The organism is Streptomyces sp. NPDC005266 (assembly GCF_040607655.1).
In the GTDB taxonomy this organism is placed as follows: Bacteria; Actinomycetota; Actinomycetes; order Streptomycetales; family Streptomycetaceae; genus Streptomyces.
In genome coordinates, this window is the sequence record NZ_JBEXHC010000026.1 from 1 (window position 1) to 55,379 (window position 55,379).

At 69.7% G+C, this 55,379-nt stretch carries 50 protein-coding genes, 1 rRNA gene and 3 pseudogenes; 20 read left to right on the plus strand and 34 right to left on the minus strand.

The window, feature by feature from the left end; all coding sequences use genetic code 11:
- Window positions 1-91 (plus strand): 5S ribosomal RNA (gene rrf / locus ABZU99_RS31050); the annotation flags it as partial.
- 168 nt (window positions 92-259) lie between these two features.
- Here the strand turns inward: rrf and ABZU99_RS31055 are convergent.
- From ABZU99_RS31055 to ABZU99_RS31085, 7 genes are all read right to left on the minus strand, one after another.
- Window positions 260-2,194, minus strand: coding sequence for a hypothetical protein (locus ABZU99_RS31055; protein WP_356048209.1), 1,935 nt, complete (start codon window positions 2,192-2,194; stop codon window positions 260-262).
- 1 nt (window position 2,195) lies between these two features.
- The gene (locus ABZU99_RS31060) at window positions 2,196-3,611 is read right to left on the minus strand and encodes an ATP-binding protein (protein WP_355949502.1); all 1,416 of its coding nucleotides are present in this window, start codon (window positions 3,609-3,611) and stop codon (window positions 2,196-2,198) included.
- A 46-nt stretch (window positions 3,612-3,657) separates the two neighbouring features.
- Entirely contained in the window at window positions 3,658-5,214 is a 1,557-nt protein-coding gene (locus tag ABZU99_RS31065; RefSeq protein WP_355949727.1) for an SCO6880 family protein, read from the minus strand.
- Between the two features lie 2 nt (window positions 5,215-5,216).
- Entirely contained in the window at window positions 5,217-6,605 is a 1,389-nt protein-coding gene (locus ABZU99_RS31070; RefSeq protein WP_356048211.1) for a hypothetical protein, read from the minus strand.
- Entirely contained in the window at window positions 6,595-7,485 is an 891-nt protein-coding gene (locus ABZU99_RS31075) for a hypothetical protein (protein WP_356048213.1), read from the minus strand. Before ABZU99_RS31075 ends, ABZU99_RS31070 begins: the two co-directional genes overlap by 11 nt.
- A gap of 304 nt (window positions 7,486-7,789) precedes the next feature.
- Window positions 7,790-8,098 carry a hypothetical protein gene (locus tag ABZU99_RS31080; protein WP_009716148.1) on the minus strand — a complete coding sequence of 103 codons (309 nt, stop codon included), beginning with the start codon at window positions 8,096-8,098 and terminating at the stop codon, window positions 7,790-7,792.
- Window positions 8,099-8,375: 277 nt separating this feature from the next.
- Window positions 8,376-8,582 carry a DUF397 domain-containing protein gene (locus ABZU99_RS31085; protein ID WP_355949508.1) on the minus strand — a complete coding sequence of 69 codons (207 nt, stop codon included), beginning with the start codon at window positions 8,580-8,582 and terminating at the stop codon, window positions 8,376-8,378.
- Window positions 8,583-8,776: 194 nt separating this feature from the next.
- Here ABZU99_RS31085 and ABZU99_RS31090 point away from each other — a divergent pair, with 194 nt between their 5' ends.
- Window positions 8,777-9,781, plus strand: coding sequence for a bifunctional lytic transglycosylase/C40 family peptidase (locus ABZU99_RS31090; RefSeq protein WP_356048216.1), 1,005 nt, complete (start codon window positions 8,777-8,779; stop codon window positions 9,779-9,781).
- A 233-nt stretch (window positions 9,782-10,014) separates the two neighbouring features.
- Window positions 10,015-10,734: a phosphatase PAP2 family protein gene (locus ABZU99_RS31095; RefSeq protein WP_355949514.1), complete on the plus strand. Its 720-nt coding sequence runs from the start codon at window positions 10,015-10,017 to the stop codon at window positions 10,732-10,734.
- A 206-nt stretch (window positions 10,735-10,940) separates the two neighbouring features.
- On the opposite strand, the gene ABZU99_RS31100 is transcribed toward ABZU99_RS31095, so the two are convergent.
- Window positions 10,941-12,551 carry an FAD-binding oxidoreductase gene (locus tag ABZU99_RS31100; protein ID WP_356048218.1) on the minus strand — a complete coding sequence of 537 codons (1,611 nt, stop codon included), beginning with the start codon at window positions 12,549-12,551 and terminating at the stop codon, window positions 10,941-10,943.
- A gap of 119 nt (window positions 12,552-12,670) precedes the next feature.
- Window positions 12,671-12,880: a hypothetical protein gene (locus ABZU99_RS31105; RefSeq protein ID WP_356048279.1), complete on the minus strand. Its 210-nt coding sequence runs from the start codon at window positions 12,878-12,880 to the stop codon at window positions 12,671-12,673.
- A 109-nt stretch (window positions 12,881-12,989) separates the two neighbouring features.
- Here ABZU99_RS31105 and ABZU99_RS31110 point away from each other — a divergent pair, with 109 nt between their 5' ends.
- Both ABZU99_RS31110 and ABZU99_RS31115 read left to right on the plus strand, forming a co-directional pair.
- The gene (locus ABZU99_RS31110; protein WP_356048220.1) at window positions 12,990-13,904 is read left to right on the plus strand and encodes a hypothetical protein; all 915 of its coding nucleotides are present in this window, start codon (window positions 12,990-12,992) and stop codon (window positions 13,902-13,904) included.
- A 127-nt stretch (window positions 13,905-14,031) separates the two neighbouring features.
- On the plus strand, window positions 14,032-14,247 hold the full coding sequence (locus ABZU99_RS31115; protein WP_355949523.1) for a hypothetical protein: 216 nt from the start codon (window positions 14,032-14,034) through the stop codon (window positions 14,245-14,247).
- A gap of 91 nt (window positions 14,248-14,338) precedes the next feature.
- Here the strand turns inward: ABZU99_RS31115 and ABZU99_RS31120 are convergent, their stop codons facing one another.
- Complete coding sequence (locus ABZU99_RS31120) at window positions 14,339-14,719, minus strand: metal-sensitive transcriptional regulator (RefSeq protein ID WP_355949526.1); 381 nt, start codon at window positions 14,717-14,719, stop codon at window positions 14,339-14,341.
- Window positions 14,720-14,909: 190 nt separating this feature from the next.
- Between ABZU99_RS31120 and ABZU99_RS31125 the strand changes: the two genes are divergently transcribed.
- Together ABZU99_RS31125 and ABZU99_RS31130 are read left to right on the plus strand one after the other, a co-directional pair.
- A complete protein-coding gene (locus ABZU99_RS31125) occupies window positions 14,910-15,530 on the plus strand; it encodes a DUF47 family protein (protein WP_355949529.1) in 621 nt (206 codons plus the stop codon).
- Between the two features lie 8 nt (window positions 15,531-15,538).
- Window positions 15,539-16,537, plus strand: a complete 999-nt coding sequence (locus tag ABZU99_RS31130; RefSeq protein ID WP_355949532.1) for an inorganic phosphate transporter — start codon at window positions 15,539-15,541, stop codon at window positions 16,535-16,537.
- 173 nt (window positions 16,538-16,710) lie between these two features.
- Here the strand turns inward: ABZU99_RS31130 and pstB are convergent, their stop codons facing one another.
- The 4 genes from pstB to pstS form a co-directional block, all read right to left on the minus strand.
- Window positions 16,711-17,487, minus strand: coding sequence for a phosphate ABC transporter ATP-binding protein PstB (gene pstB / locus ABZU99_RS31135; protein ID WP_355949535.1), 777 nt, complete (start codon window positions 17,485-17,487; stop codon window positions 16,711-16,713).
- A 26-nt stretch (window positions 17,488-17,513) separates the two neighbouring features.
- On the minus strand, window positions 17,514-18,593 hold the full coding sequence (gene pstA, locus ABZU99_RS31140; RefSeq protein ID WP_355949538.1) for a phosphate ABC transporter permease PstA: 1,080 nt from the start codon (window positions 18,591-18,593) through the stop codon (window positions 17,514-17,516).
- Window positions 18,590-19,579 (minus strand): phosphate ABC transporter permease subunit PstC, encoded by a 990-nt coding sequence (gene pstC, locus ABZU99_RS31145; protein ID WP_355949540.1) that lies wholly within the window; start codon window positions 19,577-19,579, stop codon window positions 18,590-18,592. The genes pstA and pstC overlap by 4 nt, the downstream gene beginning before the upstream one ends.
- A gap of 113 nt (window positions 19,580-19,692) precedes the next feature.
- A complete protein-coding gene (pstS, locus tag ABZU99_RS31150) occupies window positions 19,693-20,811 on the minus strand; it encodes a phosphate ABC transporter substrate-binding protein PstS (protein WP_355949543.1) in 1,119 nt (372 codons plus the stop codon).
- A 496-nt stretch (window positions 20,812-21,307) separates the two neighbouring features.
- Here pstS and ABZU99_RS31155 point away from each other — a divergent pair, with 496 nt between their 5' ends.
- Window positions 21,308-22,396, plus strand: a complete 1,089-nt coding sequence (locus ABZU99_RS31155) for a C40 family peptidase (protein WP_356048224.1) — start codon at window positions 21,308-21,310, stop codon at window positions 22,394-22,396.
- A gap of 48 nt (window positions 22,397-22,444) precedes the next feature.
- Here ABZU99_RS31155 and ABZU99_RS31160 read toward each other — a convergent pair whose 3' ends face one another.
- Window positions 22,445-22,969: an O-acetyl-ADP-ribose deacetylase gene (locus ABZU99_RS31160; protein ID WP_355949549.1), complete on the minus strand. Its 525-nt coding sequence runs from the start codon at window positions 22,967-22,969 to the stop codon at window positions 22,445-22,447.
- Window positions 22,970-23,203: 234 nt separating this feature from the next.
- Between ABZU99_RS31160 and ABZU99_RS31165 the strand changes: the two genes are divergently transcribed.
- Window positions 23,204-24,436: a fused response regulator/phosphatase gene (locus ABZU99_RS31165; RefSeq protein ID WP_355949552.1), complete on the plus strand. Its 1,233-nt coding sequence runs from the start codon at window positions 23,204-23,206 to the stop codon at window positions 24,434-24,436.
- 42 nt (window positions 24,437-24,478) lie between these two features.
- Here the strand turns inward: ABZU99_RS31165 and ABZU99_RS31170 are convergent, their stop codons facing one another.
- The 3 genes from ABZU99_RS31170 to ABZU99_RS31180 all read right to left on the minus strand — a co-directional run bounded on the left by ABZU99_RS31170 (window position 24,479) and on the right by ABZU99_RS31180 (window position 26,054).
- A complete protein-coding gene (locus tag ABZU99_RS31170; protein WP_355949732.1) occupies window positions 24,479-24,820 on the minus strand; it encodes a DUF2516 family protein in 342 nt (113 codons plus the stop codon).
- 109 nt (window positions 24,821-24,929) lie between these two features.
- On the minus strand, window positions 24,930-25,622 hold the full coding sequence (locus tag ABZU99_RS31175; RefSeq protein WP_356048226.1) for a hypothetical protein: 693 nt from the start codon (window positions 25,620-25,622) through the stop codon (window positions 24,930-24,932).
- A gap of 18 nt (window positions 25,623-25,640) precedes the next feature.
- Window positions 25,641-26,054: a helix-turn-helix transcriptional regulator gene (locus ABZU99_RS31180; protein ID WP_355949556.1), complete on the minus strand. Its 414-nt coding sequence runs from the start codon at window positions 26,052-26,054 to the stop codon at window positions 25,641-25,643.
- Window positions 26,055-26,314: 260 nt separating this feature from the next.
- Between ABZU99_RS31180 and ABZU99_RS31185 the strand changes: the two genes are divergently transcribed.
- Entirely contained in the window at window positions 26,315-26,776 is a 462-nt protein-coding gene (locus ABZU99_RS31185) for an NUDIX domain-containing protein (protein WP_355949734.1), read from the plus strand.
- Window positions 26,777-27,192: 416 nt separating this feature from the next.
- Here the strand turns inward: ABZU99_RS31185 and ABZU99_RS31190 are convergent, their stop codons facing one another.
- Both ABZU99_RS31190 and ABZU99_RS31195 read right to left on the minus strand, forming a co-directional pair.
- Window positions 27,193-31,740: a hypothetical protein gene (locus ABZU99_RS31190; RefSeq protein ID WP_356048228.1), complete on the minus strand. Its 4,548-nt coding sequence runs from the start codon at window positions 31,738-31,740 to the stop codon at window positions 27,193-27,195.
- Between the two features lie 54 nt (window positions 31,741-31,794).
- Window positions 31,795-32,106: a trypco2 family protein gene (locus tag ABZU99_RS31195; RefSeq protein WP_148019445.1), complete on the minus strand. Its 312-nt coding sequence runs from the start codon at window positions 32,104-32,106 to the stop codon at window positions 31,795-31,797.
- Between the two features lie 281 nt (window positions 32,107-32,387).
- On the opposite strand from ABZU99_RS31195, the gene ABZU99_RS31200 reads away from it, so the two are divergent.
- From ABZU99_RS31200 to ABZU99_RS31210, 3 genes and pseudogenes are all read left to right on the plus strand, one after another.
- Window positions 32,388-33,149: a transposase family protein gene (locus ABZU99_RS31200; protein WP_356048231.1), complete on the plus strand. Its 762-nt coding sequence runs from the start codon at window positions 32,388-32,390 to the stop codon at window positions 33,147-33,149.
- A gap of 119 nt (window positions 33,150-33,268) precedes the next feature.
- Window positions 33,269-33,463, plus strand: a pseudogene (locus ABZU99_RS31205) (nucleotidyltransferase family protein); the annotation flags it as partial.
- Between the two features lie 140 nt (window positions 33,464-33,603).
- Window positions 33,604-33,857: pseudogene (locus ABZU99_RS31210) on the plus strand (YciI family protein); the annotation flags it as partial.
- Between the two features lie 70 nt (window positions 33,858-33,927).
- On the opposite strand, the gene ABZU99_RS31215 reads toward ABZU99_RS31210, so the two are convergent.
- Both ABZU99_RS31215 and ABZU99_RS31220 read right to left on the minus strand, forming a co-directional pair.
- Window positions 33,928-34,788 carry an NAD(P)H-dependent oxidoreductase gene (locus ABZU99_RS31215; RefSeq protein WP_356048233.1) on the minus strand — a complete coding sequence of 287 codons (861 nt, stop codon included), beginning with the start codon at window positions 34,786-34,788 and terminating at the stop codon, window positions 33,928-33,930.
- Between the two features lie 105 nt (window positions 34,789-34,893).
- Entirely contained in the window at window positions 34,894-35,655 is a 762-nt protein-coding gene (locus ABZU99_RS31220; protein ID WP_356048235.1) for a TetR/AcrR family transcriptional regulator, read from the minus strand.
- 122 nt (window positions 35,656-35,777) lie between these two features.
- Here ABZU99_RS31220 and ABZU99_RS31225 point away from each other — a divergent pair, with 122 nt between their 5' ends.
- Together ABZU99_RS31225 and ABZU99_RS31230 are read left to right on the plus strand one after the other, a co-directional pair.
- Window positions 35,778-36,752, plus strand: a complete 975-nt coding sequence (locus tag ABZU99_RS31225; RefSeq protein WP_356048237.1) for an ATP-binding cassette domain-containing protein — start codon at window positions 35,778-35,780, stop codon at window positions 36,750-36,752.
- Window positions 36,745-37,488: an ABC transporter permease gene (locus ABZU99_RS31230; RefSeq protein ID WP_356048239.1), complete on the plus strand. Its 744-nt coding sequence runs from the start codon at window positions 36,745-36,747 to the stop codon at window positions 37,486-37,488. The genes ABZU99_RS31225 and ABZU99_RS31230 overlap by 8 nt, the downstream gene beginning before the upstream one ends.
- A gap of 11 nt (window positions 37,489-37,499) precedes the next feature.
- Here ABZU99_RS31230 and ABZU99_RS31235 read toward each other — a convergent pair.
- Window positions 37,500-38,100, minus strand: a pseudogene (locus tag ABZU99_RS31235) (NAD(P)H-dependent oxidoreductase).
- 52 nt (window positions 38,101-38,152) lie between these two features.
- Between ABZU99_RS31235 and soxR the strand changes: the two are divergent.
- Complete coding sequence (gene soxR / locus ABZU99_RS31240; protein WP_356048241.1) at window positions 38,153-38,614, plus strand: redox-sensitive transcriptional activator SoxR; 462 nt, start codon at window positions 38,153-38,155, stop codon at window positions 38,612-38,614.
- An 81-nt stretch (window positions 38,615-38,695) separates the two neighbouring features.
- Here the strand turns inward: soxR and ABZU99_RS31245 are convergent, their stop codons facing one another.
- The 3 genes from ABZU99_RS31245 to ABZU99_RS31255 form a co-directional block, all read right to left on the minus strand.
- The gene (locus ABZU99_RS31245) at window positions 38,696-39,622 is read right to left on the minus strand and encodes a zinc-binding dehydrogenase (protein ID WP_355949580.1); all 927 of its coding nucleotides are present in this window, start codon (window positions 39,620-39,622) and stop codon (window positions 38,696-38,698) included.
- A gap of 46 nt (window positions 39,623-39,668) precedes the next feature.
- Window positions 39,669-40,913 (minus strand): GNAT family N-acetyltransferase, encoded by a 1,245-nt coding sequence (locus ABZU99_RS31250; RefSeq protein ID WP_356048243.1) that lies wholly within the window; start codon window positions 40,911-40,913, stop codon window positions 39,669-39,671.
- A gap of 102 nt (window positions 40,914-41,015) precedes the next feature.
- Window positions 41,016-41,717 (minus strand): ABC transporter substrate-binding protein, encoded by a 702-nt coding sequence (locus tag ABZU99_RS31255; protein ID WP_356048245.1) that lies wholly within the window; start codon window positions 41,715-41,717, stop codon window positions 41,016-41,018.
- 146 nt (window positions 41,718-41,863) lie between these two features.
- Here ABZU99_RS31255 and dtd point away from each other — a divergent pair, with 146 nt between their 5' ends.
- The gene (gene dtd / locus ABZU99_RS31260; protein ID WP_356048247.1) at window positions 41,864-42,289 is read left to right on the plus strand and encodes a D-aminoacyl-tRNA deacylase; all 426 of its coding nucleotides are present in this window, start codon (window positions 41,864-41,866) and stop codon (window positions 42,287-42,289) included.
- A 12-nt stretch (window positions 42,290-42,301) separates the two neighbouring features.
- Here the strand turns inward: dtd and ABZU99_RS31265 are convergent, their stop codons facing one another.
- The 5 genes from ABZU99_RS31265 to ABZU99_RS31285 form a co-directional block, all read right to left on the minus strand.
- Window positions 42,302-43,084, minus strand: a complete 783-nt coding sequence (locus ABZU99_RS31265) for a carbohydrate ABC transporter permease (protein ID WP_355949740.1) — start codon at window positions 43,082-43,084, stop codon at window positions 42,302-42,304.
- A 158-nt stretch (window positions 43,085-43,242) separates the two neighbouring features.
- Window positions 43,243-44,613, minus strand: coding sequence for an ABC transporter permease subunit (locus ABZU99_RS31270; protein WP_355949588.1), 1,371 nt, complete (start codon window positions 44,611-44,613; stop codon window positions 43,243-43,245).
- A 9-nt stretch (window positions 44,614-44,622) separates the two neighbouring features.
- Window positions 44,623-45,936 (minus strand): ABC transporter substrate-binding protein, encoded by a 1,314-nt coding sequence (locus ABZU99_RS31275; RefSeq protein ID WP_355949592.1) that lies wholly within the window; start codon window positions 45,934-45,936, stop codon window positions 44,623-44,625.
- A gap of 38 nt (window positions 45,937-45,974) precedes the next feature.
- Window positions 45,975-47,675: a glycoside hydrolase family 13 protein gene (locus tag ABZU99_RS31280; RefSeq protein WP_356048250.1), complete on the minus strand. Its 1,701-nt coding sequence runs from the start codon at window positions 47,673-47,675 to the stop codon at window positions 45,975-45,977.
- 200 nt (window positions 47,676-47,875) lie between these two features.
- A complete protein-coding gene (locus ABZU99_RS31285) occupies window positions 47,876-49,156 on the minus strand; it encodes an ABC transporter substrate-binding protein (RefSeq protein WP_356048252.1) in 1,281 nt (426 codons plus the stop codon).
- 169 nt (window positions 49,157-49,325) lie between these two features.
- Between ABZU99_RS31285 and ABZU99_RS31290 the strand changes: the two genes are divergently transcribed.
- The 3 genes from ABZU99_RS31290 to ABZU99_RS31300 are packed head-to-tail and all read left to right on the plus strand — an operon-like array spanning window position 49,326 to window position 52,935.
- Window positions 49,326-49,844: a helix-turn-helix transcriptional regulator gene (locus ABZU99_RS31290; RefSeq protein WP_355949601.1), complete on the plus strand. Its 519-nt coding sequence runs from the start codon at window positions 49,326-49,328 to the stop codon at window positions 49,842-49,844.
- Window positions 49,841-50,620 (plus strand): ABC transporter ATP-binding protein, encoded by a 780-nt coding sequence (locus ABZU99_RS31295; protein ID WP_355949604.1) that lies wholly within the window; start codon window positions 49,841-49,843, stop codon window positions 50,618-50,620. Before ABZU99_RS31290 ends, ABZU99_RS31295 begins: the two co-directional genes overlap by 4 nt.
- Window positions 50,621-50,625: 5 nt before the next feature.
- Complete coding sequence (locus ABZU99_RS31300; protein WP_355949607.1) at window positions 50,626-52,935, plus strand: FtsX-like permease family protein; 2,310 nt, start codon at window positions 50,626-50,628, stop codon at window positions 52,933-52,935.
- Window positions 52,936-53,048: 113 nt separating this feature from the next.
- Here the strand turns inward: ABZU99_RS31300 and ABZU99_RS31305 are convergent, their stop codons facing one another.
- The 3 genes from ABZU99_RS31305 to ABZU99_RS31315 form a co-directional block, all read right to left on the minus strand.
- Window positions 53,049-54,014 (minus strand): glycine cleavage T C-terminal barrel domain-containing protein, encoded by a 966-nt coding sequence (locus ABZU99_RS31305; RefSeq protein ID WP_356048255.1) that lies wholly within the window; start codon window positions 54,012-54,014, stop codon window positions 53,049-53,051.
- Between the two features lie 9 nt (window positions 54,015-54,023).
- A complete protein-coding gene (locus ABZU99_RS31310; protein WP_355949613.1) occupies window positions 54,024-54,485 on the minus strand; it encodes a Fur family transcriptional regulator in 462 nt (153 codons plus the stop codon).
- A 116-nt stretch (window positions 54,486-54,601) separates the two neighbouring features.
- Window positions 54,602-55,171 carry an FABP family protein gene (locus ABZU99_RS31315; protein ID WP_355949616.1) on the minus strand — a complete coding sequence of 190 codons (570 nt, stop codon included), beginning with the start codon at window positions 55,169-55,171 and terminating at the stop codon, window positions 54,602-54,604.
- Window positions 55,172-55,379 lie beyond the last annotated feature (208 nt).

A 55,379-nucleotide genomic window follows, 5' to 3' on the forward strand; every position in this document is an offset into this window, starting at 1 on the left:
GCCCGGTTACATTTCGAACCCGGAAGCTAAGCCTTTCAGCGCCGATGGTACTGCAGGGGGGACCCTGTGGGAGAGTAGGACGCCGCCGAACAATTATTAGCCTCGGTCCCGAGCACTCAGTGCTCGGGACCGAGGCTTTTTTGCGTTATGGGGGTGCCGCAGTCGCGTCCGGAATGGCGCGCGCCCGCACACCGGGCTTGACAGGCCGTTCGGTGGTGGAACGAGCGCTACCCCCCTCTGGCTATCCCGGCGCTCCCCGTCAGCCCAGCTCGTGGCCGGCCAGGGTACGGTGCGGCCAGCGCGCCCGCGCCTGTTCCCGGGAGCGCATCAGCGCCAGCGTCGGCAGACCCTGTGCCGCGCCCTGGGCGAGCAGATCGGGGAGCGCCGGGAGCGGCGCCACGGCGGCGATGTCGTCCAGGACGAGGGTGAGTGGTGGGTCGAGCCGACCGAGGGATGACCGTTCGGCCATGCGGCGGCCGTGCTCGACCACGTGCGAGGCGAGTGCGGTCAACAAGGGCATCGCACCCGGCTGGGTCCGGGGATCCTCAATGGATTCACCCATCACATACAGCGTTCCCCCTTCGCCGATGAATGACTCCAGCGCGAGGTCATCGGCGCGTCCCGGATTGCAGGCGTCCCGGATGTGGATCGAGGAGAGCGCGCCGAGGGCTCGGGCCGTCAGCTCCTGTGCCATATCGCGGCGTTCGGGGTGAGCGGTGAGCGTGGCCTCCAGCTCGCCGGCGGCGCCGCCCGCCGCCTTGGGGTGCGTTCTGAGGATCCGTACGGGCTCGTGCGCCGAACTGCCCTGCGCCCAGCGGTGCACATGGCGGAACGGGCGGCCGTCCACGGCGGCGGCGTGCAACCAGCAGCGCAGCATGGTCTCCGCGGCCTCCGCCATGGGCTTGTCCATGGCGTGCGCGGGGCGTACGGGGGCCAGGAGCGCCGTGGCGCGGGCGGCCGCGGTATCGCGGGAGCCGCAGTCCGCCGCCGGGTTCCAGCGCAGCCGGGCGGGGGTGTCGAGGAGGTGGGAGGGGTCGAAGACGTGGCTGGGGCCGAACTTGGCGCGGGCGTCCTTGGTCGTCTCCCACAGACCGGGGTCGCTGGTGACGACAAGGACCGGGCCCGCGGCCTCCAGGACGGCGTGGGCGGCGGACCCGCCGCGCTGGGCGCCGAAGAGGATACGGGAGCGGGCCGGGTCGCCGTCGGGGAACGCGGCGGCGGCCATGGGGACGCCGGTGCGGGGCGTGGGCAGCGGCTGCATGGGCTGCGGGGTGTGTCCGGTGGTTTCCGCGTCGGCCGTGGGAGTGCCCGGCGCGCCTGCCCGCTGCCCGGCGACGGGGGGATGGGGCTCGGGGGCGGCGGTCGCGTCGTATCCGGCGAGCGGGAGGCCGGCCGGTCCGGCGGCGCCGGAGGCGATGGTGCCGGGCTCGGGGCGGTGACCACCCGCAAGGGTGGCGGCTTCGCCGGTCGGCATGACATCGGCCGCGGCGGGTGGGGCGGGCTCGATGGGCCCGCCGGGAGCCGTGACCTCGGGCCATGGGGGCGAGGCTGCCGCGCCGTTGGGTCTCACAGGGCCGGAGACGGCCTGCGGCGCCGGGGGAGCCGGAGGGCCGCTCAGGGGCCCGGAGGCGGCTCCTGAGGCCGTGACAGGGTGCGCGGGGCCTTCGTACGCCGTGGCCGCGCCCGGCCGTCCGCCCTGGGGGGTTCTCTCGGTTCCGGTGCCGGGCTCCGGGTCCGTAGTGGCGGCCGGGCCTGACACGGCGCCTTGCCACTTCGCCTCGGCGGCCTCCGCGTGGGCGGCGCGGCGCCTCGCGCGGACCGCACGGTAGCGGGTCACCGTGCCGACCGTGAAGATCGCCAGCACGATGAGCACCATCAGCTGGCTGATGAACAGCCCCCAGAACAACCCGTACCCCGACAGCTGCTCTTTCGGGGTGTCGGGCCATGCCGCCGGGAGGTCATGCGGCTGCTCCACCAGATGGCGCAGTGCAAGGGGCGTGCGCAGGAAGGCCACGCCGTCCGGCCACGCGCCGTGGGAGAACAGCCCGGCCAGTCCGGTGGCCGACCACACCAGCCCCGTCAGCCCCAGCAGAAATGCGATGACGCCGACCAGCAGCCCGTCCGGAATGCCGTGCTCCGGGGATGGGGAACTCCCGTGCTCCGCGGGACCGCCGCGGTTTTGACCCGGTGCCATCTCACGCCACCGTGGATCCGTACGACGGGCCGCCGTAGGACTCCGCCTCCATCGCCTCGACCGCCGCGGCGGCCCGCTCCTCGCCCTCCGCCTCGACGGCCAGCTGCACGGTCAGCGACTCCTCCGTCATCGCCCGGTCGGTGTAGACGAGGGGGCGCTCGGCCTCGGTGATCAGGTGCTTGACGACCTGCACATTGCCGTTGACGTCCCAGACCGCGATGCCGGGGGAGAGCGTCGGAATGATCTCCACCGCCCAGCGCGGCAGCCCCAGCACCCGCCCGGTGGCACGCGCCTCGTCCGCCTTCTGGGCGTAGATGGTCCGCGTCGACGCCATCTTGAGGATCGCGGCCGCCTCCCGCGCCGCCGCGCCGTCGACCACATCGGAGAGATGGTGGACGACGGCGACGAAGGACAGGCCGAGCCGGCGCCCGAACTTCAGCAGCCGCTGGAAAAGCTGGGCGACGAAGGGCGAGTTGATGATGTGCCACGCCTCCTCGACCAGGAAGATGCGCTTCTTACGGTCGGGCCGGATCCAGGTGTGCTCCAGCCACACGCCCACGATGGCCATGAGGATGGGCATCGCGATCGAGTTGCGGTCTATATGGGAGAGGTCGAAGACGATAAGGGGCGCGTCGAGGTCGATGCCGGCCGTGGTCGGGCCGTCGAACATGCCGCGTAGATCGCCGTCGACCAGCCGGTCCAGCACCAGGGCGACATCCAGGCCCCAGGCCCGTACATCGTCTATGTCGACGTTCATCGCCTCGGCCGACTCCGCCTCGGGATGGCGCAACTGCTCCACGATGTCGGTCAGCACCGGCTGACGGTCGACGATGGTCTCGTTGACGTACGCGTGCGCGACCTTCAGTGCGAACCCGGAACGCTCGTCGAGGCCGTGCCCCATCGCGACCTCGATGATCGTACGGAGCAGGGCCAGCTGACCGGTCGTGGTGATCGACGGGTCCAGGGGGTTGAGCCGGATACCGCCGTCCAGGGCCGCCATCGGGTCGAGCCGGATGGGCGTTATACCCAGCTCCTGGGCGATGAGGTTCCACTCGCCCACCCCGTCCTCGCCCTGGGCGTCCAGCACCACCACCTGGCGGTCACGGAAGCGTAGCTGGCGCAGGACGTACGTCTTCTCCAGCGCCGACTTGCCGTTCCCGGACTCGCCGAGCACCAGCCAGTGCGGGGCGGGCAACTGCTGTCCGTACAGCTGGAAGGGGTCGTAGATATAGCCCTTGCCGGAGTAGACCTCGCGCCCGATGATCACACCCGAGTCGCCGAGACCGGGCGCCGCGGTGGGCAGATAGACGGCCTGTGCCTGGCCCGTGGACGTACGCACCGGCAGCCGCGTCGTCTCCACCTTTCCGAACAGAAAGCTGGTGAACGCTTCGGTGACGGCGCTCATCGGATCGGCCACGGCGGAGCCCCTATCGTCCTTATCGTCCCAGTCGTCTCTGTTGGCTCTATCGGCGGATGCCGGTCGCGAACGGCAGCGTGTTCACAAAGGCCCGGTGGTGTTCGCGGTCGCACCACTCCAGCTTCAGATAGCTCTTCCCCGCCGAGGCCCGGATCGTCCGCTTGTCACGCGCGAGCGTCTCCGGCGACCGGGACGAGACGGTGATGTAGCCGACCAGGTTGACGCCCGCGGCGCCGCTGGCGAGGTCCTCGCCGCGCTGGTCGAGACGGCCATGGGCGGCGATGTCACGCGGGTCGACAGTGCGGTTCATCTTCGCCGCGCGGCTGGCCTCGGCCTCGTCGTTGGTCTTCTCGGTCAGCATCCGCTCGATGGCGACCTCGGTGGGCTCCAGGTCCATACAGACCGCGACCGTACGGATGACATCGGGGGTGTGGACGAGCAGCGGGGCCAGGAAGTTGACCCCCACGGGCGTCATGGGCCACTCCTTCACCCATGCGGTGGCATGGCACCAGGGCTCGCGGGTGCTCGACTCCCGCGTCTTGGCCTGGAGGTAGGTGGGCTCCATCGCGTCCAGCTCGGCGGGCCAGGCGTTCCGCTTGGTCATCGCCTGGATGTGGTCGATCGGGTGGTCCGGGTCGTACATGGAGTGGATGAGCGACGACAGCCGCCCCTGCCCCAGCGGCTGGCGCACCCGGATGTCGGCCTCGGCGAGCCGGGCGCAGATGTCGGTCAGCTCGCGCGCCATGACCACGGCGAGGCCCGCGTCCTTGTCGAGCCGGCGCCCGGCGCCGTTGTGGCGGGCGGCACGCGCGATGGCCTGGGCCTCGGCGGCCAGATCGCGGGTGTAGTGCATACAGGCGACGAGATAGGCGCGGTGCTGCTCGGAGGAGGTCGAGACCATGGACTGTAGCTGGTCGTAGGAGTCCTTGAGCCAGGCGGGGGCGCCATGGTCGCCGCGGCGCTCGACGTCCTTCGCGTGCGCGTCGGGGTCGGCGGGGAGGGTGCGGGCCAGCATCTGCAGGCGCGTCACAAAGCCATCGCCGTTGGCCACATGCTTGAGCAGGGTGCCGAACCGGTCGACCAGCGTCTCCTGGTCCTCGCTGTCCCGCAGCCCGACGCCGGGACCCTCGATCTCGATCGCGGCGGTGACGGTGCGGCGATCGGCGTGCAGCAGCACGGCGATCTCGTCGGGGCCGAAGGGCGCCGCCAGCCAGTTGATCCGGCCGATGCCCGGAGGCGGGCCGACCTCGACCTCACGGCCGTCGATACGGGTGCCGGCCTCGGCGGCGGTGGAACGGTAGGCCGTGGTGCCCCTGCGGACGCTGCGCTTGTAGGAGCGGTTGATCTCGAACCACCGGTAGAAGGTGCGGCCCTTGTACGGGACGTAGACGGCGGCGAGGGCCAGGGTGGGGAAACCGACGAGGGCGACGATGCGCAGCGACAGAACCGGCACCAGCAGCCCGCACATCATGCCGATGAACGCGCCCGCGATGATCAACGCGATCTCGCCGGTCTCGCGGTTCTTGCCGACGATCGCGCTGGGGCGGGGACGTCCGATGAGATAGGTGCGGCGGGGCGCCATGGGGTGGGGATGCGTCTCGATCGTCACCGCCGGTCACCTCCCGAGGTGTTGCCGGAATCGCGGCCCGGGGTACGGGGGGCGCCGCCGCCTGAGCCGCCGGGGTGGCCGGTGCGGCTGGCGGGGCTGGCGGGCCTGGCGGGGGCGGCGCCGGTGGAGCCGCTGCCTGCTCCGCCGCCGCCGCCGCCTCCGCCTCCGCCGCCGCCTCCGCCGGAGCGGGTGCTGTGGGCGGCCACGCCGCCCGAGACGGGGTTGGCCGGCTTGGCCTGCCCGGGACGGGCCGCGCCGCCGCCTCCGCCCCCGTCACCGCCGCCGCGCGCGCTGTGGGTGTTGATGCCCTGCTTCACCAGGGCGGCGGGGGAGCTGATGATGGCGGCGGCCTGACGGGAGGCCGGGTCGGAACTGGCGCTGCGGGCCTTGACGATCTCGTCGCCGAAGCCGGGTACGAAGCGGTAGATCATGGCGCTGGCGAAGATGGCGAGGATGATGATGGACAGGCCCGAGACGACCGCCGAGAAGGCGTCGGGCTTGTCGCCGGACGCGGAGAGCGCCCCGGCCAGGGCCAATACGGTCACGATCACCGGCTTGACGAGAATCACGGCGATCATGATTCCGGCCCAGCGCCGGACGTGCCCCCACATGTTCTTGTCGACGAGGCCCGAGTAGACGGCGGTGCCGAGCAGCGCGCCCACGTAGAGGAGCGCGGCGCGGATGACGAGCTCCAGGCAGAGCACGCCGGCGGCGAGGATCGTCACGAGCGATACGACGATGAGCATGATCGGGCCGCCGCCGATGTCCTCGTCCTGCTTGAGCGCCTGGGCGAACGAGCCGAAGAAGGCGTCATTGTCCGCACCGGTCCCGGAGGCGATGGCGTTGGTGACGGCGTCGGTCGCCGTGACGACCGTATAGAGGATGAGCGGGGTGAAGGCGGAGGCCAGGACCGTCAGCCAGAGGAAACCTATGGCCTCGGAGAGCGCCTCGCCGAGCGGGACGCCGCGGATGGCGCGCTTGGCGACGGCGAGGAGCCAGAGGATGAGGGTGAGGACGGTCGAGGCGGCGAAGACGACGGCGTACTGGCGGAGGAATGCCTCGTTGGTGAAGTCGACGTTCGCCGTCTCCTTGACGAGCTTGGAGAGCTTGCCGACGAGCCAGGAGGCGGCGTCGGCGCAGCCGCGGGCCAGGGAGGCGGCGGGGTCGAGGGGCGAGGTGGGGTCCGAGCCGGGGGCGTCGCCGCCATTGCCCTTGCACAGGTCCTTGAGCTGGCCATCAATATCGCTGCAACCGTTATCGGTGTTGGAGGGAGTCGGCGTAGGCGACGGGGCGGCGACGGCGCGGGTTGCCAGCAGCACACAGGCAGCTTGGACGGAGGCGACGGTGGCGCTGATCGAGAGGGCACGACGGCGATTAACGGGCATACGTGAACCCTCCGAACCCTTGTACGGCTTTGGTCATGTCCTCAGCCGAGGAGGCGGCTTGGTCGCGGCCTACAGGTGCCGGGCCGTCCTTTTGGGTGTACTGGGTCACCTTCCAGTCACCCTCGATCCATTTAAGTTCGAAAGTATCCGTGTACCAGCTCTCTGCGACCGGGTTCTTGGACCCTTCTCCCGCGAGACCGAAGAGCAGTGAGTGCCAGACGGCGATCCGAGCCTCGCCGTCCTTGAAGTTCTCCACCTTGGTGCCCACGGGGTTCGCACGAGAGACGAACGTCATCCCGCTCGGAGGGTTGCCGTTGGAGTCAAGGCCGGCATTGGCAAGGATTTTGTCCGCGGAGAACACCTTGGCTAGCTGTTTGATCCGCGTGGCAGCGGCGTCCGGGGCATAGACGGCGTTGACGATCGCCTCGCGGCGGGCGGCCTTAAACATGCCATCGGACCCCAGCGCCACCGCGTAATTGGCCGCCGCGCTCTGGGCTCCCTGCTCCGTCTTGGGGAAGCCCGACGCGATGCCCGTGGTGGGGTTCTTGCCGTCCACCGGGCGCCGGCCTGTGGGGGCGGTGGGGTGGGATTCGGCGTTGGTGCCGCCGGTGTCGCCGCTGGAGGAGTCGTTGTCCTTGCCGCCGCCGCGGTTGGCGAAGGCGATGGCGGCGATGAGGAGGACGACGACGCCGACCACGGTGACGAGGTTGCGGCTGGGTTTGCCGGCGCGGCCGGGGCGGCGGGGTGGGCCGTATGGGTCGCCGTCGCCTTCGGGCAGACGGGTGCGGGTCAGATGGCCGCCGGAGGACGCGCCGCGGGCGCGGCTCGCCTCGCGGCTGTCGTAGTCGCCGCCGTATCCGTCATCGCCGCCGAGACTCATCGCGCGTACGCCCCTTCAACCGTGCCGAGCCTGCCATTCGTGCCAGCCGTACCAGCCGTTCCGACCGCGTCAGCCGTGGTCGCTCTTTCGCCGTCCCGGTACGACGGTAGCGGCGCGGAGTGGCCTGTGCGCGTGGTGGTGTGAGTGGACATCAAGCTGACACGACCTCAGCGAGGGGAGCGGGCATCGGGCAGCAGCCTCGGGTACGGGGAGTGGGGCCGGTAGGGGGGATCGGGGGCGGAGGCGATGGGGCGGGGGAGTGCGCCGCGCGCGGGGTCGGTTCCGGGGGCGGACGGGGGCGCGGCTAGATGGCCATGCCGTAGACGATCGTGAAGAGGGTGCCCAGCGAGCCGATGATGAACACGCCGGTCAGGCCCGCGACGATCAGTCCCTTGCCCTGTTCCGCGCTGAAGGTGTCGCGCAGCGCCGTCGCGCCGATCCGCTGCTTGGCGGCGCCCCAGATCGCGATGCCGAAGCACAGCAGCAGCGCCACCGCCATCACGACCTCGATCATGACGCGGGCCTCGCTGCCCAGGCTGCCGAACGGACCCCAGTCTGGGGCGATTCCGCCGATGATGGTGTTGATGTCGCCCTTTTCGGCCGCTAGGAACATAATGAACTCACCGCCCCTTATGGGTAGTTGTGGACCCAGCCGGCATGGCGTGGGTCAGCCTCTATCTTCGCTGACGAATCCGCTTCCGCATGTCGACTTGGCGGCATTTCTTGGCGGATCTCGTACGTGTTGTGGACCACGGTGCCCTGATGGCCGTGCGAGGCGTGTCGCTGCAGGGTCGTATGGTCACTCTATGTATCACGCGGGTGGGCGCCGGGCAACGATCGGTGAGGGGGTGGGCGCGCGGCTCCCGGGCCCCGATCGCGGGCGCGGCCCCTCACTCCTCGGCGAAGTCGTCGAACTCGCCGGCCTTGACCCCCTTGATGAACGCTTCCCACTTGGTCTGGGTCGTGACGACGACGGTGTCCGGGTCCGTGCTCTCGCGGAGATGGATCCGGCCGTCCGGCCCGGCGGCCACCTCGAGGTGGGCGGCCCCTGTCTCGCCATCGGCGGGCGCGGCCCGCTGCCAGTCGAGCTGCGTCATCCGTGGTCCCTAGGGTGTGAAGTGCTCGGGCCCGCCGGACTTTACGCGTTCCACGGCCCGGTGGGAGGGGGCCGGGGCGGAGCGGCGAGGCACGGGGGGCGCGCCGCCGTAAGGTTTCGGCTGGGGAGCGGCTGGTTTTCGCCGTGCGTACGGAAAGGCGTTCGCACCGCGGGCGGATGGGGGAGGATGGCCGGGTGCGTAAGGTCTGGCTGGGTGTCAGTGTCGGTCTCGGGGTCTCCCTTTCCTTCGTCGCTCTGCTCGTCGTGGGTACGTACATGGTCGCCGCGGATCTGACCGGCGGAGGTGGCGGCAGTGTCGGGCTGGCCAAGGGGTCGGTGCCGGCCTCGTACGAGCCGCTGATCCAGCGGTACGGAAACACCTGTCCCGCCATCAACCCCGCGCTGCTGGCCGCGCAGCTGTACCAGGAGAGCGGCTGGAACGCGAAGGCGCAGAGCCCGGCCAACGCCAAGGGGATAGCGCAGTTCATCCCGGCCACCTGGGCCTCGCACGGCGTCGACGGCAATAAGGACGGCGTCAAGGACATCTGGGATCCGCAGGACGCGATCCCCTCGGCGGCCGCCTATGACTGCTCGCTCGCCAAGTATGTGAAGGATGTGCCGGGCAATCCGACGCACAACATGCTGGCCTCGTACAACGCGGGCGCGTATGCCGTCATCAAGCACGGCGGGGTGCCGCCGTACCGCGAGACGCAGAACTACGTGAAGACCATCACCACCCTGGCCAAGAGCTTCGAGGCGCCGGTTCAGCGGGTGCGGCCCTCGCAGCAGTCGGCCGGGGCGATCTACTTCGCGCAGAAGCAGCTGGGCAAGCCGTATCTGTGGGGCGGTAACGGCACGCCGGACCAGGGCGGGCGGTTCGACTGTTCGGGGCTGACGAAGGCGGCGTACAAGTCGGTCGGGATCGAGCTGCCGCGCGTCGCCAACGACCAGTGGAACGCCGGGCCGCACCCCAAGCGGAACGAGCTGCTCCCCGGCGATCTGGTCTTCTTCGCCTACAACCTCAGCGATCCGAGATCGATCCACCATGTGGGGATCTATGTGGGCGGCGGATACATGATCAACGCGCCCTACACCGGTGCTGTGATCCGGTTCGACAAGATCGATAGCCCGGACTACATCGGTGCCACGCGGGTGACGCAAGACGGCGCAAAAGCGTTGCCAAAGGCGAAGTCGGCGTAAACATTCCCCCTGAGCTGCGGTGATCGATCACCCTTCGGTAACGTCCCGGTGATCGTTGGGTAGAGAACGGAACGCTCGACCGAAAGAGGGCGTTCCCTGGGAGTGGATCGGCGTGGACGGCGCGGATCGGCGGCGGACTCTTCGCATCGATCGCGGGACGGCCACCGATCGCGATGACCACGGGGGTCGGCAGCTGCACGTAGCGACAGGCAAGAGATAAGGGGCCACAGCACATGGCTGGACTCGCGCTGGACGGGTCGAACCCCGATGTCAGCCTGCTCTACGACATCAACGGACTCGCGAAGGACGCCCCAAACTGGTTCGACCGTGTCATGGAGTTCGTGGGCGAGTTCGGGATCATCATCGGACTCGTCCTGGTGACCCTCGGCGCCTGGTGGAGCGTGCGGAGGCGGTCGCGGGACGCGCCGTCCGCGGTCGCCGGGCTGGTGTGGGCGCCGCTGGCCGCCGGGCTGGCGCTGGTGGCCAACATCCCGATCCGCGGCTTCGTCCAGCGGCCACGGCCCTTCAGGGACCATCAGGGGCTCGATGTCCTGGTCGCGGGCAAGACCGACTTCTCGTTCGTCAGCGACCACGCGACGCTGACCATGGCGGTCGCCGTCGGGGTGTTCATGGCCAGCCGGGCGTACGGCGTGGCCGCGATGGCGCTCGCACTGCTCGAAGGCTTCTGCCGCGTCTATATGGGCGTCCACTACCCGACGGATGTGATCGGCGGGTTCGCGCTGGGGACGGCGGTCACGCTGCTGCTGGCGCCGCTCGCCATGATGCTGCTGACCCCGCTGACCACGGCGATCGCGAGCTCTCGGGCCGGCTGGCTGATACGGGCTCACGGGTCCGCTGCCGCCGCGGGACCGGCCGGGGGCGAGGGTCTCCCGGAGGTCCCCGAGCCGCGGACGCCGGACGACGAGCGCGGCAACAAGGACCTGGCGGCCTAAGCGGATGTGGTGAAGTTCGCCGCTGATCCCTCGCGGTTCGGCCTGGCCGAGGGCTTGGACGCCGAGAAGGATCAGCACTTGACTTCGCCGTAACCGCTCAGCCCCGACAAGCCTCCCGCGTTCATGAGCGCCTTATGGCGTGCACGAGCGCACACCGACGGCCCGGCGGCATCCGCCGGGCCGTCCGTATGTACTGCCGCGTGGGCTCACAGGGCCTGTGGGAAGTCGAAGAGCCGGTCCGGGTCGTAACGCTTCTTCAGCTTCTTCAGCCGGTCCGCGGCCGAGCCGTAGTACGCCGAGCGCCAGTCCTTGAGGGACGCGTCCGTGTAGTTCTGGTACGCCGCCCCGGAGGCGTACCGCCGCATCGCCGTATGCGCCCCGTCGAGCCAGGCGGTCTGTACGGCGCCCGAGCCGCCCGCCGCCCAGGACGCGGTGTACTGCGCGAGGAACCGCGAGCGGCGGTGGACGAACGCGGTGGCCTGGGGCGCGACGCGGTTCACGGCACCGCCGAGCGCGGTGAGCGCGATGCTGACCGCGTCCCCGCCGCCGGTGCGCCGTTCGTAGTGTTCCAACTGGCCGAGCATCGCGCGGACGCCCGCCTGGCTCAGCGAGCGGTCGTAGAAGTCGGAGCGCGCCGCGTAGGTCTCGCGCTGGAGCACTCCGGAGGAGCTGCGGCCGGGGGTGGTGCCGGGCAGATGGCACTTGGCCGTCGAGGTGTCGCCGCACCCCGCGTACATCCGCATGGCGTCCAGGTAGCCACGGCGGCGCAGCGTCACCCGGGAGGCGGGACCGGGCCCGCCGGGCCCGTCGGCGAGCCGGTCGACGGCGTTCTGGAGGGCGCCGTAGGTGCCGAGGGAGAAGCAGCTCACGGAGACGGTGGGGGTGCGGCCGGGGGCGGCCGACAGATGCAGGGCCGACCAGATCTCGTCCGGCTGGTCGGGGCCCCATTTCTGCCAGGCGCTCAGCACCTTCGCGGCCTTGGACCATGGCCATGACATATAGGCGGTGACGCCGTCTCCCGTCTTGTGGGTACGGAAGCGCAGCTCGGTGACGACGCCGAAGTTGCCGTTCCCGGCGCCGCGCAGGGCCCAGAAGAGATCGGTCTCGCGGCCCTTGGAGACGTCCAGGGCCTTGCCGTCCGCGGTGAGGACGCGCGCGCCGGTGAGGCTGTCGGCGGTCAGCCCGTACGCCCGCGAGACCACACCGTGGCCGCCGCCGAGGGTGAGCCCCGATATGCCGACGGTGGGGCAGGAGCCGCCGGGGACGGTGACGCCGTGCGCGGCGAGCGAGGTGTAGACGTCGATGAGCTTGGCGCCAGCGCCGATCCGGGCCTCGCCCGAGCTCGTACGGATCGACGACAGCGCCGATACGTCGATCACCAGGCGGCCGTCGCCGCTGGACCAACCGGCGTAACTGTGGCCGCCGTTGCGGATCGAGACGGGTGCGCCGTGGCGCCGGGCGAAGGACAGGCAGGCGGTGATGTCCGAGGTGTTCCCGACGTAGGCGACGGCGGCCGGGCGCAGGTGGTCGAAGCGGGTGTTGTAGAGCCGGCGGGCGGAGGCGTAGTCGGCGTCGCCGGGGCGTACCAGATCGCCGTGGAGATCCTTGCCCAGCGCGCTCCAGTCGGCGGACTTCGGCTTGCCGTCGAGGGCGGCGCCGCGCCTGCCGCGGGTCGTGGCCGAACGGGCGTCCGGCGGCGCGGCGGAGCTGACGGAGGTTTCGCCGGTGGGGTGTCCTGAGTCGTTGCCGCAGGCGGCGGCCCAGGTGCCCGTGGCCGCCAGTCCCGTGCCCGCTGCCAGCAGTGTCCGCCGGTTCATGGCGGTGTCCCCTCCCTGTCGCCCTGCGTACCACCGGTCGGCCGGGCGGGCGCGAGGCCAGTCCGGTCCCTTGGTCAGAGGGGGATGCGGGCGGAGGGGTTCCGTTCGCGGGAGAGGCGTTACCCGCGGGGGAACGAGCCGGACTCCTCGTGTGAGTCCGGCGAGCCGCCCGTACCGGGCGCAGAGTGACGGTCCGTCGTATGCGTGGCGGCGTCGTCGCGCGCCAGGGCGCGGGCGCGACGGGCGGGGCCGGACCAGCCGCACGAGCAGCGGGCGACGCAGAAGGAACCCCTCTCCACGGTCGTGGTGTGGTTCCGTCCGGGTCCCATGTCGCCTGAGTCGAGCACATGACCACGCTATCGGGCCGTGACGAGCCACCGGGGCTGATCGTTAAACGAACAAGTATCAATGCGAGCGTGGCCAGGGGGTCGGCGGTCGATGGAGTTCCAGCAGCGCGGGCTCGGCGTACGGAGACGGGTGAGAGCGGTCGCCGGGGTCGTGGCGGGCGGCCTGCTGGCCGCGCTGCTGGCGGCCGTCAGCGGCTGCTCCTCCGAGACGGTCGCCGATGAACGCCCTGGTGGCGCGGCCAAGGAGGAGACCGCGGTCGCGGTCTTGCACCGAGCGGCGGACGTGCTGGTCAGATCGGGCAGCTCGCGGGTGCGTACGACCATGGAGACGGCGGCGGGCGGCACCCGGGTGTCCATCCGGGGCAGCGGGGCGTACGACTTCGAGAAGCGGCTGGGCCGGCTGCGGCTGCTGCTGCCGAGGGACGCGATGGGGGCCGCCGAACATGCGCCGATCACCGAACTGCTGGCCTCCGGGGCGCTCTTCATGCGCAACCGCGGCGCGGGCATCCCCAGCGACAAATGGGTGCGCGTGGATACGACGGGCATCCCGGACGGCAATCTGGTCACCGGCGGGGCGACCGACCCGCTGACCGCCGTCGAGCTGCTGCGCGGGGTGCGGAAGGCGCGCCTGGTGGGGGAGGAGGGGCTCGACGGTGCCCTGGTGCGTCACTACCGCGGGATCACCGACATCGGCCGGGCGGCACGGGTCGCGTCGACGGGGGTGCGGGGCCCCCTGGAGGCCGCGGCGAAGGGGTTCGATGAGCCCACGGTGGCCTTCGACGCGTATCTCGACGGGTTCGGACGGCCGCGCGAGGTGCGGCACCGCTTCACCGTGAGCCGCCGGGCGAGCGGCTGGGAACAGCCCCGGGGGCAGGGCGCCATGGCGCGGCGTGCGGTGGGGGTCGCCTCGACGACCGAGCTGTACGACTTCGGGGCGTCGGCCGTCATCGAGCTGCCCAAGCCCGGGGATATCTACACAGGGAAGGTCGGATCACCTCAGAAGTAGGCGGAGGGGCCCGCTTTGCCCTTCGAAATGGTCCATCCGTGCCATGCGCGCAGTGTGTACCCATCCCTACGCTGGGAAGCCGCTGCTCGAAAGTGCTCGCAGGTGCTCGCAGGAGGAGGTGAAACACGTGGTTGCGCGTCGCGGCTCGTCGGGCCCGGACCCCGTGGCCCTCGTCGAGATCGATCTCTACGGCGATTTGATGATCGCTGCGTCGAGCGCGGACGAGGACAGGCTCAGTCCGGACCGCATCGACGAGGTGCTACGGGTGGAGGCCGACCGATCAGATTCGGCCGCCCGGAATGACACCGGCGCCCAGGAGACCGAGGGTCCGGACGCCCGGTAGCGGAGGTCGTCGCCTCGCCGGCGGGCGCCGAGCGCCCCGTCCGGCGAGGACGTCGGCATGTCCGCGCCATCCGCCGAGGCGTCGTGGCTGGTCAGGTCCGCAGCAGTCGTGCGATGGCCGCTGTGGCCTCGGCCACTTTGGCATCGACCTCGCCCCCGCCCTCGGCGGCGCTCTCGACGGCCGCACTGGCGACGCAGTGCCGCAGATGCTCCTCGAGCAGCTGGAGGGCGAAGGACTGGAGGGCCTTGGTGCTCGCCGAGACCTGGGTGAGTATGTCGATGCAGTAGACGTCCTCCTCGACCATCCGCTGCAACCCCCTGACCTGCCCCTCGATCCGGCGCAGCCTTTTGAGGTGCTGGTCCTTCTGCTTGGCATACCCATGGCCGCTGTGGGTAGCGGACGCTTGGCCGGACGTCTGGCCCCGCTCGTCGCCCTCGCTGGGCGCGGTGGTGCCGGCTGCCGTGGTCATCATGGCGTCCTCCCGTTGTCGCTCATGTCCCCATATACCCCCGCAGGGTATATAGTACCGGGTTTTCCCGCCCAGCCGGGCCCCCGTGAGGAGCACTCTGCCTGATGGGCGACACTGGGATCGCCGGTTACCGTGGCCGGAAGATGCGCCTAGCATCGACAAGTCCCCATCCGCTGCATCCCGAGGATCCCCAGTGCGCTTTCGTCTGACCCCCAGGGAGACGAGCTTTTACGACATGTTCGCCGCCTCCGCGGACAACATCGTCACGGGCTCGAAGCTCCTGATGGAACTGCTCGGGGCGGACTCCTCCGCTCGTTCCGAGATCTCCGAGCGAATGAGGGCGGCGGAGCACGCGGGGGACGACGCCACGCACGCGATCTTCCATCAGCTGAATGTCTCCTTCATCACGCCGTTCGACCGCGAGGACATCTACACCCTCGCCTCGTCCCTCGACGACATCATGGACTTCATGGAGGAGGCCGTCGACCTGGTCGTTCTCTACCAGGTCGAGGAGCTGCCCAAGGGCGTCGAGCAGCAGATCGAGGTGCTGGCCCGGGCGGCCGAGCTGACCGCCGAGGCCATGCCGAATCTGCGCACCATGACGAACCTCACCGAGTACTGGATCGAGGTCAACCGGCTGGAGAACCAGGCCGACCAGATCCACCGCAAGCTGCTGGCCCACCTCTTCAACGGCAAGTACGACGCGATCGAGGTGCTCAAGCTCAAGCAGATCGTGGATGTGCTGGAGGAGGCCGCCGACGCCTTCGAGCATGTGGCGAACACGGTCGAGACCATCGCCGTCAAGGAGTCCTGAGCCCCGGCATGGACACCTTCGCGCTTGTTGTGACCATCGCGGTCGCGCTCTTTTTCACCTACACCAACGGCTTCCACGACTCGGCCAACGCCATCGCCACCTCGGTCTCCACCCGGGCGCTGACCCCGCGGGCCGCGCTCGCGATGGCCGCGGTCATGAACCTCGCCGGTGCCTTTCTGGGCAGCGGGGTCGCCAAGACGGTCAGTGAGGGCCTGATCGCCACCCCGACCGGCAAACAAGGCATGATGATCTTGTTCGCCGGACTGGTCGGAGCGATCACCTGGAACATGGTGACCTGGTACTTCGGCCTCCCGTCCTCCTCCTCGCACGCGCTCTTCGGCGGTCTGGTGGGCGCCGCGCTCGCCGGCTCCAGCACGGTCCACTGGGACGGGGTGCTGGAGAAGATCGTCATCCCGATGTTCCTGTCGCCCGTCGTCGGCCTGGTGCTGGGCTACTTCGTGATGGTGGCCATCATGTGGATGTTCCGGAACTCCAACCCGCACAAGGCAAAGCGCGGCTTCCGGATAGCGCAGACCGTCTCGGCCGCCGGTATGGCGCTCGGTCACGGTCTGCAGGACGCCCAGAAGACCATGGGTGTCGTGGTGATGGCCCTGGTCATCGGGGGTGTCGCGGACGAGGGCGACGCGATTCCGGTCTGGGTGAAGATCGCCTGCGCCGCGATGCTCTCGCTCGGCACCTACGCGGGCGGCTGGCGCATCATGCGCACGCTGGGGCGGCGGATCATCGAGCTGGACCCGCCGCAGGGATTCGCGGCGGAGACGACGGCGGCGGGCGTCATGTACACCGCGTCGTTCATGTTCCAGGCGCCGATCTCGACCACGCACGTCATCACCTCGGCGATCATGGGTGTGGGGGCGACGAAGCGGGTGAGCGCGGTGCGCTGGGGGGTTGCGAAGAACATCATCCTCGGCTGGTTCATCACCATGCCGGCCGCGGCGGCTGTCGCCGCGCTCAGCTACTGGATCGTGAACCTGGCCTTCGGCTGACGGCCGGGGAACCCCCGGCCCGGCCGGACGCCCGGCCTTTCGTACTCCTGCGCGGCACTACGCAGCGGGCCCGCCCCCGGGAGCCAGGGGCGGGCCCTTTCGTCTTGCGGTGGCACCGCCATGCAGCACCGCAGGACGTCTCCTCCTCGCCGTGCGGCGAGGGGGTCTGTGGATCAGCCGAAGCGGCCCGAGATGTAGTCCTCGGTCGCCTGGACCGAGGGGTTGGAGAAGATCCGCTCGGTCTCGTCGATCTCGATGAGTCGGCCCGGCTGGCCGACGCCGGCCAGGTTGAAGAAGGCCGTACGGTCCGAGACGCGCGCCGCCTGCTGCATGTTGTGCGTCACGATGACGATCGTGAAGCGCTCCTTCAGCTCGCCGATCAGGTCCTCGATGGCGAGGGTCGAGATCGGGTCGAGCGCCGAGCAGGGCTCGTCCATCAGCAGCACATCGGGCTCGACCGCGATGGCGCGCGCGATGCACAGCCGCTGCTGCTGACCGCCGGAGAGGCCGGCACCCGGCTTGTTGAGCCGGTCCTTGACCTCGTTCCAGAGGTTGGCGCCCCGGAGGGACTTCTCGACGACGCTCTCCAGCTCGCTCTTCTTGTACGAGCCGTTCAGCTTCAGCCCGGCCGCGACGTTCTCGAAGATCGACATGGTCGGGAACGGGTTGGGGCGCTGGAAGACCATGCCGACGGTGCGCCGCACGGAGACCGGGTCGACGCCGGAGCCGTACAGGTTCTCGTCGTCGAGCATCACCTTGCCCTCGACCCGGCCGCCGGGCGTGACCTCGTGCATCCGGTTGAGGGTGCGCAGGAAGGTCGACTTGCCACAGCCGGACGGGCCGATGAAGGCGGTGACGGAGCGGGGCTCGACGGTCATCGAGATGTCCTCGATGGCCTTGTGGTTGCCGTAGTAGGCGGTCAGGCCGCTGACGTCGATGCGCTTGGCCATGTGAATCACTTCTCTTCTTCTTGGCCTCAGCGGCCGGTCTTCGGGGCCTTCCAGCGGGCGATACCGCGGGCCACCAGGTTGAGGATCATGACGAAGGCGATGAGCACGAGTGCCGCTGCCCAGGCTCGGTTGAACGAGGCCTCGTTGCCGAGCTGCCACTGCTCGTAGATGTAGTAGGGCAGCGACGACTGTGCGCCTTCGAACGGGTTGTTGTTGATCCCGGTGGCGCCGAAGACCAGCAGCACGATGGGCGCGGACTCACCGGCGACACGGGCGACCGCGAGCATCACACCCGTGGTGATTCCGCCGATCGCGGTGGGCAGCACCACCTTGAGGATGGTGCGCCACTTGGGGACGCCGAGCGCGAGGGACGCCTCGCGCAGCTCGTCCGGGACGAGCTTGAGCATTTCCTCGGTCGAGCGGACGACGACCGGCATCATCAGGATGGCCAGGGCCATGGCGCCGGCGAAGCCGGAGTAGCCGAAGCCCAGGATGATGATCCAGAAGCTGAGGATGAACAGACCGGCGACGATCGAGGGGATGCCCGTCATCACGTCGACGAAGAAGGTCACGGCCTTCGCGAGCCGGCCGCGCCCGTACTCCACCAGGTAGACGGCGGTCAGCAGGCCGATCGGGGCCGCGATCAGGGTGGCGATGCCGACCTGCTCCAGGGTGCCGATGATCGCGTGGTAGACGCCACCGCCGGGCAGGATCGTCTGCACGCCCTCCATGGAGTGGCCCAGGAAGTAGCCGTCGAGAACGGTCCTGCCCCGGTCGACGGTCTCCCAGATCAGCGAGATCAGCGGGATGACGGCGACCACGAAGCAGACCCAGACCAGGCTGGTGGCCAGCCGGTCCTTGGCCTGACGGCGCCCCTCGACGGCGGCCGCGAGGACGTACGAGCCGAGGATGAACACCACTGCGGCGATCAGGCCCCACAGGAGCGAGTTGCCGAGCCCGGCGGCGGTGCCGATGCCCGCGCCGACGGCGGCCGAGACCACGACCAGCGCGAACGGGGCCCAGCGGGGCAGCCGGGCCTGCTGGAGGGTGGACGGACCAGGCGCGCGGCCGGCGGCCTCGGTCTTGTTGATCGTCACATTGCTCATGCTGCGGACCCCGAGTACTCCTTGCGGCGGGCGATGATCATTCGCGCGGCGCCGTTCACCAGCAGGGTGATCACGAACAGCACCAGGCCGGAGGCGATCAGCGCGTCACGACCGTTGTCGTTGGCCTCCTTGAAGTGGCTGGCGATGTTCTGCGCGAAGGTGCCGCCGCCCGGGTCCAGCAGGCTGGTGTCGATCAGGTAGCTGGGGGACAGCACGGTGGCGACCGCCATGGTCTCGCCCAGCGCACGGCCGAGGCCGAGCATCGAGGCGCTGATGATGCCGGAGCGGCCGAAGGGAAGGACCGACATGCGGACCACTTCCCAGCGGGTGGCGCCGAGCGCCAGCGCGGCTTCTTCGTGCATCTTCGGGACCTGTCGGAACACCTCGCGGCTCACGCTGGTGACGATCGGCAGAATCATGATCGCCAGCAGGATGCCGATGGTGAACAGGGAGCGCGCGGCGCCGCCCTGGTACGTGAAGATCCCGGTCCAGCCCAGGTACTCGTCGAGCCAGGTGTACAGGCCGGTCAGATGGGGGACCAGGAAGAGCGCGCCCCACAGGCCGTAGACGATGCTGGGGACCGCGGCGAGCAGGTCGATGACGTACGCGACCGGGGTGGCCAGCCGGCGCGGGGCGTAGTGCGAGATGAACAGCGCGATGCCGACCGCGATCGGGACCGCGATGATCATCGCGATGATCGAGCTGACAACCGTGCCGTAGGCGAGGACGGCGATGCCGAACCGCATCGGCGTGGTGCCGGTGCTCCACTCGAAGGCGGTGAGGAAGTTCGCGTCGTCCTTGGAGATCGCGATGGCGGCGCGGTACGAGAGGAAGGCCGCGATGGCCGCCATGATCACCAGCAGGGTGATACCGGAACCACGGGAGAGGCCGAGGAAGATCTTGTCACCGGCGCGGCCTGTGGAGCGGGTCGTGACCTTGGGTGGGGACCCGGCGGATGAAGATGTGGGTTCTATGTCCGTTTTCATGGGTTCTCCGGTCTGCGGAGCCGGATGGGTGAGGCTCCAGGTGCGGCGGTGCACCGGACGATGCGGCTGACTCCGCCGCGGCTGTTGCCACGGCGGAGCCGGCCGAACTCGGGTCAGGAGAGGCTCTTGATGCTTTCGCGGACCTTGGTGGCGATCTCGGTCGGCAGCGGGGCGTAGCCCAGCTCCTTCAGCGAGGTCTGGCCGTCCTCGCTGGCCACGTAGTTCAGGAAGGACTTGGTGGCGGGGAGGGTGCCGGCCTTGTTGCCCTTGTCACAGGCGATCTCGTAGGTGACGAGGGTGACCGGGTAGGCGTTCTCCGCCTTGGTGTCGTACGCCAGGTCGAGGGCCAGGTCCTTGCCGGTGCCCTTGACCTTGGCCTCGGAGATCGCCTTGGAGGCGTTCTCGACGGTGGCCTTGACCGGGGCGGAGGCGCCGGTGTCCAGGTCGACGGTCTTGATGCTGTTGGCGGTCGCGTAGGACAGCTCGAAGTACGAGATCGAGCCGGAGACCTGCTTCACCTGCGAGGAGACACCGGAGGAGCCGTCGGCCGACTGGCCGCCCTTGCCCTCCCAGGCCTTGCCCGGCTCGTGCGGCCACGACTTGGGGGCGGCGGCCTTGAGGTACTTGGTGAAGTTGTCGGTGGTACCCGACTCGTCGGAGCGGTGGAACGCCTGGATCTTGAGGCTGGGAAGGTTGACCTTCGGGTTGAGCTTCTTGATCGCCGGGTCGTTCCACTTGGTGATCTTCGAGTCGAAGATCTTGGCGAGGGTGTCGGCGTCCAGCACCAGGTTGTCCACACCGGGGACGTTGAAGCCGATCGCGATCGGGCCGCCGACCATCGGCAGGTCGATGCCCTGGCCCCCCTTGCAGACCTTCTTGGAGGCCGCGACCTCTTCGGGCTTCAGCGCCGAGTCGGAGCCCGCGAAGGCGGTCTTGCCCTGCAGGAACTCCTGGATGCCCGCGCCCGAGCCGGTGGCCTTGTAGTTGAGCTTGGTGTCCTTGCAGGCGGCGCCGTAGTTCTTGATCCACAGGTCCATGGCGTTCTTCTGCGCGGACGAGCCGGAGGCCAGCAGCTGCCCCTTGCCATCGCACTTGATGTTGCCGACGGCCTTGGTGGCACCGCCGCCGTCCGAGTTGTTGTCGGAGCCGCACGCCGTGAGGACGAGAACGCCGGAGACGGCGAGGGCACCGGCGGCGATGGCGCGAAGCCGGTTCTTGCGCTGAAGCTTCACTTTCAGGAGTTCCTTCCAGGAGCCGCCGGTGGGGACGGCGCGCGAGATGGGTGGTGCGCACGGAGGGTCGTGCTCCGGGTGCGGTCCGGGCCTCGGCGTCGGCTCGCACTCGGTAGGGCCGAAATTAGGCAGATCAGGTGAAGTGGCCGAAGGGGGTGAGTTAACGGACGGTGAACCTCGTCCGTCAGTGTGGTGGCCAGGTCACGGCCAGGTCACGGCCTGACCGCGGCTCGGCGGCCCTCCGGCTTGCCGGCTCCGTGCCCCGGAGGCGCGCCGAGTCCTGAGAGCCCAGGGGCGGGTCAACCCGGCCGCTGTCCGAAATTCGTGCGACGTCCGTCCGGTGGCGCGATCTCGATGGGTGCGGGGTAAACGGCGCGTGTCCCTGTCGAATCGCGGTACGGCATGCCACTATCCGTCCCTACGTGGCGGTAGGTCAGGTCTGGCCCTCGGACGAGCCGGGGCGCGTACGGCCTCGACTGACGAGAGGAGACGGCGGGTGAGGCGGGACGGGACAGGGAGGGGCGCGAGCGTCACCGCGGCCACCGCGCTCGTATGCGCGCTGGGAATGTCGGCCGTGACGGAGGCCGCGTACGCCGCGCCGGGCGACCCGGGGCCGGCGCCGGGGTCCGCGCGGGGCGGATCCGGCGGCAAGAGCCTGGACGAGGTCCGCCGGGAGGTGGAAGGGCTGTACCGGAAGGCGGAATCGGCCACCGACGCGTACAACCTCGCGCGGGAGAATCAGACGCGCCAGGAGCGGGCCGTCGTGAAGATCGCCCGCGCCGTCGTCAAGGCCCGGAAGGAGATGGCCGGACTGCGGCAGAAGGCCGGGGCGATGGCCCGTGCGCAGTACCGCGGCGGCGGAATGCCGGCGGAGGCGCGGCTGCTCCTCAACGACGACCCCGGCGACTTCCTCGACGGCGTCACCCTCGCGCGCAAGGGCCAGCAGGTGACCCACGGGCTGATGAGCAGGCTGGAGCGGACCCAGGCAGCGCTCGACCGCTACGCGAAATCCGCATCCCGGGAGTGGGAGCGGCTGGACCGGAGCCGGGCGAAGAAGGCGGCGGCGAAGAAGGAGATCACGGCGCGGCTCGCCCGTGCGCAGCGGCTGGAGTCCCGGCTGGCGAAGAAGGAGCGGGAGCGGCTGCGGTGGCTGGAGGAGGAGAAGGCCCGCACCGCCCAGAACAAGTGGCTGGACACCGGCATACTGCGCGGCCTCGGCGCCGACGCCACCTCCTCGGGCCGCCGCGCGGTCGGCTTCGCGAGGGCCCAGATCGGCAAGAGCTATGTGTGGGGCGCCGTGGGCCCGGACACCTTCGACTGCTCGGGGCTGACCCAGCGGGCGTGGGCGGTGGGCGGCCGCGCGATCCCGCGGACCTCCCAGGAGCAGTGGAGGCTGCTGCCGAGGGTGGCCGCCAAGGACATGCGCCCGGGTGACCTGATCATCTACTTCCCGGACGCCAGCCATGTCGGGATGTACGTGGGGGGCGGCGCGATCGTCCATGCCCCGCGCCCCGGCCGCCGGATCACCGTCGCGGGCGCCGGCTCCATGCCGATCCTGGGCGTCGTCCGCCCGGACCGGGCGTGACCCGGACCGGGCGGAACTGAGCCCGGACGTACGCCGTATGAGCTGGTGTCAGCCGGGCGGCAGCCTCCGCAGGGCCGTCTCGAAGGCGTCATGAGCGGGCTGATCGAAGAGGACGAAGCGAACGTCGGCGACGGAGGTGTCCGCCGTGCGGACGGCGTCGAGGGCGATCCGGGCGGCGTCCGCGAGCGGCCAGCGGTAGACGCCGGTGGAGATGGCCGGGAAGGCGACCGTACGGGCCCCGAGCTCATCGGCGACGCGCAGTGACTCACGGTAGCAGGAGGCGAGCGTGGCGGAACGGTCCTCGTTCGCGGAGAAGACCGGTCCGACCGTGTGGATCACCCAGCGGGCGGAGAGCCGGCCGGCCGTGGTGGCGACCGCCTGGCCGGCCGGGAGCCCTTCGCCGTAGCGGGAGGCCCGCAGCGCGCGGCATTCGTCCAGAATGCCGGATCCGCCCCGGCGATGGATGGCCCCGTCGACGCCGCCACCGCCGAGCAGCGAGGAGTTCGCGGCATTGACGACGACGTCGACCGTCTGTTCGGTGATATCGCCTAAAATCAGCGTGATGTTCGTCATTCCGAAATTCTCCCGTGAGCTGACAAGTGCCGCCTGACGTGGGTCATATGACGAAAGTCGCTGTCTGAAGGTCATTCCGTCGGGCCCGCGCCTAACGCTAAAGTCGCTGGGCAGTCTCCGGCACCCATAACCGTGAAACCTTTGACACCGACCGGTCGGTGTGCGTGCCGGGCCCGTGCGGTCCTCCGTCGGTGGCGGGTACCGCGCCTTCGGGGGGAGGGAAGGAATCGAGCGATGTCCGTACCCGTGCCGAGGCAACGGGAGGCGCCGGCCACACAGGCCCGTTCCGCCACCCTGCCCGACACCGGGCTCACCCTGCTGGTGATCGAGGACGACCCGGCCGGTGCCTTCAACGTGCCCGAAATGCTGGACACGGAGGGTAACCGGGTCCGGATCCGTACGGCCCGTAACCTCACCGAGGCGACCCGGCTGCTCACCGACGGCGTGCAGTGCATCCTTCTCGACCTCGCCCTGCCGGGCCCCGACGCCGAGGGCGAGGACCCGCTGGCCACGCTCCGCGCGGTGCTGAAGCTCGCGCCCTCGCAGGCCGTTCTGGTGCTCACCGCCGAGGACGACGCCGAGCGCGCCGCCGAGGCGGTCCGGGTGGGCGCGCAGGACTACCTCTTCCGCGGTGAGCTGGACGGCCGGATCCTCAACCGTGCCATCCGCTACGCCGTCGAGCGCAAACGCTCCGACCTCGCCCAGCGCCAGCTCAGCGAGTCCCGGCTGCGGGCCCAGGAGAACGCCCGGCTGGAGCGTGGGCTGCTGCCCACCCCGCTGCTGGGCGGCTCCGGGCTGCGCTTCGCCGCCCGCTACCGGCCCGGCCGGAGCCGTGCCCTGCTCGGCGGCGACTTCTACGACACCGTCCGCACCCCGGACGGCACGGTGCACGCGATGATCGGCGACGTCTGCGGCCACGGCCCCGACGAGGCGGCCCTCGGCGTGGAGCTGCGGATCGCCTGGCGCGCCCTGACCTTCGCCGGGCTCTGCGGCGATCAGCTGCTGGGCACGCTGCAGCAGGTGCTGGAGAACGAGCGTGCCGACGATGAGATCTTCGCCACCCTCTGCACGGTCGACATCGCGCCGGACGGGCGCCGGGCCGGGATCTGTCTGGCCGGGCACCCCTCGCCGCTGGCCATCCGTCCCGGCGTGGCGCCCCGGCTGCTGCCGACCGACGAGAACGGCCCGGCGCTCGGTCTGCTGCCGAACGCCCGCTGGCCGCGCCGCCACATCGAGCTCGGCGGCGCGTGGAGCCTGATGATGTACACCGACGGCCTCATCGAGGGGCGCGTCGGCGCGGGGACGCAGCGGCTCGGCCAGGAGGGGATGGTCGAGATCGTCGCCCGTCAGATGGCGGCCGGGCTGCGCGGTGAGGAGCTGCTGGACGCGACCGTCACGGAGGTGCGGGCGCTGAACGGCGGAGAGCTGACCGACGACCTGGCGGTGCTGCTGCTGGACCGCGGCTGAGCGCCGCGGCCCGCGCCGTACGCCCTCCCCGGGCGTTCCCGGTTACCGGTTGAAGGGCCCGTACGGGCCGTCGGAGCTGGAACCGCGCCCGCGGTTCCAGCGGCCGCCACCGCCGGAGATCTGCCGCAGGGCGGGCCGGACGTCAACGATGTACACGATCGTCGCGATCAGCCCGATGATCGGCAGGAAGTCGAGGATCCCCATGAAGAAGTTCACCGCGGCCGCGAGGCCGAGGATGATCAGCCAGAACGCCTTGGTCTGCTTGTCCGCGGCGCGGTAGGCGTCCTCACGACGGATCGCGGAGTCGATGAAGGCGAACAGGCTGAAGAGGAGCAGGCCCCAGGAGACCCAGTACAGCAACTCGCCGAACCCTTGCACCAGCACGCCGTCCACCGCCTAGAAGATATGAATGGGAGCGTTTCTCGGGCCACCGTACCCGCTGGCAGGGCCGGGCACGCAGCGCGTACCCGGCCCTCCTGTGGACGCTCGTGCCTCAGCCGGCCGACTTCGGCTCCGGCTTCTTGCCCGTGGCGGGCTTGCGGGCCTGGGCCTTCTTGGCCTGGCCCGCCTGGCCCGCCTGGCCCGCCTGGCCCGCCTGGCCGGTCTGGCCGGTCTGGCCCGACGGGGAGGCCGGAGTGGGCTGGGCGGCCGGGGTGGCCGGCTTGGCCGGGGCCGTCTTCGGCGCCTCCTTGGACGAGTCCACGGCCATCGACTGCGTCGCGGCCTTCGGCTGGCTCTTGTCGTCCTTGGGCTCGATCGCCGAGGCGATGTCGACCACCTCGTCGGCGGCCTCGCCACGCCAGGTCTTCACGACCTCCTGGCCGTGCTCGGCGACCTCGTCGTACCGCTCCCGCGCCTTGACGGCGAACTCGGCGGCCCGGCCCACACCCTGCAGGGCGAGGTCCTGTGCCGAGTCCCGAAGCCGCTTGAGGTCGGTGTCGAGCGAGCCCCACATCTCGTTGAGCTTGCTCTGCGCCTCCTTCGCCTGCTGGGTGACCCGGTCCTGGACCACCTTGGGGTCGGTGTTGCGCACCGCGTTGAAGCGCTCGGGGGCCTCGGCGACGATCTTCTCGACGAGCGACGGCACCTCCTTGAGCTTCTGGGCGGCGAGGTCCGCCGTGCCCGCCACGAAGTAGAGCGGAGTCGGGTCGGTGAGGGTCTTGCGCACGTCGTCGGTGATGGCCATCTGAGGGTCCTCCCGGATTCAGTTCGAGGGTGAGGCGACGTCGGCGTCGGCGGCGGGGGTGCCGTTCTTGTCGTCCGAGGCGGTCGCGAGCCCGTTCTCCTTGCGGAACGACTCGTAGATCTGGAGCAGCACCTGCTTCTGCCGCTCGTTGATCGAGGGGTCGGCGAGTATCACGCTGCGTACCTCCGCCTCCTCCCGGCCCCGCTCGTCGAGGATCCCCGCCTGTACGTACAGGGTCTCCGCGGATATCCGCAGGGCCTTCGCCAGCTGCTGCAGAATTTCGGCGCTCGGCTTGCGCAGCCCGCGCTCGATCTGGCTCAGGTAGGGATTGGACACCCCGGCGGCATCGGCCAGCTGCCGCAGCGAGAGCTGCGCACTGCGCCGCTGCTCGCGCAGGAACTCGCCGAGGTTGCCGACGTTCAGTGATGCCATGCCTCGATGCTGCCGCATCGACGCTAACTATTGCAAGCATTTGCTTGCAATAGTGGTGCGAGCCACCTGGGAGACACCTGAGCCCGAGCACGATAGATGTCGTATTTGCAGGACAACTGTCGTCATCCGAGTGCAGCCTCCTGGTGCAGGTGCCTTTGGGGCCGGCCTCCGCGAGTCGCCGAGAAACGGCGTTGTCGGTGGACTCTGCCAGGGTGTGCGTCGTGGATGAGCTGGTGGAGCGTGTCGACGGTCAAGATCGCATGCTGGGGGTGGTCACCCGTCAGGAGGCCATCCGGGAGGGTTGGCTGCACCGGGTCGCCGTGACGGTGTGTCGTGATGGGCGTGGACGGATCCTCGTCCACCGACGGTCGGAGCAGGTATCGCGCTTCCCCGGACTCTATGAGGTGGAGGTCGGTGGCGCCGCAAATGTCGGCGAGTCCTATGAACAGGCCGCCGCGCGGGAGCTGGCCGAAGAGTTGGGCATTCGTGTGCTGCCGCGCCTGCTGTTCACGTTCCTCAACCGCAGCGGCTTGAGCCCTCACTGGCTCGGCGTGCACGAAGCTGTGGTGCCGGACGCCGTGGCCGCCGATCCCGATGAGGTCGCCTGGCATGGCTGGCTGACCGAGCCGGAACTGCGGTCGGCCCTGCTGGAGTGGCGCTTCACCCCCGACAGCCACGAAGCCTTCAGCCGGTATCTCGCGTTCCGGACCGCGCGGTCCTGACCTTGCCCGCCTCGCGGGCTGGGACGCCTACTTGCGGCCAACGCGCCTTGTGAAAGCGGCTGTCCGTGGCAGGGAGTACGGATGCTTGGTCGACTCCCGCTCATTGAGATCGTTTCATCCTGATTCTGCAGGTCGCGGGGCTGGTGCGGGCCGGGAGTGACGGACTCCTGCCGGTCAGCATCATGATCACTGCGGGGTGATCGTCGGTTCACCTCTGGACCTCGGCGTTCGCGAGGACGAGGAGGGCCCGCTGACGTTCAACACCGACTGGTGACGATGCGGCGGCGACCGCCGCGGTGACGGACGGCCACGCCACCCGGGCGTGGCCGTCCGCGAGTCGGAGGGGGCCGGACCGGAGCCCCCGAGCCGCACCGGGCCGGCTTCCCGTCAGGGAAGTTCCCCATGCCGCATCGAGGTCATCTCCCTGCCACGAGTTGCCGCAGCAGGCGATCTGCCGCCTTGAGTCTCCGTACACACAACTCGTGGAAGCCTCCGACGGAACGTCCGGTTGCCGACTGGTATAGGTCGACGGCCAGCTTGAGCCAGCTGGGCTTGTTCTCCGGGAGCCACGGGAACGGGTTAACCGTTGCCGCCAGTTGCGCAGCCTGGTAAACGGCCTCGGCCCGATGAAAGCGATTGACTCCGTGCTCACCCTCGAAGAATGCCTCTTGAAGCATGCGGCACGCATCGAAACAGTCATATGCCCTGAGTGTCACAATGTCCACTGAAACGGGGCTCCCGTCCACATCCTTGGACACGGAAAGCAACTCCGCCTGCCTCAGATAAAGCTGGCCAAGACCCTCGATGAGCTCCAGCTCCGTAAAATTCTCGTAGAGCAGTTCGGACAGCGGAGGCGTCTCCGGATCGTCAGCAGTCGTGGACGTCGTCTCGTTCGATGCGCCGGCAATCTCCCGGCGCCGGCTCTGCAAATAGATACCGATGGTGGTTGCGTAGTTGGTGCCGATGATCTCTTCGAAAGCTGTGTCGATGAGGCTCCAGCTGACAGACTTCCCCTCTTCCAGGGTGAGACGCTCACGCAGAACCGCGACATGCTTGGAGTAGAAGCGGTGGCCCAGAGGTTCACTGAGGTGGGATGCGGCATGCTCCAGCAGGGAACTTTTCACCTGCGGCGCCAGACTCTCGAAGCGTACCCTTTGGAGAAGCGCCTCGACACTGGCGATCTGCGCTCTGCGGCGTTCGTCTCCATTGCGAGCGCTCCGGATGGCAGATTGCAGTACCTCTGCCGCTTCCCCGTACTCCCACAGATATCGGTGGAGACGCGCCTTCGCCAACTGGATCTTGGTACTGTGCGGCCAAAGCTCCGCCGCGCGGTTGAGAGCTTCCCACGTGGCACTGTTGTCAACCGGGCGCCCCGGCAACTTGCCGGCCGGGCCGTGCACAGAGAGCAGGCGCCGGTATTCTCGCTCCACATCGGATCGGAGAAGCAACGTGTCGATCGTCGGGCCGTAGCGATTCTCGTGACCGTCCAGCATTTTGACACGCTTCACGTACAGCTGATGCAGCAGATCGATCGGCACGGCCGGACTTCCACCGTTCGCCTGGGCAACTGCTGCCCTCAGACTCCCTCCCTGCTGCTGCCAGTCGGCCTCGATGCACATGCGCGCCAGACTCGCGTGGTTCACGCTCCTCGACTCCTGCGTCTTCAACCACTGCTTCGTCTGGTGGACAGCACGGCGCAGGGCGGGCAGCTTGGCCGACTCGCTGCCCGCGTCTCTCCTCTCCCACTTCTCACGGCGCCGGAGGGAGATGAGCCAAGCTGCGTACGCGGCAGCATCGGGAGCCTGTTGAACGGCCCATTCCGCGTATTGCTCAGCGTTTCGCGCAGAGGCGAGCGCGGATCTCCACTGTTCGTTGTCCCTGTAAGCAAGAGCACTGAACCCGAAGGCCCGGGAAACCTCCAGCAGTCGGCGGGCACCTTGGAACTCAACTTGCTCGTGCAGGGGGGCCATATGGGTGTCCAGCAGGGCCAGAACTTCTTGTGCGCCCTCGAGACGCAACAGAGGGTCGGCCTGGCGTTGGTACACGTTCCGCATGAATCTGGCAGCAACCAGGCAGGTTTCCACGTCCCACTCCGGCGACCGGCCGCACCTTGCTCTCAGCGCCTCGAGCACCGAATCGACGACGGCGCTTCGGGCCTCGTCCGACCGCAATTCGCGTGTGTAGTTCAAGGCGTTGTCGAGATAGCGTCGCGTCCAGAGCTGCCGTAGATTCGGTGTTGGTGTACACCTTTCCAACCCCGCCCTGCTGAGCCGCATGGCCTCATCCAAGGCGCTGATCCGCTTTGTTTCGTCGTCTGCCGTTCTGGCTTGCAGTCTTGCGATACGAATATGGAGAGTCAGGTTGGATGCCTCTCCCTGATGCGTGTCCGGCACAGGGAGCAACTCCATCATTTCCTGGGCGAGGTGAAGCGTCTGATCACCCCTCTCCATCTGCTGTGCGTCAGATTGCAGCTCGGCGGTGTTGAGGATCCAGGAAATCACCCAGGCTGTTCTTCCCACCCTGCCAACTACAGGCCGGCGCGCATCCTCGACGAGGCTTCCGACGAGACCCTCACGGATCTGCAGTACCTCACCAGCACATTGGAACCGTCGGACACCAAAGTAAAGGGCACTGTCGACAGAGCGGAGCATGTGCGGGGGAATTTCCGGTGCACTGCTTCGTAGCGCTTCGGAGGCCTGGCGGCCGGCGTCCACGAACAGGCTCTGGTCGCTCCGTGTGACCGGTGCACGCATTTTCATGTTCAGTTCGGAGACTGATCGGTACAGCGTCTCGATCGGTGTCTCCGAGACCGTGCCGGGGTCGACTGTCGGCACCTCCACCGCGCGAGTGGGCGGTTCCACCGGGATGAAGAGGGCCTCGATGTCGATGGAGTTCGCAAGGTCGCCCAGCTGCTGTGCGAGCCGCGGCAGGCGACCAGGAACCTCTTTCCCGATCCAGCCCACGGCACACTCGACCTCGAACAGCAGTTTCTCACGTGCGTCCTCGTCGGCAGCCTGGACGAAAGCTGCGTCGAACATGGCAAGAGCTGCCTGTCCGAGGGTCTCATCGAGGAGTTCAGGGTCGCCGAAGGCTCGCCCGAGTGCCTGGGTCTCTTCGCTTCTGGGCCTGCGCTTCTTCTTGCCCTTGAGTATGGGAAGGCTCACCAGGTTGCGCAGGGCTTCACGGGAGGAGCGGCTCAACCGGTAATTCGTGCGCGAGGGGTCGGACGTCTCGATCAGCACATCACGATCGGCCAGTTGCTCCAGAGTTGCACTGTTGAGTCCGATCCCCTGGAGCACACCTTCCGGAAGGGTCAGGTCGTCAGTCAGCGACCACACCATGAAGGGAGCGAGAGAGCCAGGTGGTCCGTCGTCGTTCAGCAGCCGGCATCCTGCATCTTCGAAGGCAGTGGTGACGGGCAGCGTACAGGCGTCCCAGAGGTCGACGACCACGGCATCGGGGTCCGCGGTGAGCCGCTCCCCCAGGTCGGGATACCTCTCGAGGTGTCGCATCACACCCGTCAGAAGGATGCCCGGGCGTTGGGCCATGTTGTCGTTCGCCTCGGTCATCACCTTGTGAGAGTCGACAGCCACGTTGTACTTGGAGAGTTCGGACTCGAGAAGCTGAGCCGCCTCGGCCTGGCTGAGAGGACCGAGCCTCACCGCAGGAGCTCGGCGCAACTGCTGCTTGCCGTCGGCCCAGAGGTCAGTGGTGCCGGAAACCAGCACAACTGATTTTTCGAATGCAGGAATCGCGAGGACCGCGTCAAGGTCACGGTCGAGCGTGTCGGCGTCCTCACCGAACCGGTCGCAATCGATAACCGCGACCATGTTCCTGTCCCCTATGACATTGACCATCTGCTCCAATGCGGACTGAATTTTGTATTCAGTCGATTCGACGTCCTCACAGTCCGCCATCTCGAAGAGTTTCGCATTGAGCTTCTTGGACAGCGCTCGAGAAACAGGGAATTTACTGCCGTTGCCGGCCACGTTGACCTTGAGAAGCGCCGGATACTGATCCTCGGGGAATGTCCGACAGAACACACCGTCCGTCATTAGCCGCTCAATGAACGATGTCTTGCCTACCTTTTCCGACCCTACTACAGGAATCAAGTGCCTGGCTCTTGCGTAGCGTGATGCGGCTGTCAATTCGGTGCTGCGCCCTACGAATTCCGGAGAGGGAGTTGTGGGCAGGCTCGAGAGCCACGGCGGCAGCGATGGATCGGCAACCCGGGGTGCCGGGGTGTAGAATTCACGCCGCAGAACCACCCCTGCGGCGTCCAGTGCTTCCAGAAATCCTGGAAACTCCAGGCATTTGGAAAAACGAACGGCCTGCAGCGTTTCGGACTCATGGCCGATACGGTGATCCTTGATGATCACACCCAACAAGGAAGACTGACGAAAGAGGGCCGCCCCTGACATTCCCTTCCAGCCGGAGACCTTGCCGTTGCCTTCGGACCTTCCTATCGGGCTTACAGGGCGGGGAACCATGCTGGTGACCTGGATCGTCAGCAATCCAGACCGCATCGCATGCAGTGTGAGCACCTTGCCGGTCAGATGAAACGTGTCCTGGACCCTGTCGGGCCGATTCTCGCAAACAGGAAAACCAACCGCAGTGCATTCGACGACGCCGCCACCCTCCACCTTCCACCACGAGAGACTGTTTGACGAACTCGATTCCTGCCAGTCGTCGATCTTCAGCAGTGCGACGTCGCTGAGCGGGTCGGCTTCGAAATCTGGGGCGGAGGAGGGCCAGACGATCGTTGCCGTAAGCCACGGCTGGGACGACGGATCAGCGTCGTACTTCCTGACCTCTACATCGCGGGGGACGCCAGCTTTGTGCACGCAATGATATGCCGTCAGGACCAGGCCGCCACCGATCATATAGCCGGTACCGCTCTCCCGGGCAGTCTTGGAATAAACCTCGTACAGGCCGGAGATCTCCACCGGCGCGGCACTGGTCATGTGCTGATGTCCCCCGTCGCTGATCAATCCGGTATTCGCCAGAAGTGAGAGATCCTAGGCCGGTCGTTCATCGACCGTGTTGGAAATTCGCGCATCGTTGCCCTCAAGATCCACAGGCTGAAGTGTGACCTTGAGGCGATGGGTTCGCGTGGATGCGAGCCCGCCCCTGACCTCTGCGGTCCAGGGCAGCACCATCACCTTCGTCCGCGCCTCACCGTTCTTCTTGATTTCAACGGCGAACTCCATTTCGACCGGGCCGGCCGTGAATTTCAGATCTTCGTCCTTCCCGTCCTTCATCGCCTGCTGCAGTTCTGCACGGATGGCCCCCACGGCCTCGGCAAGCCCCGACCACGATTCGCTGCTCATTACGCCTCACCAGGGTCGTGGTCCGGTCATGGACCAATGAGGTCCAGCAGTGTAGCGGATCCCAAGTATGTGGCGGGGCAAGCAAGTTGTACGGCACCGGCAGACCTGGTGTTCGTTGTCGGCCGGCGTGCGGGGTGGGGTGGTGCGGATTCGGTCGTGCGCACGACGAGGGAACTGACGAGCGGGAATGCATGGCCGATCATCCGGACCCAGAGTGATCACACCCGGCCGGGACCGCGTCCTGGCTGTCGCCGGGCCGGGACGGGAAGAGCACGCTGGAAGTGACAGATCTCGTCGCCGGCCTGATACGGCAATGCCGCAACCGGCTCGGCACCCGATGGCGCAAGCTCGATCTCGGCAGTCAGGCAATCGTGGTCCTGGCCCACCTCCGCCACGACCAGCGGCTGGCGGACATGGCCGGCGGCAACGGGGTCTTGGCCTCCACCGTCCGCCGCTGGGTCCAGGAAGTACTCACACTGCTGTCCGCGCGGGCCCCTCGCCTGGACCGGGCACTCAAGAAGATCGCCAAGCGGGGCGGAGTGGTCGTGCTGCTGGACGGCACCCTGATACGCGCCCGCCGCCGCACCGGAGCGGACAACCGCAGGAACTTCAGCGGGAAACCCGCGACCAACGGCCTGCTGTTCCTCGCGCTGACCGACATCAGGGGCAACCTGATCTGGATCTCCTCGGCCTGGCCCGGACGGTCCAGCGAGATCACCACCGCCCGCCACCACAGGATCACCGCGCATCTCCGCGAGGCCGGCCTCGGCGCCCTGGCCGACCTCGACTTCGTCGGCCTGGACGACCAGCCCGACGACCACTCGGTGATCATCACCGGCCGCAAGGTCGCCCGCAACCAGAAACTCACCGATGCCGAGAAGGAAGCGAACCACCTACCCGGCCGCGAACGCGCTGCCGTCGAACACGGGTTCACCAACCTCAAGTCCTGGCGCATCCTGGCCAAGGTCCGCATGAACGCCCGCCACGCGACCGCCCTGCTGCGGGCCCTCCTCGTCCTCGCGAACGCCGAGGTTCAGAGGTGACCGATGATCACCCCGCAGTGAACATGATGCTGACCGGCAGGAGTCCGTCACTCCCGGCCCACACCAGCCCCGCGACCTGCAGAGTCAGGATGAAACGATTTCATTAGCAACTCGATGGCTTGCGGTCCGTGCTCTCCCAGAACGAGGTCCTGACCGACGTGATGACCAGGGCAGCGACGATGGAGCTGCCCGGCTGGTATGTGACGGCAGGATGCCCGTTCCAGACGGCGTGGAACGTGGTCACTGACAGGCCCCCGACCAGCGGCATCAAGGACTACGACATCTACTACTTCGACGGCACCGACCTCTCGTGGGTGTCGGCGTACGGGCTCTGGTGCAGTCTCCGGAGAACGATCCGGGACCGTGTCGATCCGGCCGTCTCCCGTTCGACGTATGGGTGAGAAGCGAGGACAGCCCCCGCGTACCCGATCGAGGAGTCACCATGCCGCGCTAGCTGTCGCTGATCCGGATCGACGAGCAGAACGCCCCCCCCCCCGCCGAGGGCCCCAGCCCCGAACTCATGGAGCGCGTGGGCGCTCTGCTGGAGGAGATCACCAAGGCGGGGTGATGCTTGACACGGCGGGGCTCACCCCGACCTCCGAGGGCACCCGGGTCACCTGGTCCGGCGGCAAGATCAGCTACACCGACGGGCCTTTCACCGAGAGCAAGGAGGCCATCGGCGGTTACGCCGTCCTCCAGGCCGAGGACAACCGGTATCTGCACGCGTTTCCGTCCGTCAGCCGTCCCGCTTCCAACGGGGTTTGCCGCAAGGCCGGTTTCACCCTGCTCGGCGCGTGCGATTTCGAGTTTCCGCCGGGGACGATGATGTGGTGCAACGACTGGCGGCTGGAGCTTCGCGGCGTGGTGAGCCGTCAGTCGAGTAGTGCACGGTCAGGCCCGACCGGCCCGGCATGACCTCGGGCCGCAGCACCAGGTTCTCGTCGTAGTCCCCGCCGTTCTCGTGGCGGAAGGGGATCGGGTCCGCGGTCGGCAGTGCGGCCAGCCGCGCCCGCAGCGCGGCGGCATGGTCCTCGTACGCCTCGGCCGGCAGCCGGTCCGCGCCGTAGACCACATGCGGCGGTACGACGGCCATGCCGCTGTACCAGAAGGTGCCGTGCTGCAGCGGGAACAGCAGATCGCCGATGTCGCCGTGGGCCCCGCGCGGCCCCATGCCGGGCTCGGGCGCCCCCACCGTCAGGACGACCATGGCGCGTTTTCCGGCCAGCCCGCCGTCCCCGTAGCGCAGGGTGCGGCCGTCCGGCCCCTTGACCCCGTAGGCGTATCCCTTGACGAAGACGCGGTCGAACCAGCCCTTGAGGATCGCGGGCATGCCGAACCACCACAGCGGGAACTGCACGATCAGCGCGTCGGCCCAGGCGATCTTCTCCTGCTCGGCGCGGATGTCGTCGCTCAGGGTTCCATCGCCATAGGCGCGTTTCGAGGAGGCGCCGACGATGAGGCGTCCCTCGCAGGGTTGGCCGAAGTCGGGGCCGTCCACCACGGGGTTCCAGCGCATGGCGTAGAGGTCGGACTGACGGCACTCATGACCCAGTTCCCGCAGGGCACGTATGCCCTCGTCGCGCAAGGCCGCGCTCAGGGAGCGCTGTTCGGGGTGGGCGAATATCCACAGCACGTTCATGTGGACCAGCGTGGCGAGTCGGCCCCGGCGCGGCGAGTGGCCGTATGGCCATGATGTGCACGAATCTGGCCAGTGCCTCCTGGGTGCCTCCCTGGGTGCGGTCGCTCAGCTTCGCGCGCTGATCAACGCCTCCACCCCGTCGAGAATCCGGTCCAGGCCGAAGATGAACTCGTCGTCCGGGCCGCCCGGTGTGGAAAGCTCGCCTGCCCGCAGTGCCGCCGTCACCGCGGGGAAGCGCTCGGCGTCGGTCAGCCTCTCCAGCAGCTGGGCCCAGGAGGCCATCGACTCCTTGGGGCCGGCCCCGGTGCGCTCGGCGGCCGCCTGGAGGTCGAAGGCCAGCCGTGCCTCGTTTCTGACGAAGCCGCTGACCAGCATGAGGACGGAGATCTTCTCGCCCTCGCCCAGGTTCGTTTCGCGCAGACAGGCCAGCCCGCGCTCCATCCAGGCGACCGAGTTGGGGGCCGCGGGCGGGGTGCTGATTGGGATGCGCACCGCCCAGGGGTGACGGATGAACGCGGCCCGCAGCGCCCAGGCCCACTGGGCGCTCCCCGTCCGCCAGTCCTCGTCCGGCTCGGGGCCGGGCGGTGGGCTGCCGTAGGCCGCGTCCTCCATCAGCAGCAGCAGCTCGTCCTTGGCCGAGACATAGCGGTACAGGGACATGGTCGAGACGCCGAGCTCGGCGGCGACCCGGCTCATGGAGACCGCGCCGAGGCCGTCCGCCGTGGCGATCCCCACGGCGGCGTCGACGATCCGGGTCAGGGTCAGCCCGGGTCGGGGCCCCTTGGTGGGGCGTTCCCGCAGCCCCCACGCGGCCTCGATGCTCGCCGGAAGGCCGGTGCCGCCGCTGCCGTTGTCCTCGGTGGCCATGGGCCTCGGGTCCTCCGTCGGTACGTCCGCTTCGGTGCGTTCGGTTGACCGCCATCCTAGATCTGGGTATACCCTACGCAGTAGTGCGTACGGCATACGCAGAGAGTGGAGCGGGGGAATTCATGACCAGCCATCCGGCCATCGAGGCGATCGGCCTCGAGAAGTCCTACGGGACGGTCAAGGTGCTCAGGCGCGTCGACCTGTCGGTTGAGCGCGGCAGCGTCTTCTCGCTGCTCGGCCCCAACGGGGCGGGCAAGACCACGACCGTGCGCATCCTGTCCACGCTCACGCCGCCCGACGCGGGACGCGCCCGCGTCGCGGGCTTCGACGTCCTCGCCGAACGCCACCGCGTACGCCGTGCCATCAGCCTCACCGGCCAGTACGCGGCCGTCGACGCGATGCAGACCGGCGAGGAGAACCTGCGGATGATGGGGCGGCTGAGCCGCCTCGGCCGCGCCGAAGCCCGGCGCCGCGCCCAGGAGTTGCTGGAGCGGTTCGACCTCACCGCCGCCGCGCGCCGCACCGTCGGCACCTACTCCGGGGGGATGCGCCGCCGGCTCGACCTTGCCGCGGGGCTGGTCGGCCGCCCCGAGGTGATCTTCCTGGACGAGCCGACCACCGGCCTCGATCCGCGCAGCCGGCAGGCCATGTGGGAGGTCATCAAGGGGCTCGTCGGGGACGGGGTGACGGTCTTCCTGACCACCCAGTACCTGGAGGAGGCCGACCAACTGGCCGACCGTATCGCCGTGGTGGACGGCGGCCGGGTGGTCGCCGAAGGCACCTCCGCCGAGCTCAAGGAGCAGGTCGCCGGGCACCGTCTCGACCTGGTGCTCAGCGGTATGGAGGCGTTCGAGGAGACCGCCCGCTTCCTGGGCGCGCGGCTCGTGTGGAGCGACGCCGACCGGCTGACGCTCGGCGTCCCGACCGACGGCAGCGCCGCACACGTACGCGCCGTGCTCGACGAGGTCGACCGCGACCGCCGCGCCGTGGCCCGCTTCACCGTCCACAGCGCCACGCTCGACGACGTCTTCATGGCCCTGACCGGCCACACCACCAGCGGTGACGGCATCGACCACAAGGAGGCCGCCGGTGTCTGACGCGATCGTCCTGACCGGCCGCACCATCCGGCTGAGCAGGCGCAACCTCGACGCGGTGCTCACCGCGATGCTGCTGCCCATCATGCTGATGCTGGTCTTCGTCTACTTCTTCGGCGGGGCCATCCACACCGGCACGGAGTACGTCACCTATGTCGTCCCCGGAGTGATGCTGCTGTGCGCGGGCTTCGGCTCGGCGAACACCGCGGTCGCCGTCACCAACGACATGGCGGGCGGGATCATCGACCGCTTCCGGTCGCTGGACATCGGCGGCACCTCGATCGTGGCCGGCCATGTGGCCGCGAGCGTGCTGCGCAACACGGTCGCGACCGCCATGGTCTTCGGGGTCGCCTTCCTCATAGGCTTCCGGCCGGACGCCGGCCCGCTCGACTGGGCGGCCGCGGCGGGCATCCTGCTGATGTTCATCCTCGCCGTCTCCTGGCTGTCGGCCTGCTTCGGCCTGCTCGCCAGGTCGCCCGAGGCGGCCGGCGGGTTCACCTTCGTGATGATGTTCCTGCCGTATCCCAGCAGCGCCTTCGTGCCGATCGACACCATGCCCGCCTGGCTGCAGGGCTTCGCCCGGCACCAGCCGGTCACCCCGGTCATCGAGGCGCTGCGGGCGCTGCTGCTGGACCGGCCGGTCGGCGACAGCGCCTGGCAGGCCCTGGTGTGGTGCGGCGGGATCCTGGCGGTGGCGGTCGCGCTGTCCGGGGCGCTCTTCCGCCGCCGTACGGCGTAGGAGCTCCGCCGTCAGGTGCCGTACGGGCGGGTGGCGGGCCGTGCGCAGGGCGTGGGCCCACCAGGCGAGCTGGTCGAGCATCACCGTGGCGGCCGCCTCCGGCCCGGCGGGGTCTTTGGGCCGGCCGTCCGGCCCGAACAGCTCCCCGGCGTTGTGGAAGCTGACCGTGTCGCGGACGGTGACCGCGTGGACCTCCGCGAACACGGGCCGCAGATGCTCGACCGCGCGCAGGCCGCCCGAGATGCCGCCGTAGGAGACAAAGCCGACCGGCTTGGCATGCCACTGGGTGTGGTGCCAGTCGATGGCGTTCTTGAGGGCGGCCGGATAGCTGTGGTTGTACTCGGGGGTGACCACGGCGAACGCGTCGGCCGCGGCCAGCCGGGGCGTCACGGCCCCCAGCGCCTCGGCGTCCGCGGGGCCGGGCCGGTGGGTGAGGGCCGCGGGCAGCGGGGTCTCGGCCAGGTCGATCACGTCGAGGCTCATGTCGTCGCGGAGTCGGGCGTGGCCGGCGAACCAGCCCGCGACCGTCGGCCCGAAGCGGCCCTCGCGGGTGGAGCCGACGATGACGGCGAGCTGGAGGGGAGGGGCGGTGATGGCTGTGTCGGTAGTCATGGAAAGAGCATCGAACCTCAACAAAGGTTGAAGTCAAGCTACCCTCGGCAGTATGACGCAACTGATGTGGAAGACCCATGAGCTCACGGTCGGCGAGCTCTCCCAGCGCAGCGGAGTCCCCGCCTCCGCGCTGCGCTTCTACGAGCGCGAGGGGCTGATCCACAGCCGCCGCACCTCCGGCAACCAACGCCGCTACACCCGCGACACCCTCCGCCGCGTCGCCTTCGTCCGCTCCTCGCAGCGGGTCGGCATCCCGCTGGCCAGGATCCGCGGGGTCCTCGCGCTCTTCCCCGACGACCACGTCCTCACCAAGGAGGACTGGGCCCGGATCTCGGAGTGCTGGCGCGCGGACCTCAACGAGCGCATCGAGCAGCTGCGGAACCTCCGCGACCACCTCACCGACTGCATCGGCTGCGGCTGTCTGTCGATCGACAAGTGCGCGCTGGCCAACCCGTACGACAAGCTCGGAGAACAGGGCGCGGGCGCCCGCCGCCTGCTCAAGTCCTGCTGCTAGCACGCCGGCTCGGCCGGGAGCCCGCCGGTACGGGTCCGCTCCTCGGCGGTCGCGCCAGCGAGACGAGGATGCGCGTCGTCGTCACCGGTCCGCGGGGGTGATGTCGAGGACGGCCTTGCCCGGAATGCGGCGTCCGAACAACTCCTTCGCCGCCTCCGCCACCCGCTCCCAGGAGCCGCGCCAGCCCACCTCGGCGGACAGCTCGCCACGCGCGACGAGTCGGAGGAGGAACGCCAGATCGGGTCCGGTGTCGTAGATGTCGCCGAAGGACTGGAGCGTTTTGGCGGTACCGAGCGCGAGGGTGCTGTTGACCGGGAAGACCGCCTGCTCGCCGGCGGCCCAGCCGATACTCTGCAGATTGCCGCCCTGGGTGAGCAGCTTCCACGCGGCGACGAGGTGGGGGCCGCCCACGTTCTCCAGCACGATGTCCACGGGGCCCCCGACCGGGTCGAGCCCGACCACGACCTCGTCCGCGCCGAGCTCCTTCAGCCCCTCGCCCCGCGCGGGCGAGCCGACCGAGGCGATGACGTACGCGCCGTCGCGCCGGGCCAGTTGGACCGCCGCCCGGCCCACCCCGCCGGACGCGCCCGTGATCAGCACCCGTTTACCGGGAGCACTGCCCGCCGCGCGCAGGGTGCGCAGGGCGGTGATACCGACCACCGGGAGCGCGGCGGCCTCGGCCAGGTGCACCGCGTCGGGCACCTCGGCGAGGAGATCGGCGGCGATGGCGGCGCGCTCGCTCCAGGTGGCGGAGGCCAGGGCCGCGACCCGGGTGCCGGCCGGGGGCCCGGAGCCGTCGGCCGCCGAGCGGACCACGACACCGGCCGCGTCGAAGCCCAGGACGGTGCCGGGTGGCCAGCTTCCGTGGCGCAGCTCGCCGAAGTTCAGCGACGCGTGGCGTACCTCGACCAGGGCCTCACCGGGCCCGGGGTCAGGTTCGGCGATCTTGGTGAAGCGCACCGCCCCGGGCGCCCGCGGGTCGGCGATCAGGGCGCGTATGGCACTCATACCTGACTCCCCCTATCGGAGATGAAGCGGACTGGCGGTCTGGGCCTCAGAAGAAATCGGGGCACCACGGACGGCGGGCCGTGCGCAGCAGCCGGTCCGCCAGGGCCGCCGCGCCCGGCCGCTCCTCCGTGACGCGGCCCAGCGCGGTGAGCCGTACCGCCGACTCGTCGCCCAGCCACAGGGTGCCCAACTCGCCGATGTCCGTGGTCAGATCGGCCGAGCGGCTGGTGGCGGCGCAGGTGGCGCCGTCCGGACCCGCATCCAGGAGGTAGCGGCCGCCGGCCAGCCCCGCGCGGTCACGGAACTCAAGGACCAGCGCGCCCTTGACAGGGTAGGTACGGGTCTCCAGCAGCCGGGGTACGTCCAGCGGCCGCAGCCACAGGAAGTCGGCGTGCGCGGTGACCTGGGCCGCGCGGGGATCGCCGAGGAGCAGCGGAAGCAGATCGTCCGGGGCGCGGCGGCCCGTCTTCACCTGGGTGACCCAGTCGACGGACAGCAGGAAGTGCCACAGGGCCCGCTCGGCGGCGGGGGTGGCGGCGAGCAGGCCGAGGACGGTGGCGGTGTCATGCGGCCGTTTGCCCACCCAGCGGTCGTCGGCGGTGTAGGCCAGCAGGCCGTCCACCGAGCCCTCGGGAGAGCGGTGGAGGACATGGAACGGTTCGGTCCAGGGCTGGTGGGGGAACGTCCGCAGGCCGGTGTTGATCCGCCACCAGAGGTCGGGGCGGTCGATGAAGCCGGGTACGCGCCTACGGAGCCGCTCATGCAGCGCCGGGCCCAGCTGCCGTATCTCGTCGGCATCGGCGAAGTCGACCCGTCCGCCGTCACAGGGCCCGGTGTGGCGCGGGTCGAGCCCGGCGCGGGCGACGTCCACCTGCCATTCGGTGACCCAGGTGGCCGGGCCGAAGCCGTACCGCCCGTAGATCGGGTACTCGGCGGCGATCAGGCTGGCCACCGCCTCGCCCCGCTCCTTGGCCGCGCGCAGATCGTGGTCCATCATCCGGCTGAGCAGACCCCGGCGGCGGTGGGTGGGCGACACGGTGACATTGCTGATCGCGTCGGCGGGCACCTCGGCCCCGCCGACCGCCGTCAGCCGCTGCGTGAAGCTGCGGAAGGTGGCGACGCAGCGGCCCTGGTCGAACGCTCCCTGCATACGGTCCAGGTCCACCTGGGCCCGCCGCAGCTCCACTTCCTCCTGCGGCGCCTCGGGCGGCCGCAGGAAGCCCGCGTTGAGCGCGCGCGTCCAGTTGGTCAGGTCGGAGTCGGCGAGCGGGGTGCGGATGTCCACGGCCATGGGGTCACGCTAGGCGCGGGCCGTCACCGTCCGCACGTGGGTTTCCCCACCCTGTGGCCGCGGTCGGATCGTCATACCGGAACCCCGTCCAGTGCCTCTCGCCTACGCGAGCAGGTCGTCGACTCGCGCTTCTCCTTCCCGGTACCGGCGCGCGATCTCCGCACTGCAGCCGTCGGCGGTGCGCTGCAGCTCCTGCCGCCGCCGTGAGACCTGCTGTTCGTACCCCACCAGCCGGCCCATCGCGCCACGCAGCTCCTCATCCGTACGGGCCCCCGGGTCGGAGAGGCCGACCTCGGCGAGCATCTCCTCGGCCAGCCGCTCGTACTCCGCGCCGTGCGGCGTCCCGAGTGTCACATGGCGGGCGGAGGAACGGTGGCGTGAGGGCACGTCCGCGAGGATCTCCGGCAGCCGGTCCACCAGCGCCGTGGACGGGCGGTCCGCCACCAGCGGCGGCGCGGGGTCGCGGCGGTGGCCCAGTTCGGCGCGGAGGATGTCGATCCGGCCCTGGAGGAGTCTGCGCACATAGCTCAGATCGGCCTCCTCCCGCTGCGCGGTGCGGCGCAGTGCCCGCAGCTCCGGCAGCCGCAGTCCGTGCAGACCGCCCGGACCCGGGTCCATGGCCGCCGTGGCGTCCATGAGGTCCCCGTTGTCCAGGGGTTCCACGGTGTCCAGAGGTTCCATTGAGGCCGGCGCGGCGGCCGTCACGGCCGCGGAGTCGGCCAAGCGGCCGCCGCGCTGACTCGGTGGCCGCGCCGGCAGCAGGCTCTCGGCAGCCGTGGGCCGCCCGGTGCCCGGTGTGATCATTGATGTCCGTCCCCTCCAGCGATGCGTCATTCCCGCTGTTTTTGCCCACCTGCACCGCCTGCACGCATCGTGCCACTACGGATGCACCCTGTGCGGCAGCTGTCCACCCGATCGGCCCCGGATGGACGCAGGGCATGATGGTCGGTATGCGTGCTGTGGTACAGAGGGTGAACGGGGCGAGCGTCGTCGTGGACGGCGAGACCGTCGGGGAGATCGTCGGCCAGGGGCTGTGCGCCCTGGTCGGGGTGACGCACGACGACACGCCGGAGAAGGCGGCTCAGCTCGCCCGCAAGCTGTGGTCGCTGAGGATCCTCCAGGACGAGAAGTCCTGCTCGGACGTGGCCGCTCCGCTGCTGGTCATCAGCCAGTTCACGCTGTACGGCGACGCCCGCAAGGGGCGCCGGCCCACCTGGAACGCGGCGGCGCCCGGCGCGGTCGCCGAGCCGCTCGTCGAGGAGGTGGTGGCCCGGCTGCGGGAGTTGGGCGCACAGGTGGAAACGGGCCGGTTCGGAGCGGACATGAAGGTCTCGCTCACGAACGACGGCCCGTTCACGGTGATCGTCGAGATCTGAGAGGCGCCTCCGCTACTTCACCGACCCCGCCATGACCCCCTGGACGAAGTGCTTCTGGAAGGCGAAGAACACGACCAGCGGCACGATCAGCGACAGGAAGGCCCCCGGCGCCAGCACCCCGATGTTGCTGCCGAACTGCCGCATCTGCGTCTGCAGCGCCACGGTCAGCGGCTGCGACTCGCTGTCGGCGAAGATCAGCGCGACGAGCATGTCGTTCCACACCCACAGGAACTGGAAGATGCACAGGCTGGCGATCGCCGGCCGGCCCAGCGGCAGGACGAGACGGGTGAAGATCCGCCACTCGCTGCCGCCGTCCATCCGGGCCGCCTCCAGCATTTCGCGGGGGATCTCCGCGAAGTAGTTCCGCAGCAGGAAGATGGCGAACGGCAGTCCGTAGGCGACGTGGAAGAGCACGACGCCGGGGATGGAGCCGAACAGACCGAGCGTCCCGAAGAGCTTGGACACCGGCAGCAGTCCGATCTGCACGGGCACCACCAGCATGGCCACGACGATCAGGAAGATCCAGTCCCGGCCGGGGAACTCCAGCCAGGCGAAGGCGTATCCGGCCAGCGCGGCGATCACCACGACCAGGGCGGTGGCGGGCACCGAGATCGCCACGGTGTTCCAGAAGGCCTGGACGATGCCCGAATCCTTCAGCAGCGCCGTGTAGTTGTCCATGGACAACCGGCCGGGGCTGGTGAGCGCCGTCCACCAGCCGGAGGTGGCGTTGTCCTCCTCCGAGCGGAACGAGGAGAGGAAGAGCCCCGCGGCCGGGGTGAGCCAGATCAGGCCCATGAGGAGCAGGAACGCCTGGATCAGCCCGCTGCTCAGCCGTTTGGCGAGCCAGGCGGCCGGCCCCCCGCCCGATCCGGCGCGGGGCCGGGCGGCCGGCGCCTTCGCGACCGGCGGGGCGCCGGTCGCGGGGGCGTCCGGCCCGGCGGTGTCGTGGAGGGTCATGACTGGCTCCTGCGGAAGCGTCGGATGTTGAGGGCCATGGCGGGGACCACCAGGAGCAGCAGCAGGACGCCGAGTGCGCTGCCGAGGCCCTGGTTGTTGCCGCCGCCGAAGGAGACCAGCCACATCCGGGTGGCCAGCACGCTCGCGTCCTGCTGCACCGGGCCCGGCGCGATGATGTAGACGAGGTCGAAGACCTTCATCACGTTGATCACCGTCGTCACGAAGACCACGCCCAGCACGGGACTGAGCAGCGGAACGGTGATCTTCCGGAAGATCTGCCACTCGTTCGCGCCGTCCATCCGGGCGGCTTCGAGGGTGTCCCGCGGCAGGGAGGCGAGGCCCGCGCCGATCAGCACCATGGAGAAGCCGGTCCAGATCCACAGATAGGCACCGATGATCGCCGGGGTGACGAGCGAGGGGCCCAGCCAGGCGATGCCCTGGTAGGGCTCGGCGAAGTCCTTCTGCGGCAGCTGCAGCGCGTAGTCACCGGAGTCCAGGCCGGAGAACCGGTACGCACCGTCGTTGCCGGTGGTGGCCGTGGCGACGACGTTGCCGTCCCGTACCGCCTCGACGCTCAGCTTCGGCAGCCCGCGCTCGGTCGGGTCCACCCGGCCCGGCTTGCCACCCCCGCCGAGGGTGAAGTCGATGTAGACGACGCCCCGCAGCTCGCCCTTGCCCGCCTGGGCGGACGCCGCCTGACGGGCCGGCCTGGCGTCCTTGGGCACATCCTTGGGAGGGACGCCGACGAGACCGAGGTTGACGGTCCGGCCCGGTGACGTGGTCGCCGACGTGCGGTACGAGCCGTCCTTCTGCCGCGGCAGCGCCCGGGTGTCCCGGGGGTGGGCGGTCGGATAGCCGGCGCTCTGCCCCGAGAGGGTGTCATGGACGCTCACGGCGACCGCGTTGAGCACCCCGCGCTCGGGGTCCTGCTCGTACGCGACGCGGAAGATGATGCCCGCGGCGAGGAAGGAGATCGCCATCGGCATGAACATCAGGAGCTTGAAGGCGGTCGCCCACCGGATCTTCTCGGTGAGCACGGCGAGGATCAGACCGAGCCCGGTGAGCAGGGCCGGGGCGACGATGACCCAGATGGCGCTGTTGCGGATCGCCTTGAGCGTCGCCTCGTCCTGAAACATCTCGGTGTAGTTGTCGGCGCCCACGAAGCGGTCGCCCGAGGCGTCGAAGAAGCTGCGCCCGATCGAGAACACGATCGGATAGGCGACGAGGGCGCCCAGCAGGAGCAGCGCGGGCAGCAGGAACGCCAGCGCGATGATCCTGCGCCGCCGTGCCGCGCGGCTGCGGGGGGTGGCCCGGGACGGGGCGCCGCCCGCACCCGCGGGCGGCGCCTTTCGGACAGTGGCAGACATGACGGGCACTCAGTCCTTGTAGGCCTTGGCCGCGGCGGCCTCGAGCTTGCGGGCGGTGGCCTGCGGGTCGGAGGGGTCCTTCAGGAAGTCCTGGAGGGCCTTCCACTCGCCGGTGCCCACGGTGCCGCCGAAGGCGGCCGGGGCCTGGTCGGACATGTCGAACCGCACACCGTCGCCCGCGTCCACCAGCGACTCGCCGATCGCGCGGGTGGTCTCGTCCTTGTACGCGGTGGACGGCAGATGGGTGTTGGGGGAGACGAACCCGCCGGCCTTGGCCCACACCTCGGCGGCCTCCTCGCCGGCCAGGTAGTCGACCAGCGCCATGGCCGCCTTCTGGTTCTTCCCGGCCTTGAGCACCACGGCGGCGTCACCGCCGCTGACCACCGGCGGCTTCTTGCCGTCCACGGCCGGGAAGGGGAAGAACCGGGCGTCCTCGCCGACCGTCTTCTTGAACTGGCCGCTGACCAGACCGCCGACGAAGTCGCCCTCGTAGACCATCCCGGCCTTGGGCTCGGCGCCGAAGACCGCCTCGACGGACTCGGGGAAGTCGGTGCGCAGGGCCCCGGAGCTGCCCCCGGCCACCAGGTTCTTGTCGCCGAACAGCTTGCCCAGGGTGGTCAGGGCCTTGACCACGGAGGGGTGGGTCCACGGGATGGTGTGGGCGGCCAGCTTGTCGTACATCTCGGGGCCGGCCTGGGAGAGGTAGATGTTCTCGAACCAGTCGGTGAGCGTCCAGCCGTCCTCACCGCCGACCGAGAACGCGGGCAGGCCCGAGTCAGAGACGGTCTTGCCCATCTTCAGCATCTGGTCGAAGCTCTTCGGCGGCTCGACCCCGGCCTGCTCGAGCGCCTGCGGGGAGTACCAGACCGTCGACTTGTGGGACGCCTTGAAGTAGAGGCCGTAATAGGTGCCGTCGACCGTGCCGTAGTTCTTCCACACCGTCGCGAAGGTGGCGTCGGCCTTGCGGCTGACCTCCTTGGACAGCGGCTTCAGCCAGCCCTTCTGGGCGAACTGCTTGAGCACGCCGACCTGGGGCACCATCACCACGTCCGGCGCGTTGCCGCCCTCGATCTTGCTGCCGATGACGGTGGAGACGTTGTCGCCGGTGGGGATGAAGTTGGCCTTGGCGCCGGTCTTCTCCTCGAAGGCCGCCAGGACCTTCTTGAAGTTCTTCATCTCCACGCCGGTCCACACCCCGGCGACGTTCACGGTCTGGCCCTTGAGCTCCTGCTTGCCCGAGGACGTCTTGGCGTCGCCTCCGCCGCAGGCGGTCGCGGTCAGGGCGAGGCCGAGGGCCGCCGCCGTCGCCACGGCGTGTCTCATCGCTGCTCGTCTCATCACGGTGGTTCCTTTCGCTGGGTCTATCGGGGGTCGAGGTCGCTGATCCACCAGGCCGCGGTGGAGCCGGGGAGGGTTCCTGAGGGGCAGTCGGCGCTGGCCAGCAGCGGGGCGCCGGGGACCGGGGCCGGGACCGGGTCGGTGCCGAAGTTGACCGCGCACACCAGTCCGTCGCCGCGTGCGAAGGCGAGCACCTGGGGCGGGGATTCGAGCCATCGCAGCGTGCCCTCGCCGAGCTGGGGCAGGCCGCGGCGCAGATGGAGCCCGTCGCGGTACAGGTGCCAGAACGAACGGGTGTCGGCCAGCGCCCGGTCGGTGGCGTGGGCCGCGAACCACTCGGGCTGCGGCAGCCACGGCTGGGCCCCGCCCTCGGCTGTTGAGAAGCCGAACGGGGAGGCGAGTCCCGACCACGGCAGCGGCACCCGGCAGCCGTCGCGGACGTGCCGGCGGCTGCCGGTCCTGCGGAAGATGGGGTCGGTGAGGACCTCGTCGGGCAGGTCCAGCACCTCGGGCAGGCCCAGTTCCTCGCCCTGGTAGACGTACGCGGCGCCGGGCAGCGCGAGCATCAGCAGGGCGGCGGCGCGGGCGCGCGCCGGGCCGAGGTCGGCGGCGGCGTTCTGGTCGCTCGGGTCGCCGGCCGGGTCGTTCGCGTACCGGGTCACGGTCCGGACCTGGTCGTGGTTGTTGAGCACCCAGGTGACCGTGGAGCCGGTGCCCGCGATGTCGGTCAGCGCCTCGCTGATCACCGCGCGGAAGGCGTCGACGTCCCAGCTGGCGCTGAGCAGGCGGAAGAAGAACGCCTGGTGCAGCTCGTCGGGCCGGACATAGTTGGCGTGCTCGCGGGCGGTGGGTACGGAGACCTCGCCGACCAGCAGCCGCTCGCGCCCGTCGCGCGCGGTGTACTCCTCGCACAGCGCGCGCCAGTCGCGCCACACCTGGTGGACCTCCGGCTGGTTCCAGGCCAGCGGGTTGACGGAGTCGCGGGACCGCTCGTCGGCCTCGGGGTCGGGGGAGTCGGGGAGTTCGGGGTGGCGGTACAGGCCCGCCGCCACGTCGATGCGGAAGCCGTCCACGCCGCGGTCGAGCCAGAAGCGCAGGACGTCGAGGAAGTACTCGCCGACGGCGGGATTGCGCCAGTTGAGGTCGGGCTGCTCCGGGGTGAACAGGTGCAGGTACCACTGGCCGTCGGTGCCGTCGGCCTCCTTGACCCGGGACCAGGCGGGGCCGCCGAACATGGCGTGCCAGTTGTTGGGCGGCAGCTCACCCCGCTCGCCGCGGCCGTCCGCGAAGTGGAAGTACTCCCGCTCCGGGCCGCCCGCCCGGCCCGCCAGCGCCGCCTGGAACCAGGCGTGCTCGCTGGAGCAGTGGTTGGGCACGATGTCGACGAGGACCTTCATCCCCAGCCGATGGGCGTCGGCCACCACGGTGTCGAACTCGGCGAGATCGCCGTAGACCGGGTCCACGTCCGTGTAGTCGGCGACGTCGTAGCCGTGGTCGTGCTGGGGCGAGGGGTAGAACGGGCTGAGCCAGATGCCGTCCACGCCGAGCTTCTTGAGGTACGGCAGTCCGGCCCGGACCCCGGCCAGGTCGCCGATGCCGTCGCCGGTGCTGTCGAGAAAGCTGCGGACGTACACCTGGTAGATCACCGCGTCCCGCCACCAGTGCCGCTCTGTGGTGTCCGCGGGGGAGGGTGAGGGGCCGTTGCCGGCCGTGGCTGTGAGCATCTGCCGTTACCCGTTCTCAGGGGGCGTGCCACCGTGCCCGGCACGCCAACGTGCTGTTATGCATGCATGTTAAGTAGTCGTGTCGAACAGGTGTCAACGAAAAGGACAGAAATAGCGAAGAGCTGTCCCGATTTGGGACGGATTATCCGGTGGTGCCGCTACCTAACATGTAAGTAAGCGCGGATCAGAAGGCGAGGGAGTCAGCCGTGGCGGACGACGGCCTCGAGTTCCCGCCCGAGGCGAGTGACGGCCTGATCGGGGGTCTGCCGCTGGGCCAGCGCGTCGTACACAACGGCCTGCACAGCCAGGCTCACCTGGTCGTACCGGGGGCTCTTCGGGCGCGGTTTGGCCGCGAGCACGCTCTTGCGGAGCGTCGGCAGATAGGGGTACTTCCGTACCAGCCCCGGATCGGTGTACAGATCCGCCCACACCGGCGGCAGCGACCCCTCGGTGAGGACCCGGCGCTGGACCGCCTCACTCGTCATATAGGCGATCAGATCGGCGGCCGACTTCTGGTGGGTCGAGTGCGCGTTGATCGCGAGGTTGGAGCCGCCGAGGATGCTGGAGCCGGGCCCGTCGGGCCCCGGCAGCGGTACCGCGCCGAACTTCCCGGCCACCGGCGAGGAGGGAGCGCTCGCAAGCGAGTACATATAGGGCCAGTTGCGCAGGAACAGCAGATGGCCGTTCTGGAAGGCCCGCCGGGACTCCTCCTCCTTGTAGCGCAGGGCCGCCTCGGGGATCCAGCCCTCCCGCACCCCGTCGGCGAGGAACGCCAGCCCGCGGCGGGAGGCGGCGGAGTCCACGGTGACCTTCGCGCCCTCGTCGCCGAGGATCCTCCCGCCCGCCGAGTGCACGGCCTCGGCGGCGTTGGTGGTCAGCCCCTCGTACGGCAGGAACTGGCCCGCGTAGCCGTCGAGCCCATGGGCGGGGGCGACCGTCTTCGCCAGCCGCCTCAGCTCGGCCCAGGTCCGGGGCGGTTTCTCGCCCTCCGCGTCCAGCACGTCCTTGCGGTAGTAGAGCAGCCCCGCGTTGGTCACATACGGCACCGCGCGCAGCCGCCCGCCGAAGGTCGCGGTGGCCACCACCGGCGGCAGGAAGCGGTCGAGGGGGAACCGGTCGGCGTCCAGCGGGGCGATCCAGCCCGCCGCCGCGAACTCCGAGGTCCACGCCACGTCGATGTTGAGGATGTCGAAGCGGGCGCTGCCGGACCGCAGCCCGGTGACCATCTGGGCCCGCACCTCGTCCGCGGCGTCCGGCAGCTCGACGAGGGTCACCTTCTCCGCCGGGTGCGTCCGGTTCCATCCGGCCAGCACCCCGCGCAGATAGTGGGTCAGATCCCCGCCGGTCACCAGGGTCATCGGGCCTCTGCCGGCGCGCTGCCGCGCCGCCGCGTCACCGACCCGGGCCTGCGCGCCCGCCTGGGCGCCGAGGAGCAGCGCGGCGATCAGGAGGACCCGCCCCGCGGCATGCATCCACCGCATCGGTCCCTCCTTGCGCGCCGGTGCCGACCGGATATGCCCGGTGTCCGGCACCTGTATACCTGTTAGGCATACGGGATACTAGACGTTGCAGGAAGATACGAGGGTGATCCGGCAGACAGTCGGAAAGCGACCCTAACGGACATGTACGGCACGGTGGAGGAGGGTAAGCGTGCGGCTCCCGCTGCTGGCGCTACTGGCACGCGGACCCGCCCACGGCTACGAGCTCAAACAGGCCCTTGAGAAGCTTCTGGGCTCGGCGTACCCTCAGCCCAACATCGGACAAATCTACGTCACTCTCAACCGGCTCCAGAAGTCCGGTCTGATCGAGGGCGAGGATGTTGCCCAGTCGACCCGGCCCAACAAGCGCATCTACCGGCTCACCGACGCCGGGCGCGAGGCGCTGGACGGATGGTTCGAGGAGCCGACTGATGAGCCGCGGGTACGGGACGAGTTCTTCATGAAGCTCGCCCTCGCCCCCGAGACCGGGGCCGCCGACCAGATCGCGCTGATCAACAAGCAGCGCCGCCACTACCTCAACGCCATGCGTGACCTCTCCAAGCTCGCCGCGGTCGAGGACCGGGACAACCGGGTCGCCCAGCTGCTCATCGAGGGAGCCATGCTGCATCTGCAGGCCGACCTCGACTGGCTGGAGCGGTGTCAGGAGGAGCTGGAAGAGGAGCAGAGATGAGCCGCGCGCAGGCATCCGGCGCCGAGGCGTCGCCCGCAGGCCCGATACTCAGGGCCCAAGGGCTGGTCAAGACCTACCGGGCGGAGGGCGCCGCCCCGGTCGAAGCCGTCCGCGGCGTCGACCTGCGGGTCGAGCGCGGCGAGTTCGTCGCGGTCACCGGCCCCTCCGGCGCCGGCAAGTCCACCTTGCTCCATCTGCTCGGCGGGCTCGACCGGCCGGACAGCGGCTCCATATGGCTGGAGGGCAAGCAGGTCGACTCCTACAGCGAGGCCCGCTGGGCCGTGCTGCGCCGCAAGAGCATCGGCGTCGTCTTCCAGTTCTTCAACCTGGTCTCCAACCTCACCGTCGCCGACAACGTCGAACTGCCCGCGCTGCTTGCGGGCTCCACCCCGAAGCAGGCCCGGGCGGGCCGCGAGGAGCTCCTCGCCGAGCTGGGGCTGAGCGGCAAGGAGCGGAGCATGCCCGCCGAGCTGTCCGGCGGGGAGCAGCAGCGCGTCGCCCTCGCCCGGGCGCTGGTCAACGCGCCGGGCGTGCTGCTGGCCGACGAGCCCGCGGGCAGCCTGGACAGCAAGGGCACCCGGGAGGTGCTGCGGTTGCTGTCCCGCTTCCACCAGCGCGGACAGACGATCGTGATGGTCACGCATGACGCCCGGATGGCCAGCGCGGCGGACCGGGTCATCAGTTACTTCGACGGACAGGTCGTCGACGACATGGCCCTGGGCGGCGGCGGGCGCCGCGGCGGCGGTGTCGCCGACGTCCTCGAGCTGAAGGGCTGACGGCGGTGCGGGCCACGCTGCGCTGGGCACACGCCGATCTTCGCGCGCACCGCGGCGCCGCCCTGGTCACCGTGGTGGCGACGGCCGGGATCATCGTCTCGCTCCTGCTGGCCGGGGCGTTCTTCACCTATGCGGCCAACCCCTGGCAGCGCGTCTTCACCCAGTCCTCCGGCGCCCATGTGTGGGTCCATACCCGGGCCGCCGCGGACGCCGGGTCGCTGGCCCGGCTGGACGGGGTCGAGGCCGCCTCCGGACCCTTCCGTACGGCCCGGGCCACCATCGCACGCGGCGGCACCCGGGCGTCACTGGAACTGCGCGCCGCCGGAACGGAGGAGCCCCGCACCGCGCGCCCACTGCTCACCTCGGGCAGCTGGCCGGCCAAGGGCACGGACGACGAAATGGTGCTGGAGAGCTCGCTCGCCCGCGCGCTGTGGGCCGAGCCGGGCGACTCGCTGATCGTCGACGCCCCCGACGACCCGCCCCGTACGCTGCGCGTGGCGGGCATAGCGGACAGCGCCGAACCGCGCTACGACCCCGGGGAGACCCGCGGTGTGGCATGGGTGCTGCCGTCGGCCCTGACCTCGGTCGAATCGCACCAGGACCACCTCGGGCAGGTCATCGGGCTGCGGCTGAAGGACCCTACCGACACCGACTTCGCGGTGCAGCGGGCGGTCACCGAGCTCGGCGCCGACCAGATCACCGGCATCTCGCTGTGGCAGCGGGCGCGCGCCGACGCGGAAGAGGACGACCGGCTGCTGGGGCAGCTGCTGGGCCTGTTCGGGCTGGGCGCGCTGCTGGCCGCCGCCCTGGCCGTGGGCGGGGCGGTCACCACCCGCGTCCGCGGCCATCTGCGGGACATCGCCGTGCTCAAGGCCATCGGCTTCGCCCCCGGCCAGGTCGTCCGGATGTTCCTCGTCCAGCACCTCGGACTCTCGCTGCTCGGGGTGGTCTGCGGGGCGGTCCTCGCCGAGGTGCTCGGCCCGCATCTGCCCGGCCGGATCGGCGAGGGCATGACGCTGTGGCAGGCGCTCCCGGAGCACACCTGGGTCCCGTTCGCCATTTCCGGCGGCGCCATCGTCTTCATCGCCGTGGCGACATGCCTGGCCGCATGGCGCGCCGGCCGCGTAGCGCCGGTCCCCGTCGCCCGCGCCGCCACCGACCCCGGCCGGAGGATGTCGGGGACGGCCCGGCGGGCACTCGGCATGAGGGTTCCGCCCGCGCTGGTGCTCGGCTGGCGCAGCGCCTTCCACCGGCCGGTGCGCTCGCTGGCGGCGATCGGGCGGCTCACCCTTCCGCTGCTGCTGATCACGGTGGCCGTCGGCGCCTGGACCACCCTGGACCGCTTCGAGAGCCACCCCGAGAAGATCGGGCTCGCCGCCCCGCTCGCCGCGCGCGCCGAGAGCCTGACCGACGGCCGGGCACGGGAGCTGCTCGCGGCGAACCCGGATGTCACGGCCGCCTACCCGGGGACCGAGACCGAGGCGCTGGTCCCCGGGCAGACCGGGACGATCACCCTTCAGGGGCTGGGCACCGCCCAGCGCCCCTACCCGTTCTCCGTCGCCGAAGGGCGCCCCGCCCACGGCGAGGACGAGGCGGTGGCCGGCCAGGGCCTCCTCGATCTGCTGGATCTGAAGGTCGGCGACTGGGTCCGGATGACGGTCGGCGGATCCCCGCAAGTGCTCCACATCGTCGGGCGCAGCATCGAACCGGAGCAGGGCGGCCGGGTGATCTCCACCTCGATCGACACCCTCCGCGAACGCGAGCCCTCGCTCCGGCCCGACTTCTACCACCTGACGCTGCGCCCCGGGGCCGATCCCAAGGCGGTCAGTCAGGCCCTGGCGGACGCCTCGGACAGCCGGCTGGAGGTGCGCGAGATACCCAACCCCGCCGACCGGCTCTCCGCCGTACGCGGCGTGACCATCGGGCTGATCGCGGTGCTCGGCCTGATCGGCCTGGCCGAGCTGTCCACGACGATCGGGGCGGGGGTGCGCGACCGCCGCCGCGATCTGCTCGCGCTCAAGGCGATCGGGCTGACCCCGCGCCAGGTGGCGGCGGTCATCGTGGCCGGTACCGGCTTCACCGCGCTGGCCGCGGCCCTGGCCGGTACGGTCCTGGGGACCGTCGCCTCCGGCTGGATCATCGACCTGCAGGGCCGCAGCAGCGGCATGGGCGCGGGCATCGCCCAGCCACCGCCGCCGGGCATTCTGCTGCTGATCGGCGCCGCCGCGGTGGCCGGGGCGGTCGCCGTATCGGCCCTGCCGGCCGCACGGGCCGTCCGCGGCCGCCTTGCGGACGCCGCCGGGGACGTCCTCTGACAGGCGTCCTCCGACGGGCGTCCTCCGACAGGCGTCCTCCGACGGGCATCCTCCGACGGGCGTCCTCCGACAGGCGTCCTCCGACGGGCGCCTCAAGTCCCACGGTTGGGGTCCTACGGTTCGACCACGACTTCCTGCGCGGCGGCCGTGGTGTCCGCGATCAGCGCCGCGTCCACCGGCACATTGCGCTTGACCAGCGCCAGCGCGATCGGGCCCAGCTCGTGGTGGCGGGCCGAGGAGGTGACGAAGCCCAGCTGACGGCCCTCCTCGCCCTCCGAGGCGAGACGTATGGGCGCGCCATGGCCGGGCAGCTTCACCTCGCTGCCGTCCAGGTGGAGAAAGACCAGCCGACGCGGCGGCTTCCCCAGGTTCTGCACCCGGGCCACCGTCTCCTGGCCGCGGTAGCAGCCCTTCTGCAGATGGACGGCGGTGCCGATCCAGCCCAGCTCGTGCGGGATCGTGCGGTGGTCGGTCTCCAGGCCGAGCCGCGGCCGGTGCGCCTCGACGCGCAGTGCCTCGTACGCCAGCACCCCGATCGGCGGGCCGGCCGCCTCGGCGAACTCGGTGAGCCGCTCGCGCGGCAGGAACAGATCGCGGCCGTGCGGAGTCTCGCGGACGACGGCGTCCTCGGGGGCCTCGGTGATGCTGCCCGCCGGGAGATGGACGATCGCGTAGTCCTCGGTGCGGTCCGCGATGTCGACCCGGTAGAAGAACTTCATGGACTCCAGGTAGGCGATCAGCTCCCGCTGGCTGCCGGGCTCCACATGGGCCCAGGTCGTCTCCCCGTCGTCGACGAGATAGAGCGCGTGTTCGATATGGCCGTGGGCGGAGAGGATCAGGGCCTCGGTGGCCTGCCCGGCCGGGAGTTCGCTGACGTGTTGGGTGAGCAACAGATGCAGCCAGCTCAGCCGGTCGGCACCGGTGACCGTGGCCACCCCGCGGTGGGAGAGGTCAACAAATCCGGTGCCGTCGGCGAGCGCGCGCTGCTCACGGAACAGGTCGCCGTAGTGGGCGGCGACGCCTTCGTCGGGGCCCTCGCCGGGGACGGCGCCGGGCAGCGACAGCAAAGGGCTCTTCATGCGCTCAGCCTACGACCCCGCGGCTCGGCCCTTGCCGGGGTCGCCCACGCTGTGCTTGGCGGTACAGGAGGCGCAGCGGCCGAAGATCGCGAAGTGCTTCATGTCGGTGTCGAAGCCGAAGGCGGCCCGCAGTTGACGGGTGAACGCCTCGGCCACGGAGACATCCGCCTCGATCACACCCGTGCAGTCCCGGCAGACCAGGTGGATGTGGTGGTGACGGTCGGCGAGATGGTACGTGGGGGCGCCGTGCCCGAGGTGGGCGTGGCTGACCAGGCCCAGCTCCTCCAGCAGCTCCAGCGTGCGGTAGACCGTGGAGATGTTGACGCCGCTCGCGGTGCGGCGCACCTCGGTGAGGATGTCGTCCGGAGTGGCGTGCTCCAGGCGGTCCACGGCCTCGAGCACGAGCTGGCGCTGCGGGGTCAGCCGGTAACCGCGCTCCCGCAGATCGGTCTTCCAGTCGGTGGTCGCCACGGTGCCAGTGTAGGCGTGAGTGGGACGAGCCTCACCGGAAGCTGGTCCGGAGGCCCGGAGGCCGGGGGTCCGGAGGCCGGGAGGACGGGGGGCCCGGATGCCCGGGACCCGGAGGCTCAGCGGAAGAAAGCGATTCCGTCGTCGGGGAGGTCCATGTCCTTGAGGTCCTTGGCCCACTCGCGCGGGTCGACGACCTTCTTGAGGTGGGCGGACATGTACGGGCGCAGCTCCACGTCGGGGGTGGCCTTCTCGCCGACCCACATCAGATCGCCGTTGACATAGCCGTAGAGCCGCTTGCCGCCCGAGTAGGGCGGGGAGACGGCGGTGCGCGCGACGGCGTCGGTCGCCAGGTCGATCTGCGGCTTGCCCTCCGCCAGCTCCCCGTACCAGACCTCGGCGACGCCCTGGTCGCGGACCATCACGATCTCGACCTTGCGGTCCTTGTCGATCCGCCAGTAGCCGGACTCGGTCTCCAGCGGACGGACCTGCTTGCCCTCGGAGTCCAGCACCCAGGTGTGCGACTGGTACTCGATGAAGTCGCGGCCGTCGTGGGTGAAGGTCGCTTCCTGCCCGAAGTTGCACTTCTCGGCGCCCGGGAAGTCCGATACGCCGGCACCTGCCCAGTTGCCGAGGAGGAACGCGAGCGGCACAAGGCTCGGGTGGAGGTCCGACGGAATCTCGATCATGAATCCAGGCGATCTGTGGGTGGGCGGTCTGCGGCGGTGGGGCGGAAGCGGATCAGCGCTGGCCCTGGTACAGCTTCTTCCAGGTCAGGGCACAGAAGCCCAGCGTGGCGATGACGACCAGGATCATCAGGGTGGTGAAGACTGCCTCAAGCACGAGCGCGCTCCTCGATACAGATGACGGACCGGGTCCGAGTCTAGTCGGCGGCCC

Bases quoted from the DNA above. Each gene is read 5' to 3' on its own strand.
- ABZU99_RS31075 (WP_356048213.1), bottom strand. From the start codon at position 7,485: ATGAGTCTCGGCGGCGATGACGGATACGGCGGCGACTACGACAGCCGC.
- dtd (WP_356048247.1), top strand. From the start codon at position 41,864: ATGCGTGCTGTGGTACAGAGGGTGAACGGGGCGAGCGTCGTCGTGGAC.
- ABZU99_RS31195 (WP_148019445.1), bottom strand. From the start codon at position 32,106: ATGAGCAGCGAATCGTGGTCGGGGCTTGCCGAGGCCGTGGGGGCCATC.
- ABZU99_RS31080 (WP_009716148.1), bottom strand. From the start codon at position 8,098: ATGTTCCTAGCGGCCGAAAAGGGCGACATCAACACCATCATCGGCGGA.
- ABZU99_RS31190 (WP_356048228.1), bottom strand. From the start codon at position 31,740: ATGACCAGTGCCGCGCCGGTGGAGATCTCCGGCCTGTACGAGGTTTAT.
- ABZU99_RS31160 (WP_355949549.1), bottom strand. From the start codon at position 22,969: ATGACGAACATCACGCTGATTTTAGGCGATATCACCGAACAGACGGTC.
- ABZU99_RS31250 (WP_356048243.1), bottom strand. From the start codon at position 40,913: ATGGCCGTGGACATCCGCACCCCGCTCGCCGACTCCGACCTGACCAAC.
- ABZU99_RS31175 (WP_356048226.1), bottom strand. From the start codon at position 25,622: ATGGCCATCACCGACGACGTGCGCAAGACCCTCACCGACCCGACTCCG.
- ABZU99_RS31225 (WP_356048237.1), top strand. From the start codon at position 35,778: ATGACCAGCCATCCGGCCATCGAGGCGATCGGCCTCGAGAAGTCCTAC.
- ABZU99_RS31315 (WP_355949616.1), bottom strand. From the start codon at position 55,171: ATGATCGAGATTCCGTCGGACCTCCACCCGAGCCTTGTGCCGCTCGCG.
- ABZU99_RS31070 (WP_356048211.1), bottom strand. From the start codon at position 6,605: ATGCCCGTTAATCGCCGTCGTGCCCTCTCGATCAGCGCCACCGTCGCC.
- ABZU99_RS31295 (WP_355949604.1), top strand. From the start codon at position 49,841: ATGAGCCGCGCGCAGGCATCCGGCGCCGAGGCGTCGCCCGCAGGCCCG.
- ABZU99_RS31255 (WP_356048245.1), bottom strand. From the start codon at position 41,717: ATGATCACACCGGGCACCGGGCGGCCCACGGCTGCCGAGAGCCTGCTG.
- pstC (WP_355949540.1), bottom strand. From the start codon at position 19,579: ATGAAAACGGACATAGAACCCACATCTTCATCCGCCGGGTCCCCACCC.
- ABZU99_RS31285 (WP_356048252.1), bottom strand. From the start codon at position 49,156: ATGCGGTGGATGCATGCCGCGGGGCGGGTCCTCCTGATCGCCGCGCTG.
- pstA (WP_355949538.1), bottom strand. From the start codon at position 18,593: ATGAGCAATGTGACGATCAACAAGACCGAGGCCGCCGGCCGCGCGCCT.
- ABZU99_RS31220 (WP_356048235.1), bottom strand. From the start codon at position 35,655: ATGGCCACCGAGGACAACGGCAGCGGCGGCACCGGCCTTCCGGCGAGC.
- ABZU99_RS31185 (WP_355949734.1), top strand. From the start codon at position 26,315: ATGCTGGGGGTGGTCACCCGTCAGGAGGCCATCCGGGAGGGTTGGCTG.
- ABZU99_RS31095 (WP_355949514.1), top strand. From the start codon at position 10,015: ATGGCTGGACTCGCGCTGGACGGGTCGAACCCCGATGTCAGCCTGCTC.
- ABZU99_RS31110 (WP_356048220.1), top strand. From the start codon at position 12,990: ATGGAGTTCCAGCAGCGCGGGCTCGGCGTACGGAGACGGGTGAGAGCG.
- ABZU99_RS31270 (WP_355949588.1), bottom strand. From the start codon at position 44,613: ATGTCTGCCACTGTCCGAAAGGCGCCGCCCGCGGGTGCGGGCGGCGCC.
- ABZU99_RS31265 (WP_355949740.1), bottom strand. From the start codon at position 43,084: ATGGGCCTGATCTGGCTCACCCCGGCCGCGGGGCTCTTCCTCTCCTCG.
- ABZU99_RS31130 (WP_355949532.1), top strand. From the start codon at position 15,539: ATGGACACCTTCGCGCTTGTTGTGACCATCGCGGTCGCGCTCTTTTTC.
- ABZU99_RS31180 (WP_355949556.1), bottom strand. From the start codon at position 26,054: ATGGCATCACTGAACGTCGGCAACCTCGGCGAGTTCCTGCGCGAGCAG.
- soxR (WP_356048241.1), top strand. From the start codon at position 38,153: ATGACGCAACTGATGTGGAAGACCCATGAGCTCACGGTCGGCGAGCTC.
- pstB (WP_355949535.1), bottom strand. From the start codon at position 17,487: ATGGCCAAGCGCATCGACGTCAGCGGCCTGACCGCCTACTACGGCAAC.
- ABZU99_RS31305 (WP_356048255.1), bottom strand. From the start codon at position 54,014: ATGAAGAGCCCTTTGCTGTCGCTGCCCGGCGCCGTCCCCGGCGAGGGC.
- ABZU99_RS31275 (WP_355949592.1), bottom strand. From the start codon at position 45,936: ATGAGACACGCCGTGGCGACGGCGGCGGCCCTCGGCCTCGCCCTGACC.
- ABZU99_RS31165 (WP_355949552.1), top strand. From the start codon at position 23,204: ATGTCCGTACCCGTGCCGAGGCAACGGGAGGCGCCGGCCACACAGGCC.
- ABZU99_RS31120 (WP_355949526.1), bottom strand. From the start codon at position 14,719: ATGATGACCACGGCAGCCGGCACCACCGCGCCCAGCGAGGGCGACGAG.
- ABZU99_RS31100 (WP_356048218.1), bottom strand. From the start codon at position 12,551: ATGAACCGGCGGACACTGCTGGCAGCGGGCACGGGACTGGCGGCCACG.
- ABZU99_RS31245 (WP_355949580.1), bottom strand. From the start codon at position 39,622: ATGAGTGCCATACGCGCCCTGATCGCCGACCCGCGGGCGCCCGGGGCG.
- ABZU99_RS31085 (WP_355949508.1), bottom strand. From the start codon at position 8,582: ATGACGCAGCTCGACTGGCAGCGGGCCGCGCCCGCCGATGGCGAGACA.
- ABZU99_RS31280 (WP_356048250.1), bottom strand. From the start codon at position 47,675: ATGCTCACAGCCACGGCCGGCAACGGCCCCTCACCCTCCCCCGCGGAC.
- ABZU99_RS31105 (WP_356048279.1), bottom strand. From the start codon at position 12,880: ATGGGACCCGGACGGAACCACACCACGACCGTGGAGAGGGGTTCCTTC.
- ABZU99_RS31215 (WP_356048233.1), bottom strand. From the start codon at position 34,788: ATGAACGTGCTGTGGATATTCGCCCACCCCGAACAGCGCTCCCTGAGC.
- ABZU99_RS31055 (WP_356048209.1), bottom strand. From the start codon at position 2,194: ATGGCACCGGGTCAAAACCGCGGCGGTCCCGCGGAGCACGGGAGTTCC.